Source organism: Thiohalocapsa sp. (assembly GCF_022340605.1).
Classification (GTDB): Bacteria; Pseudomonadota; Gammaproteobacteria; order Chromatiales; family Chromatiaceae; genus Thiohalocapsa.
Window position 1 is genome coordinate 1 of the sequence record NZ_JAJDNQ010000165.1, and the last position, 57,671, is coordinate 57,671.

Sequence of the window (57,671 nt, forward strand, 5' to 3'; positions counted from 1 at the left end):
TGTTCCTCGGCGCCCAGATGCTGCGAGTACATGAAGAGCAGGTGCGAGACCAAGGCCAGATCGAACTGTCCAGCGGCGAAGGGCAGTGCCGGTAGTGCCCCGGTGACATAGCGCGAAGACGCGCCGGGCGCCGCGTAGTCCACCAGAAACCGCTCCATCGCGGTCAAGCGCGCGGCCACCAGATCGTCGACGCCGGCGAAGCGGGTCCAGACATAGCGCTCGGGATGCGCCCGGACGCCCGCCTCGATCTGCGGTCATACGGCGTGGATGCGGCTGCTGATGTCCGCCGCGGTGAAGGCATAGATCGGGTCCGCGGACACCACACGTGCGCCGCGCGCGGTGGCCTCGGCGTTGAAGGACGCGGGGCCGTCGCCGCAGCCGAGGATTTTCCCGCCGAGGTCGGCGTCCGTCAGCGCGAACATGGCGCGGTACTCGTCGAAGGACCGGCCCCAGGGGACGATGTCATCGAGCTGCATGGATCTCGCTCACCCCGCGTGCGCGGGCTGCGGTGCCCCGGCGGAACGGCGGCGATCATAACTCCGAGCAGCGGGCGGTGCTGGCTCGCATGCTCCAGAGAGCAAAGATCCGCTTCAGGGCGTAGGTCGGGTTAGCGCAGCGTAAACCGACCTACGACGCCCTCGATTTCGGCGTTGCGAGCAATATTTGCCCGGTCTCGCCAGCGTGGGAGCAAGGGCGGACGCTCTGCATTCCGCCGTTTCCGGCACCAGGTGGTCGAGGCCATGAGCAAGGCGTGCGGAACGGACTCGTCCGCGGCTCGCCCGGTGCCCCGCATTGCGTCCAGCCGCGGAGCGGGGCTAGTGTGCCATCCCTCACCCCGCCATCGCTGTCCCGCCCCGATGCTGCTGTCTGTACCCACTTGGCTCATCCATTTACTCACCGTCAGCGAATGGCTGGCGGCGATCCTGTTGATCCACCGCTATGCGGTGCGCATCGGTCGCCCGCGGCTGCGGCTGTTCGCGTACGCCATGATTCCGCACCTGTGCGCCGGCCTGTTGGTGTTGTCGTTTCACGCCAGCGGCGACCGCACCACCTGGCTGCTCGACGCCTCCCGGCTCATGACCTTCCTCGGCAGCCTGTCGCTGCTGGCCGCAACCCTGCTGATGCTCCGCACGCGCCGGCTCAACGCCTCCTGGCTTGCGGGCGTGCTTGTGGCGGTGGGGTTGTCCTGGGGGCTGACCCGGTTGTTGATCGCCGGTGGCGTGAGCGCGCTCCTACCCGGCGCGAACCTCATGTATCTTGGCTTCTTGTCGCTGTTGCTCGTGGTGGCCCGCCAGGATCGCGCGCTGTTCTCGCCCATCAGCATCGCCGGCTTCTGGTTCCTGCTCGTCTTCGTCGCCGGCACCATCACCGCCACCCACATCGCCACCGCCCGGCTTGGCCTGCCGAGCCTGTCTCACGCGGACCTGCTGCACGGCGCCAGCGAGAGCCTGCTATCGGTGAGCAATTTTCTGATCGCGCTTGGGGCATACCGGCGGTTGCGTGCGGCGCGGGGCAACTGTACTGATTCGGTGCCATCGCGGCCTGTCAGCCTGCGATGAAGGACCTGATCATCCACCACAGTGCCCAGATGGCCGCCAGACCGAACACCACCAGCGCGGCGAAGTCCAGCAACCAGCCTTCCGTCAACGCGCTATTGGAAAACAGCAAGCCGATACCGGCCAGCCAGAGCAGGCTCCCGCCAATGGCAAGCCAATCGAAGAAGGTCTGAACCTTATCTTTCACGTCGCTTTTACCTCCGGGCAGAAGATCGCTTCACGCAAGGATAGCTTGCGGAGACAGACAGCGACGAGGCGTCCACGGAGGGCGCTCGGCACAGCAGGAGCCGAACCGCTAGGTGGCGACCGCCCAGTCGGTCCGCAAGCGACATGTCCGACCGCGGCAGCGTCTGAAGAGGAACTACGAAAGGGGTCCTCGAAAAATGCCTTCCAAGGCATTTTTCGAGACGCGAAGCGAAAACGCGGTTTCCGCTCTACTCCATTTCTGGAGGGCTTGGGCGCTTGAGAAATGGCGGGGCATTCTGCCCCGCACGGGCAGAGGTGCCCGAAAGACGCGAAAAGAGCGAAAAGGCCCCCACTCGCCACTCATCCGTGCCCTTCCGCGTGCTTCGCGTATTTCGTAGTGACAATATTCCGGTCCCTTTCGGTTAGCCCTGCTGTTCAGTGCTGATATGACTGGCGAGATGCCCGGTAGATTCCATATACCGCCGCCCACGCTACTGATTTGCCTATGCATGTCATGCCGGCAGACCAAACTCGATCCACGGCGCGAGGTCCAGCAAGCGCGAACACGCGCTTGCTGTTACACGACCCTTTACGCGTCTATCGACGGTCTCCGTGGACGTTGCCGTGATCGTCTCTGCGGTCGTGTCGGTGGTCGTCTCTGTGATTATCCTTATAGCAGCGTTGCCTGACCCTGAGGTCTCGGCAGTCGGGTGTCCGCCCGTGCCGCTTCAGCTTCAGCTCTCTCTTCTCGATTCTAACGCCAAGTCGCGCATACGCCGCGTTCTGGATTTTGCAGCGACTTCTGCCATCGGGCCTGATCTTGGGGCCAGAGTTTAAAATGCGCCTGGCGTCACGATCACCGACTCTTTCAGTATCGGAATATTTTCCACCCTTGATGTTGCGATACTCGTTTCGGCTGATGTCCCACAGGCACGTCACTGTCTCGCTGGCGTAAGCCGCGGTCGGCGCCACTATGGATAACGCTAATGCGACACTTGTGGAAGCCAAGAGCACTTTGTGTACTTTCGTCATCTTGATGTCCTCGATAAGCGCAGAGGATGCAGGTTGGTCTCCTCTACATGGCCCTGAGTTTTAAGCAGGCTGCCCACGGTCGACCAGCAGGTACGCTGTACGCATGGCGTGGGCGGTCCCGGGAGGCGCCGAGGCACTCGGCGTTTTCCGCCGGGCAGGATGCCCGAATAGTCTCAGTGCCCCGCTATTCGGAACGGGGGCGCTGAAAGCTGAGGAACTCGGGAACGGCCTAATTGCTGGGCAGATTCGAGCTCCGCGCCGATTTCGGCCCTGTTGGTCCCGTTCGGCCTGTTTGCCAACAGGAAATGGCCAAGAATCGACGTCTCCCTAGCGCAATAGTGCATGTTCTTCTGCAAATGCCTGAACTCGCTGTTCGGCCGCGGGAATTCGGGATAGGCGGGCGGGCAGACAGTCTTCACGGATACGGTCCGGCGAGGTTCTGACCCGACCCGGGGATTGATTGATGTGTATGGAGGAACTGCCGAACTGGCAGTGCCAACGGGTACATGGCGGTCGGGCCGTTGCAAGGCGCTCGTGAGGGCGTAAGGATCGGTCGCGCTGTCGGCTGCCGGGATCACGGGGATCCTCCCTGCTGGTGTTGTGCACGATATCCGCGCAACAAACCCATGAAAACCACTGTAAGACTAGGCAATTTCCGCAACGGCAGATGCAGTGAAACTGCGGTCTAGCTGATGTAGCTCAATTGGTCAAGAGGAAGGTGATGTGTCGATGCGTTCGGCGCTTCCGCCACGGGGCGGGATCTGTCGCCGAATCGTGGTGGCTCGGGTGGATGCAAGCGTTGTATGGGCAGGAAGCCTTGGTCTTGAACCCGCGCGATATTAACTATCAAGCATAGGTCGGACGCAGCGGGACTGTGATAGGTGAAATGCTGTATACGGAGATCGAGAAAAGTATTGCTATGTGAGGCGAGCGTGGCCGCCCGGAATCGTCACGAGGTGTGCCCTATTCTCGCTCCCAGGCTCCAGAGACCGTGAAAGTATTCCGTGTAGACGAGCAGGTGCGCGGCCGGCCTTGATCATAACGTCGGCCGGCAGTCGTCTGCCGTGGGAGCGGCGTCCTCGCCGCGAATCGCCCTGATCGCGCCGAGGACGCTGATCCCACAGCAGGAAGCCGCTGGCCAAAGTTACGATCGACCCCCACCCCGGATCGGCTCGTCATCCTTCATCGTCTTGGATAATGTGCCCTCGCAGGGATGACGTTGCGAATGCCGCCTTTTGGGTTCTCGATGTCGCCGCGATAACGCGGCAACACGATGGTGTGCAAATGGTCGATGCTCCGTCCCGCTTCTCTGCCATCGTTGTTGCCAACGGTGTACGCGTCAGGCACGTTCCCGAGAAAGTCCAGCGCCAGCATCGTCTCGATGTGGTCTTTGGGCCTGTCTCTCAAGTAATCCCTGTGCAGCATCTCCTGATAGAGCGCTCGCAGATCGGTTGATTCAATGGCACGCTTGACGCCCCGGAGCGCATCGAAAAAGTCTGCCTGCTCTGCTGCATTCAGATCGAAAATCGAGACGACATGCCTCCTGGGAACAATCAAGGCATGCCCCGGATTCACGGGATGGGTGTCGAACACGCCCACAAACGAGCGGTTCTCGAATACAAAGGGGTCGGTTTCGCCCCTGGTTACTCTGCAAAAGTAGCAGTCTGGTGATGATTGAAGATCGTTCATGCCAGGCTCAAAACTGCTTCACCCGAATCTTCATGGTCTGAATGCGATAGGCGATCTGCCGTGGCGTCATGCCGAGCAGGCGGGCGGCCTTGGCCTGCACCCAGCCGGCCTGTTCCAGGGCGGCGATGACGCGCTCGCGCTCGTCGACGTCGGGGGCGTCGAGGTCGATGTCGGCGGCGGGGGAGGGGCCGGCGGTGGGCGTGGCGGCGAGGAGGACCTCGGGCAGGCTGCCGACGTCGAGGCCGGTGAGATTGAGCACGTCGCGGTCGATGATGCCGCCTTCGCTCATGACGGCGGCGCGCTCCATGCAGTTTTCCAACTCGCGGACGTTGCCGGGCCAGTGGTGGCGCATGAGCACGGCGAGCGCGCTGTCGGTGATGCTGAGCTCGCGGCCCTGGCGCTTGGCGAGCTTGGCCACCAGGAAGCGGGCGAGCTCGGGGATGTCCTCGACGCGCTCGCGCAGCGCCGGCATGAGGATGGGCATGACGTTGAGGCGGTAGTAGAGGTCCTCGCGGAACATGCCGTCGCGGACCTCTTGCTCCAGGTTGCGGTTGGTGGCGGCGATGATGCGCACGTCTACCTTGAGCGTGCGGCCGCCGCCAACGCGCTCGAATTCGCCCTCCTGGAGCACGCGCAGCAGCTTGGCCTGGAAGGCGGGGCTGATCTCGCCGATCTCGTCGAGAAAGATGGTGCCGCCGTCGGCCTGCTCGAAACGGCCCTTGCGCTGGGCTTGGGCGCCGGTGAAGGCGCCTTTCTCGTGGCCGAAGAGCTCGGACTCCAGCAGGTTGTCGGGTAGTGCCGCGCAGTTGAGCTTGACGAAGGGGCCGCCGTTGCGCGGGGAGTTGTAGTGGATGGCGCTGGCGATGAGCTCCTTGCCGGTGCCGGACTCGCCGCGCAGCAGCACGGTGGTGTTCCACTTGGCCACCTGGCGCACCTGCTCGAACACTAGGCGCATGCGCTCCGTGTGGCCGATGATGTTGTCGAAGCCGTGGCTGCCCTTGACCTGCCGGCGCAGGGTGTCGCGCTCTTCACGGAGCGCCCGGCGCTCGTCCTCCACGGAGCGGGACAACCGCACGGCCTGGCCGATGAGGTTGGCGACCATCTCGGCGAAGCGGGCGCGCTGCGGCAGCAGGGCGTCTACCTCCGGCGGCTGTAGGGCGTAGACGCCGGCGATGTCGTCCTGGCCAATGCGCACCGGCACGCCGATGAAGGGCAGGTCTGCATCGAAGAGCCCAAGCCGGTCGAGGAAGCGCGGCTCATCGCCCAGGCGTTGCAGCACGCAGGGCTCGTTGTTCTCCAGCACCTGGCCGATGACGCCCTCGCCCGGGCGGTAGCGGATCTTCTCGAAGGGGCTGATGTCGTCGTGGTGCAGAGCGGCCACCAGCAGGTCGCCGGTGTCGGGGTCCAGCAGGCTCACCATGCCGCTGCAGACCCGGCCGCGGTCATGCAGGGTGCGCAGCACCTGGCGCAGGGTCTCGCGCAGCTCCAGCGAGCGGCTCAGCACGCTGCTGACGTCGAACAGGGCGGCGAGCTGCTGCTCCAGCAGGTGCAGGCGGGCGGCGTCGCCGCTGTCCGCGGGGTTGGGGTCTCTTGGTGGTGTTGGGGCTTCGGGCATCTCGAGCATAGGTTGGGTGCGCTGGCAGCCGATAGCTGGCCTGGTGGCCGGTCAGTCCTGCGGGCGGACGTTGCCGAGGGTCACGCGCACCCGGCAGCCGTCGCGGTACTGGGGGTCGATCTCGATGCTGCCGGCGTGCTGGTTGACGATCTCCTGCGCCAGCGCGAGCCCCATGCCGGCGCGCCCGCGGCGGTTGCGCCAGCCGATGTGGAAGGGCTCGAACACCTTGAGCCGGCGCTCCGGCGGGATGCCGGGGCCGTTGTCTTCGACGATGACCTCCACGGCGTCGTCCAGCGCGCGGGTGGCGAGCCTGAGCCCGCGATGGCTGCCGCCGCCCTCGTACATGGCTTGCAGGGCGTTGTCGATCAGGTGCTTGAACAGGGAGCGCAGCTCGTTCTTATGGCCGGACAGCTCCGGCAGCACCAGCGCTGGCTGCCAGTCCACGACGATGCCGGCGGCGAGCAGGTTGTCCGTCTCCAGTGCCAGCACGTGGCGCAGCAGCTCGTTGATGTTCACGTTGACGCCGGGCTCCGGCATTTCCGTGGGCAGCGCGGCGTTGAGGGTGGCCAGCGCGGCCTCGCCGGCCTCCGTGACCTGACCTAGCATGTCGGCAAACAGCGCCGGGTTGCCGCTGCCGTCTTTGAACATGGCGCTGGCGGCGCGGATCATGTTGAGCGGCACCTGGAGCTGGAAGCTGGCGGCGGTGAGCGCCTCGCGCATGCCCTGCGCCAATTGCTGCTCGGCGAGGCGCGCGCGCAGGTTCTCCAGATGCGCGCGCTCGATCTCGCGGCGCCGGCCGGTGATGTCGTTGGCGAGCAGCAGCAGGCGCTGATCGCCGGCGTCGCCGCGGATGAAGTAGCCGGACAGGCTGGAGTCGGACTCGTTCACGGCACTGCCGGAGCAAGCGAACCAGCGCGGCCCGCTGCTGCCTGGCACCTCGATGCTCACCTCGATGTCGCGGAAGCCCTCGCCGGCGGCGGCGCGCTCCAGCGGGTCGAAGCCCGCCTGCTCCTTCAGCGCCGCGCGCAGCAGGGTCAGCGGCTCGCGCCCGCGCAGGTCGCCCAAGAGCTTCTTGTACTCCTGGTTGTCCAGGATGATGCGCCCGTCGGTGTCGAGCAGCACCACCAGCACGGGGGCGGCGTCGAGCACCGTCTCGATGCGCGTTTTCTGCTGGCGCAGCGCCACCGAGAGCTCGTGCTCGCGGGTGACGTTGCGGTGCATGCCGAGGTAGTAGCGGATGCGCCCGGCGGCGTCCAGCACCGGCGAGATGGTGAGCTCCGCTAGGTAGTCCTCGCCGTCCTTGCGCCGATTGATGAGCGTGCCCTTCCACGGCCGCTTGCGCTGGATGGTGCGCCAGAGCTGCTTGTAGATGGAGTCCGGCGTGGCGTTGCTGGAGAGGATGGACTCGTTCTTGCCCATGACCTCGTCGCGGCTGTAGCCGGTGAGCGCCTCGAAGGCGGCGTTGGCGTAGAGGATGTTGGCCTTGTGGTCGGTGATGGAGATGGCCACCGGCGCCTGCTCGACGGTCTCGAAGTAGAGCCGCGGCGGCAGTGGGTGTTCGGGGTCGCCGGCCATCAGCGTCAGTGCCTCCACCACCTCGGCGGGTGTGCCTGGCGGCGGGTCGCTCAGGAACTCGCCCAGCGCACTGGCAATGGGCAACTCTGCGCCATGCGTGAAGCCGCCGGCGTTGGCATGCGCCGCGCCGTCCGCCTCGTCGTCTTCGGCGGCGAGCTGGTCGGCCGGTTGGGTCTTGATGCCTTTGCGCCTGGTCACTGGAGCCTCCGCTGGGTCGGTCTGCGTGCGGCCGACGGCCGCGGTCCATCCGCAGAACAAAGCAGTTTTCACGCCAAATCTGGGCTCAATGTGCGGGCCGGTCAAGCCGAGGTTCCACAACGGCTCGGCGCGGAGTCGGCGCCGGTGCGCCGCGATGGCCCTGTAGGAATTGTGACAATCCTGCTGCGTCGCAGCATCCGGTTGTGGCATGCGCGACAGTCGCGCCACTCACCGGGGCGGGCAACCAGTCCAGCGTCCGCTGCCCGCAAGGATGCCCCTGCGGCGGGCGCCCATGCATTGAGAACGGGCACTTGCGCACGGCTTTGCCCCGTGGCGATGCGGCTTGGCTGAACGCTGGTCCGATGCTGGCATCCGGATTGCTATTACCTCCTGCACTTGCGCCGGCAATGTGCCACCGGGCCATTATCGGGCGCCAACCACAAACACCCCGCCATGGGGGGCAGCAAGCCGCGATGACCGAATACTTGATGCTGATCCTCGCCACCGCCCTCGTGAACAACGTGGTGCTGGTGAAGTTCCTTGGTCTCTGCCCCTTCATGGGTGTGTCCAACAAGCTGGACTCGGCGCTGGGCATGGGGCTCGCGACCACGTTCGTACTGACCCTGGCGGCGGGTGCCAGTTGGTTGTTGCAGGAGCTGGTGCTGGAGCCGCTCAACATCGGCTTCCTGCGCATCCTGACCTTCATCCTGGTGATCGCGGCCGTGGTGCAGTTCACCGAGATGGTCGTGCGCAAGCTCTCGCCGACACTGTATCAGGTGCTGGGCATCTTCCTGCCACTCATTACCACCAACTGCGCCGTGCTGGGCGTGGCGCTGCTGAACGTGCAGGAGCATCACGGCTTCCTGGAGAGCCTCGTGTACGGCTTCGGCTCGGCGCTCGGCTTTACCTTGGTGATGGTGCTGTTCGCGGGCCTGAGAGAGCGGCTCGCGCTGGCGCAGGTGCCGGCGGCCTTCGCCGGGACGCCCATTGCGCTTGTCGTCGCCGGGTTGTTGTCCCTGGCGTTCATGGGCTTTGCGGGCCTGGCCTGAATCAGGGGCTAGGGCTCCGCGACCAGCCCCCTGGCCCGGTAGCCGCGTCCCTGTCTTCCTAGCCACGAGCCACGAGCCACTCATTAGCCACTAGCCACTGATTTGACATGATTGCAGCCATCTTCAGTCTCACCGCTTTGGGCCTGGGCTTGGGCGCGCTGCTCGGCATCGCGGCCCGCTATCTGGCCGTCCAGGAGAGCCCCATCGTGGGCCAGGTGGAAGAACTGCTGCCCGGCTCCCAGTGCGGGCAGTGCGGTTACCCCGGCTGTGGCCCCGCCGCGGCGGCGGTCGCCGCCGGCACCGCGCCGGTGACGCTGTGCCCGCCAGGGGGCAGGGCGGTGGCAGAGGAGTTGGCGTCACTCCTGGGCGTCAGTGTCGACCTGTCGGCCGTGACCGAGGAAGCACCGAAGGTGGCGCACATCCACGAGCGGCTCTGCATCGGCTGCACACGCTGTTTCAAGCGCTGTCCGACGGACGCGATCATCGGCGCCAACGATCAGATCCATGCCGTGTTCGAGGACGCCTGCACCGGCTGCGGCAAGTGCGTCGATGACTGCCCCACGGAGTGCATCGAGCTGCGCGCGCCGACACAAACACTCACCAACTGGGTCTGGCCCGTGCCGGAGGCAGCCTGATGAGCACCCGAGCGAGCACCCTGATGAGCGCCCTGATGAGCACCACGCCGAGCGCGAAGCTGAAGCTGTTTCGCATCCGCGGCGGCGTCCACCCGGACGACCGCAAGGCGCTGGCCGCCGAGGCGCCGATCGAAGACCTGCCCATGCCGGTGCTGCTGCACATCCCGTTGCAGCAGCACATCGGCGCGGCCGCGAATCCGGTCGTGCAACGCCGCCAGCACGTGCTCAAGGGCGAGCTCATCGCCCACGCCCAGGGGGCCGTGTCCGCACCCATCCATGCGCCCACGTCCGGGCGCATCGCGGGCCTCGGGCTCTACCCGGCCAACCACCCGTCCGGGCTCAACGTGCGCGCCATCACGCTGCAGCCGGACGGCGAGGATCGCTGGCACCCGGACGTCGAGGGCGTCGACGATCCCTTTGCGCTGGTGCCCGAGGAGATCGCGGCGCGCGTCGCCGCCGCCGGCGTCGTCGGCATGGGTGGCGCGACCTTCCCGTCCGCCGTGAAGCTCAACCTGCGTAACCGCTACAGCCTGCACACGCTGGTGATCAACGGCTCCGAGTGCGAGCCCTATCTCACCTGCGACGACCGCCTGATGCGCGAACAGCCCGAAGGCGTGGTGGACGGCGCGCGCATCATGGCGCATGCGCTGGGCGTCGGGCGCATCGTCATCGGCATCGAGGGCAACAAGCCCCAGGCCATCGCGATCTTGCAGGAGGCCGCCGCGCCCTTCGCGCACATCCACGTGGTGCGGCTGCCCATGCGCTACCCGATGGGCTCCGAGAAGCACCTGGTGCAGACGCTCACCGGCAAGGAGACGCCGGCGCGCGGCCTCACCGCCGACATCGGCGTGGTGGTGCACAACCCGGCGACGGCGTTCGCCGTGCACGAGGCACTGCGCCTGGGCCGGCCGCTGATCTCGCGGGTGGTCACCATCACCGGCCAGGCCATCACCCGGCCGCGCAACCTGCGCGTGCCTATCGGCACCCGGGTGGAGTCGCTCATCGACCACTGCGGCGGCTTCAGCGAGGCGCCCGCCAAGCTCATCAGCGGCGGGCCGATGATGGGCCAGCCACTCGCCGAGCTGCGCGTGCCCATCATGAAGGGCAGCAACGGCGTACTGGCGCTTACCGCCGCCGAGACCAACCAACGCCAGCCCGCGCCCTGCATCCGCTGCGCGAGCTGCGTCGGCGCCTGCCCCTGCGGTCTGGTGCCGCTCAACATGGCCGCCCACATCCGCGGCGGCGACCTCGACAGCGCCGTCGGCCAGGGACTCATGGACTGCATCGGCTGCGGCTCCTGCGCCTACGTCTGCCCGGCGCACATCCCGCTGGTGCAGTACTTCAACCACGCCAAGGGCGAGCTCGCCGCCCGCGGCCGCGCCAAGCAAAAGCAGACCGAGACCAAGCGCCTCGCCGAGGCCCGCACTGCGCGCATCGAGGCGCAGAAGCGCGCCAAGCGCGAGGCCATGGCAAGGCGGAAGCGGGAAGCGGAGGCGAAGAAGCGCGCCGAGGCAGTGCCCAAGGCAGCGCCCGAGGTGGCGGAGGCGGATTAATGCCGGAGGGCAAAGGGCAAAGGGCCTAGCAGCCGAGCGCCAGGGTGCCAAACGCCAAGCGCGGTTGACGCGGCCTGGGGAATGGCCAGCGTACTTTCCCTCGGCCCTCGGCCCTCGGCCCTCGGCCCTCGGCCCTCGGCCCTCGGCCCTCGGCCCTTGGCCCTTGGCCCTTGGCGCGAATGCCGCATTGCGGCCCACGATCATCAGTGACTGCCGATTGAGACCAGCAAGCCATGAATCCACCCCTTTCAGCCAGCCCCCACGCTCATGCGCCGATCAGCATCGGTCGCATCATGGCGCTGGTGATCCTGGCGCTGCTGCCCGCCACGCTGTTCGGGCTGTACCAGTTCGGCTGGCCGGCGATCTTTCTGTTCACGGTCACTGTCGCTGCGACCGTCGGCTTCGAGGCCCTGGCGCTGATGGCGGCGGGCAAGCCGGTGCGAGTCACGCTCATGGACGGCTCGGCGCTGCTCACCGGCTGGCTGCTGGCCATGACGCTGCCGCCGTGGGCGCCCTGGTGGATCGGCGTCGTCGGCGGTGCGCTGGCGGTGCTGCTCGGCAAGCAGGTGTTCGGCGGCATTGGCCAGAATCTGTTCAACCCGGCGATGGTGGCGCGGGTGACGCTGTTGATCTCCTTTCCGCTGGAGATGACCCGCTGGGTGATGCCGCAGCCCATGTTCTCCAGCGGTGCGCCGGGCTTCCTGGAAGGGCTTGCCATCACCTTCGGGAACCGGAGCTACGACGCCTTCACCGGCGCGTCTCTGCTGGGCCACGTGCGCACCGAACTCGGCCGCGGCGAGCACCTGGACGCCGCGCTGAGCGCCTTCGACCCGCTCTCCGCACTGTTTGGCACCGTGCCCGGCAGCCTTGGCGAGACTTCGGCGGTGCTGCTGGTGGCGGGCGGGCTCTGGCTCATCGCCAAGCGCATCATCGGCTGGGAGATCCCGGTGTCCCTCGTCGGCACCATTGCCGTGCTGGCGACGACGATGCACTTCGTCGATCCGGCGCGCTACGCCCCGGCCCACTACCACCTGCTCGCCGGGGCCACGATGCTCGCGGCCTTCTTCATCGCCACCGACCCGGTGACCTCGCCGGTGTCGCGGCAGGGGCAGATCCTGTTCGGGGCGGGCGTGGGCCTGTTGATTTACGTGATCCGCACCTGGGGCGGCTACCCGGAGGGCGTCGCCTTCGCCATCCTGCTCATGAACGCCGCCACGCCCATGATCGACCACTACCTCAAGCCGCGCATCTACGGCCGCGACCGCCGCGGCAAGCCGCTGGAATACCCGGAGCTGTCCGCTAAAGGAGGGGAGCGATGACCACCGTCGCCAATCCGACGTATCGCCAGCGCATCGGCTACCAGGCCGGGCTGCTGGGCGGCTTCGCGATGGTCGCCGCCGCCATGCTGGTGATGGGCGACATCGCCACCCGTGAGGCCATCGACGAGCGCCAGGCGGAGGACTTGCTGGCGTCGCTCGGCCAGGTGATCCCGGCGGGCGTGCACGATAACAACCTGCTGGCCGACACCCTGACCCTGGACACCCCGGACGGCACGGTGACCGTCTACCGCGCGCTGGAAGGGCTCGACGTCACCGCGGTGGCCTTCGAGACCGTCGGCCAGGGCTACGGCGGTGCCATCCGGGTGCTGCTCGGCGTGGACAAGGACGGTCGCATCCTCGGCGCCCGTGTGCTCTCGCACACCGAGACCCCGGGGCTCGGCGACCATATCGAAGCGGCCCGCGATGACTGGATTTTGAGCTTCGACGGAAAGTCGCTGGGCGATCCTCCGCCCGCGCGCTGGGCGGTAAAGAAGGACGGCGGCGTCTTCGACCAGTTCAGCGGCGCCACCATCACGCCGCGCGCGGTGGTGAAGTCCGTCAAAGAGGGCCTGGAGCTGTTCGCGGCCCACCGCGACGCCCTTACCGCCTCCGCCGTGCAGCAGACGGCAACCGCACAGTGACGGCGAGCGCCCATCGGCAATGCCTCAGACGCACCTCGCACTGCGCACTTCGTACTCGGCCTTAGGCTCCCCAACACGCAGCGATTAGCTCGCACTGACCAACATGACCGACGAGACGAAATCGACCGATTGGTCCCGCATCGCCCGCGACGGCCTCTGGGACAACAACGTGGTCATGGCGCAGACGCTGGCGCTGTGCCCGCTGCTGGCCGTCACCGGCACCGCCACCAATGGGCTCGGGCTCGGGCTGGCCACCGCCTTCGTGCTGGTGCTGTCGGGCCTGTCCGTGTCCGTGCTGCGCGGCATCATCACACCGCAGGTGCGCATCCCGGTGTTCGTGCTCATCATCGCCGTACTGGTGACCCTGGTGGACTTGGGGATGAACGCCTGGATGCACGATCTGCACAAGGTGCTGGGGCTGTTCATTCCGCTGATCGTCACCAACTGCGCCATCCTCGGGCGCGCCGAGTCTTTCGCCTCCCGCAATGCGCCGCTGCCGGCCATGTTCGACGGGCTCATGATGGGCATCGGTTTCACGCTGGTGCTGGTCACCCTGGGCGCCATCCGGGAGATCATCGGCTCCGGCACCCTCTTCGCCAATGCGTCCATGCTGCTGGGCGACTCGCTGCGCTGGCTGGAGGTCACGCTGATCCCGAATTACCGTGGTTTTCTGCTGATGATCCTTCCGCCCGGCGGCTTTATCGCCCTGGGCTGTCTGCTCGCCGGCAAGCGCCTGCTGGAGCGCCGCCTCGCGGCCCGGCGCGAGGCCAAGGCGGCTGCGGCGGTGCCGGCGCGGGCGTGAAGACGGGGAGTGCGAAGCGCGGAGTGCGCGGTGCGGAATGCGTCGCGCCACGTCGGAGGGAGGCGGTTGGCCCCGCACTCCGCACTTCGCACTTGCGACGCCACGACCTTGACGTCAAGGATCGCGATCCCCGCCGGACCCAGATCGAACCGACTTGAGGTAATTCCATGCATATAGGCGTCGCCTACGCGGACAAATTCAAACGCACCTGGCTCACGCTGGACGTGCCGGATGGCTGCACCGTGCGCGAGGCCATCGAGCGCGCGGGACTGTTGCAGCAGTACCCGGACATCGACCTCGACAACCAGCGCGTCGGCATTTTCGGCAAATTCACCAAGCTCGATGCCAAGATCAAGGACGGCGACCGCGTGGAGATTTACCGCCACATCACCGCGGACCCCGAAACCGTGCCGCGGCGCGATCAGGACGACGACTAGCGACGCATCCACCTCCCGGGCGACCGACCGGGCGAGGGCATAAGCAATCCAGATTGGGGTTTTTACTTATGCATGACCCAGCTCACTGCTGAGCGTGTATGCCCCATGCGACAATCGGGCGTTATGCCCGCGCTCACCGATAACAATCCCAAGTTCGCCCGCAATCCGGCCGCTTCGCCGACGGAGAGGTCGGGCCAGCTCTCCATCGGCTTTTACGTCCTCGGTGCCTGTCTGTTGATCGTCGTCCTGGGGGCGACGATGTCGGCGCTGAACCTCTGGACCCTGCGCGGGGTCAACGCCGGGCTGACGGACGTCGTGGAGGTGAAGGCCGAGGCGCTGAAGCTCGCCGCGCGCCTCAATCGGCGCATAGCGGAGTTGCGTGTCATCACTAACAGTCTCCTACTGGATGAGCGCCAGAACGTCGTCGATTGGCACGGTGGCGCCATGCACACGGTGGAGGAGGCCGTCGGCACCGACCTCAAGGCGTTGGAGCGGCTGCCGCTGTCACCCGCGGCGCGCCGGCTGACGGCAGCGTTCGCATCGGCGTACGCGGATTATCTGCCGCACTTGGAGCGTGTCATTGGCCTGGTACGAGACGGCGACCGGGTGGCCGCCGCCGATCTGAGTCGGAGCACCTTGCAGGAGCGGGGGGTGCGCGTCCAGGGCGTCCTCGAGCAACTGGTGCATCTGAAGGAGAGTGAGCTTAGCGCGGCCAAGGCAGACGCCGACCGGGCCTATACGCGCGCGTTGTACATGACCCTAGGTGCCATCGGCTTCACGCTGGCGATGGGCGCCCTGGCCGCATTCCTGCTCTGGCGCCTGATCACCCGCAATCTGGCGCGTCTGGTGCGGGTCACCGAGGCGATCGCCAAAGGCGATCTGGAGCGGGAGCCGGAGCGCCTGGAGACCGCGGAGCTGCAACGTCTGGCGGCCTCGGTGCGCGTGATGCAGCATGCGTTGCGCGAGAGCCACAACCAGACCCGCGCCAGTGACTGGCTGAAAACGGCGCTGGGGCGTCTCAGCGAGCGCATGAGCGGCGACCCGGACCTGGCGACGCTGGCCGCCGGGGTGATCTCGGAGATCGCGACGACCGTCGATGCGGCGGTGGGCGCCTGCTACATCGAGGATGACAGACAATCCCGAGCCCTGCGACTGGTGGGCAGCTATGCGTATAGGGAGCGTAAGCACTTGGCAAACCGCTTCGCGCCCGGCGAGGGTCTGGTGGGCCAGTGCGCGCTGGAGCACACACCCATCCTGCTCACCGAGGTTCCCGACGATTACATCAAGATCAGCTCCGGGCTGGGCGAGGCGACACCACGAACCATTCGCGTGACCCCCCTGTTGCGTGACGAACGCCTGGTGGGGGTCATCGAGCTCGGCTTCGTGCAGCGCCCCGCGGCGCTGGTGCTGAGCTATCTCGACCAAGCCATGCCGGCGGTGGCCGTGGCCGTGGAGAGTGCTCGTGCCCGCGCTGACCTGGCCGATGCCCTGACCGAGTCGCAGCAGCTCACCGAAGAGCTCACGGCGCAGCAGGAGGAACTGCGCGCCGCCAACGAGGAGCTGGAGGAACAGACCGAACGGCTCAAGGCGTCCGAGGCGCGCCTTCAGACCCAGCAGGAGGAGCTGCAGGCCAGCAACGAGGAGCTGGAAGAGAAGAACGAGGCTCTGCAACGCCAGCAGCGCGAGATCGCCGAGGCCAACGCCGGACTCGCCAGGCAGCGCGAGGCCCTGGCGGAGAAGGCGCGCGAGCTGGAGACGGCGAGCAAGTACAAGTCCGAGTTCCTCTCCAACATGTCTCACGAGCTGCGCACGCCGCTCAACAGCCTGCTGCTGCTGGCCGCGTCCCTCGCCGAGAATGCCACCGCCAACCTGACCGATGAGCAGGTGGAGTCCGCCCGCATCATCGAGCGCAGTGGCCAGGACCTGCTCGGGCTCATCAATGAGATCCTGGATCTGGCGCGTATCGAGGCCGGCCGCACCGAGCTCAAACCGGAGACCGTCGTGCTGGCCGAGGTCGCGCAAGTGCTGGACGACACCTTCCGGCCGCTGGCCACCGACCGGGGCCTCGAGCTGCAGGTGGGCATCGAGCCCACGGCGCCTGAGCAGATCTTCGCTGACCGCAGGCGGCTGGAGCAGGTGCTGCGCAATTTCCTCTCCAATGCCATCAAGTTCACAGACAAAGGCAGTGTCACGCTGTGTTTCGGCCGTCCCGATCCGGCTTTGGACCTGCGCCGCAGCGGGCTGGATCCGGCAGCGACCCTGGCCGTCTCGGTGACCGACACCGGCATCGGCATTCCCGCCGAGGAACAATCGGTGATCTTCGAGGCATTCCAGCAGATCGACGCGGGCACGGCCCGGCGCTACGGCGGCACGGGGCTCGGGCTGTCCATCTCGCGCAACCTGGCCGAGCTGATGGGGGGCGAGATACAGCTCAGCAGTGAGCCGGCGCAGGGGAGCTGCTTCACGCTGTTCGTACCGCTGACCTCGCCCGAGCCGGCCACAACCCCCGACGCCGACGGCGCCTCGCGGCAGCCCTCTGCGGCGCAGGCCGCCGGGCTCGAGCAGACAATGGCGCCGCCGGCGGCGGCGCCCGCGCCGCCCCCGGAAGCGGCGCACGCGGGCGTCGCCGACGACCGGGCCGCCATCGCCGACGGCGACACCACGGTGCTGCTGGTGGAAGACGACGCGCGTTTCGCCAAGCTATTGATCGACCAATGCCACCGGCGTGGCTTTAAGGCGCTCATGGCCGGCAGCGGCGAGGAAGGACTGCGCCTGGCGGCGGCGCACGCGCCACAAGCGGTCATCCTCGACATCCGCCTGCCGGGCATGGACGGCTGGGCGGTGCTGGAGCGGCTCAAGGACAACCCGGAGACCCGCCACATTCCGGTGCACGTGATGTCCGTGGACGAGGGACCGTCCGACGTGCTGCACCGCGGCGCCGTCGGCTTCCTGCAGAAGCCCGTCGCCAGGGAGGCCCTGGAGGCCGCGTTCCAACGCCTGGAGCACGTCTTCAGCCGCGCGGTAAAGGACCTGCTGGTGGTGGAGGACGAAACGGTACTGCGCCACGAGATGGTCCACTTGATGGCCAGCGACGACGTGCGCGTCGCCGAGGCCGGCACCGGCGCCGAGGCCATCGCGCGGCTCGAGCAGCAACGCTTCGACTGCATGGTGCTCGACCTGGGCCTGCCGGACATGACCGGCCTGGAGTTGCTGCGGCGGCTGTCGCGGAAGACGGGCATCGCGGTGCCGCCCGTGGTGGTCTATACCGGCCGCGAGCTGACCCGCGAGGAAGACCTGGAGCTGCGCAACTATTCCGACTCCATCATCGTCAAGGGCGCCCGCTCGCGGGAGCGCCTGCTCGACGAGACCTCGCTGTTCCTGCACCGCATGGTGGGCGGCATGCCCGAGCGGGCGCGGCGCATGATCACGGACCTGCACGACCCGGACCGGTTCTTCAAGGACCGCCGCGTGCTGCTGGTGGACGACGACATGCGCAACGTCTTTGCGCTGTCCAAGATCCTGGAGGCCAAGGGGCTCACCGTGGTCAAGGCCGAGGACGGCCAGCACGCGCTGGATGTGCTGGCCGGCGAGCACGGCATCGAACTGGTGCTGATGGACATCATGATGCCGGGCATGGACGGCTACGAGACCATGCGCCGCATCCGCGCGCGGCCGGAGCTGGCGCATCTGCCCATCATCGCGCTCACCGCAAAGGCGATGAAGGAGGACAACGAGCGCTGCATCGCCGCCGGTGCCGACGATTATCTGAGCAAGCCGGTGAATCTCGAGCGGCTGTTGTCGATGCTGCGCGTCTGGCTTTATCGGTGACGGCTGATGGACCCCCAACAGCTCGAAAGCATCGAGGTCGACCTCTTGCTGGAGGCCATCTACCGGCGTTACGGTCACGACTTCCGCAATTACGCGCGCGCCAGCATCGAGCGGCGCGTCCGCCAGTTCCACGCCCAATCAGGCTGCGCGACGCTGTCGGACATGCTGCCGCGGCTGCTGCACGACGAGGCCTTCTTCGCCGACTTCGTCACCCGCTTCTCCATCCCCGTAACCGAACTATTTCGCGACCCGCAGGTCTACCTGGCGTTGCGCAACGAGGTCATGCCGGTGCTGCGGACCTTTCCGTTCCTGCGCATTTGGCACGCGGGCTGCGCCAGCGGCGAAGAGGTCTATTCATTGGCGATCCTGCTGGACGAGGCGGGGTTGCTCGCGCGCAGCACCCTCTTCGCCACGGACTTCAACGACACCGCGCTGGAGCGCGCCCGCGCCGGCATCTACTCGGCCGCGGACATGGGCGAGGCCAGCCGCGCCTACCAGCGCGCCGGTGGTGCCCGCTCGCTCGCCGACTACTACCACGCCGATGCCCAGCACATCGTGATGAAGCGACGCCTGCGCGAGCGCGTCACCTTCGCCAATCACAACCTGGTCACCGACGGCGTATTCACCGAGGCGCACCTGGTGCTCTGCCGGAATGTGCTGATCTACTTCAATCAGGCATTGCAGGACCGGGTGCTGGGGCTGTTTCGCGACACCCTGGTGCGTGGCGGCTACCTTTGCCTGGGCACGCGCGAGAACCTGCGCTTCTCCGCGGTCGACTCCAGCTTCGAGGTCGTGGACGCTGCCTGCAGGCTGTACAAGCGCCTCGCGTGAGCGACCGCGCGCCTGTCATGTTCCTTGCGCCACCCGCCAGTGCAGATAGAGCCCCGCCGGAAGCCGTGGTGGTCGGCGTGTCAGCCGGCGGCATGCTCGCGCTCGAACGGCTGCTGGCCTGTTTGCCTGTCGGCTTCGCCTCGGCCGTGATTATCGTGCAGCACCTGCATCCCACCGAGGATGGCTACCTCGCGCTGCACCTGGACCAACACTGTGCGCTGCCGGTGGGCGTGGCCGAGGACAAGGCGCCCGTGTGCCCGGCCACGGTCACGCTGGCGCCGGCGGGCTATCACCTGCTGGTGGAGCGCTGCCGAACCTTTGCGCTGTCCATCGATGCCAGGGTCTGCTTCGCCCGGCCCGCCATCGACGTGCTGTTCGAGTCCGCGGCGCGGGTCTGGGGCGCGCGGCTCTGGGGTGTGCTGCTCACCGGCGCCAACCACGACGGCACCCGGGGGCTCGCCGAGATTAGAGCCCTGGGCGGGCGTACCATCGCGCAGGACCCGGCCGACGCGGAACATCCGCTGATGCCGCAGACCGCCATCGACGCCGGCGTCGTGCAGCAGGTGCTGACGCTGGACGGCATCGGTGCGCTATTGGCGGCGCTGCCGGCAGCGGCCTCGGCCATGGAGCAGGAGAGAATCATATGAACACCCCGGGACAGACCATCCTGATTGTTGACGATCGGCCCGATAACCTGTTCGTGCTGGAGCACGTGCTTGCCCCCTTGGATGCCCGGGTCGTCGCGGTGGGCAGCGGCAACGATGCGCTGAAGGCGACGCTACACCACGACTTCGCGCTGGCCATTCTGGACGTGCAGATGCCCGAGATGGACGGTTACGAGCTCGCGGAGCTGCTGCGCGGAGCGGAGGGCACCCGCACGCTGCCGCTCATCTTCCTGAGCGCGGTGCACTTCGACGAACAGCATGTCTTCCGTGGCTACGAGGCTGGCGCGGTGGACTTCATGACCAAGCCTTACCGTTCCGAGATCCTCCTCGCCAAGGTGCGGGTGTTCCTGGAGCTGGATCGTCAACGCCGCGAGCTGAGGGCGGCGGTGGCGGTGGAGCGCTCGAAGCGGCAGCTGGAGCGCATCCTGCTCGCGTTGAGCGACGCCGTGCTGGTGATCGACGCCGGCGCGCGCGTCATCCGCGCCAACGAGGCCCTGTTGGCGCTGCTCGGCCGCGCCGAGGCCGAGGTCATCGGCGCCCATTTGGGGGAACTGCTGGGCGCTGCGGCCGACGGACCGCCGGCGCGCATCGCCGCGGCCTTTGCGTCCGGCCGCTTCGAGGGACTCAGCGTGCGCAACCAGGAGATGCTCGTGCAGCGCAGTAATGGCGCGCAGGTGCCGGTGCTGCTCTCCTCGGCGCCGCTGCCTCCCGAGGCAGACGAGGCCGATGAGCCGCCCGGGGCGGTGCTGCTGCTCAAGGACATCGGCGCCATCGCCGCGGCGCGGCAGGCGTTGCGACGCAGCGAGGAGCGTTACCGCCGCCTGTTCGATGCGAGCCGCGACGGCATCGCGTTCATCGAGGCGGACGGTCGTGTCGGCGAGGCGAACGCCGCGCTGACCGGCATGCTCGGCAGCGACCCCGCGGGCGCCTGTCCGGCGGAGCTGGCGCGGGCAGCCGCTGCAGCTGACGGCGAGGTGCTGTTGCAGCGCGCCGACGGCCGTCGCTTCCCGGCGGCGGTGAGTGCCTGGCCGGTGGATGCGGCGGGCGGCGTCGGCACCTGGATGCTGGTGCGCGACCTCAGCGAGGAGCGGCGCCTCGCGCAGGACCGCATCGTCACCGAAAAGATGTCCGCGCTCGGCCAGATGGTCGGCGGCATCGCCCATGAGCTCAACAACCCGCTGATGGGCATCACCGGCTACGTGGAATACTGCCGCGAGCGCCAGCCGGCGGACAGCCGCTGCCGCGACATCCTCGACGACGCCCTGCGCGAGACCCGCCGCTGCAAGGAGCTGGTGGACAACCTGCTGCTGTTCGCCCGGGTCGAGCGCAGTGGCGAGGACGCCTTCACCCCCGTCGACTGCGCCGAGCTCGTGGCGCGGGTCCTGCGGCTCATGGACTACCGCATCCGGCACGAAAAGGTGGCGGTGGTGCGCAACTTCGGTGCCGCCGGCGAGCCCCTGCACACCCGCCCGCAGGCGTTGCAGCAGGTGCTGCTGAACCTCGTCGTCAACGCCCTGGATGCCATGCAGGGCCGCCAGCGGCGGGAACTGCGCATCGCGCTGGACTGCGGCGCCGATCCCGTGCGCATCACCATCGAGGACACCGGCAACGGTATCCCCGCCGAGCAGATGACGCTGATTTTTGACCCCTTTTACACGACAAAGCCGGTGGGCAAGGGAACGGGGCTCGGCCTTTCGGTCTCCAAGGGCATCATCGAGGGGCTCGGTGGCGAGATCCGCTGCGAGAGTACCCCCGGGGTGGGCACCCGTTTTACGCTGTCATTGCAACGTGCCGCGCGCGCGCGGCACGACGACACCGCGTAGAATTCCGGTCAAGTCGTTCACGCGCGGGAGGTGAGCCATGGTCAAGCGCATTCTGGTCATCGACGACGACGAGGCGATCCGCAAGGTCATGCTGCTGGCGCTGGAGTCGACGCCTTACCAGGTGGATACCGTCGGCTCGGGTGCCGAGGCGGTCGATCTGGCACGCTCTGAGTCCTACGATCTCGTCTATCTCGACCTCAAGATGCCGGACTTGAACGGTATCGAGAGCCTGCGGGCGCTGAGACGAGTGGCACCCGATGTTCGCGTCTACTTCATGACCGCCTACTACGGCGATTACCTCGATGAGCTCCGCGCCCTGCGCACCGAGGGCGAGCACTTCGAGTTGATCAAGAAGCCCCTCAACATGCGCCAGATCGTCGACTACACGCGTGCGATCATCGACGGTGGCGGACTCATCGGCGCGGCGAAGGCGAGCCCCGACGACACGCCTCCATTGCTCGGGCCGGCTTGAAGCGCTCGCCGAGCGCGCCATGACGACGGCGGCACCGGCCTGCCTGTTGCGGCAACAATGGCTGGAGCGTGCATAGCGGGCCGGCCACCGAATACCTCCGCACCCGGATCGGCCGGCATCGGCGCTATATCGCATGGGCCGCCGTTCGCCCCGGCGGCCTGGTGGACGCGGGCAGCGTCATCCCACGACCTCCATCCTTCACGTAGCAGGCGCTTGGCGCGAACGGACGGGGGGCTACTCCGAGTAGCCCCCGTAGCCACCGCCACCCATGCGCGCGAACACGTTCGTCTGGCCGCTGGGAATCACCGTGACGCCACCTTCTGAGACGGTGTAGCCACGGGCGATGTCCGCCTCGCGATCGTGGCCGATGATCGCGCCCGGCTCGATGATGTTGTGTCGGTCGATGATGACCCGCTTGAGGCGCGCGCCTTTGCCGATGCGCACGTAGTCCATGACGATGCATTCGTCGAGCGTGACGTCATCTTCGATGACGGCCTCGCGGCGGATTATGCTGTCGCGGATCTCGGTGTTGTCGTGAATGACGGTGGCGGCGCCGAGCAGGGCATTGTTGAGGCAGCCGCCGAGCACGCGCGCCACCGGCCCCTGGTAGTTGCTGGAGTAGATGGGCCAGTTGGGGTTGAAGGCGTCAAACACCGGCTCGGCGCCGAGCACGTCCTTGTGGGCGTTGAAATAGGCGTCGATGGTGCCGACGTCGCGCCAGTAGACGCGGGTCTCGTAGGGCTTGATGCCGGGCACGACGTTGGAGGCGAAGTCGTAGGCGAAGAGCCGCTTGCCGCTGGCCAGGAGCCGCGGCAGGACGTGCCCGCCGAAGTCCGTCTCGCCGGCCTGCTGCGCCTCGTAGAGGGCGTCGATGAGCACCTTGGTGCTGAAGACGTAGTTGCCCATGGAGGCGTAGGCGCTGTTCGGGTCGTCGGCCAGCGGGGTGGGCTTGGCCGGCTTTTCCTGGAACGCCTCGATGCGCCCGTGGGCGTCGGCGGCGATGACGCCGAAGCTCTTGGCATCTTGGATGGGCACCGGCAGCGCGGCGATGCTGACGTCGGCCTCGCGCTCCTTATGGGCGTCGATCATCTGCTGGATGTCCATCCTGTAGATGTGGTCGGCGCCGAAGACCACGACGAAGTCCGGCGCGTGCTCCTCCACCAGGTTGATGTTCTGGTGCACGGCGTCGGCGGTGCCCTGGAACCAGGACTCGCCGATGCGCATCTGCGGCGGCACCACGGTCACGAACTGATCCGAGAGCAGCGGCGAGATGGTCCAGGCCTTGCGCACGTGCTCGATGAGCGATTGCGACTTGTACTGTACGAGCAGATAGATGGTCCGGATCTGCGAGTTGATCAGGTTGCTCAGCACGAAGTCGACGAGGCGGTAGCGCGAGCCGAAGGGCACCGACGGCTTGGAACGGGCCGCGGTCAGCGGTTGCAGGCGCGAGCCTTGGCCGCCGGCCATGACGAAAGCGATGATTCGATCTGCCATCTGTCCTCCGGGCGCTCGTGTGCAGCGCCGATTGTGCTCTGACTAGCGTGTCTGGGGATCTGGTGGGCGCGCCGGGCGCGCCCTGTTCGCCGGCCCTCGGTGCGCCGGATTGTTTTCCGCGGCCCCGCTGCCGTGCGCGGGCGCGGGCGCGGGAATGCTGCCCGTTGACGGGATAGGTCGCAAGCGTTCTGCGCTCGCAGCGGCCGTGCGCGGGGCGCGACAGGCACCGCTCCGGCGCGGCGGGTTCGCAACGGGCACACATGATAAACCGCCGGCCCCTTGCCGTCGTGCCGGCCTTGGCGGAAATGCCCACGGGCACGGTCGAGAGCCATGGCGGCGGCGCCGTCAGCGCCCGATCCCGCCAGCGCCCGCGGGCGCCCGCCAGCGGCGGACCCGCGGCACGGGCATCTTCGGTTACACTGCGCCGCTGTTCGCCAACGAGTTCCGGACCCGAGCCATGCCAGATTGCAAGAGCGCCGCCCGGCGCGCCTGTCGCCTCGCTGCCGCGGCGCTGGTCTTGATGCCGCTGTCGCTGTCGGCGGCCGGGCCGGTGCGTGGACAGGCGGATGGAGGGCCCACGGTGGCGCAGCTCCTCGCCGTATGCGCGCGCGGCCATGCGGCCGGCGACGCGGGCGTCGACGCGGCCATGTGCGAGTGGTACGCGGTCCCCTGCGACTGTGCCGTCAATCGCCCCGCCGGCGGGCCGCGCTGGTGCATGCCGGACGACGAGACCATCGAGGCGGCGCTGCCAAAGGTGCTGACCGCCCTGCGGGCCGAGCCGCGGCAGTCCGCACCCGCACAGGCGCTGGTGCCGGAGGTCATGGCGCGGCTCTACCCTTGCTCCGCGGCATCCAACCCCTGACGAAGGTGCGCCGACCTTGGCGCCTCACCACGCCGAGCCCCGATGCAGCAATATCTCGCCCTGCTCCGCGACGTCATCGATAACGGCATCGACAAGGCCGACCGCACCGGCGTCGGCACCCGCTCGGTGTTCGGTCGCCAGGTGCGCTTCGACTTGGGCCAAGGGTTTCCGCTGCTGACCACCAAGCGGGTGCACGTCAAGAGCGTCATCTACGAGCTGCTGTGGTTCCTGTCCGGCTCGACCGACAACAACTGGCTCAACGAGCGCGGCGTGACCATCTGGGACGAATGGGCCGCGGCGGACGGTGAGCTCGGCCCCATCTACGGCCGCCAGTGGCGGAGCTGGCCGGCACCCGATGGGCGCAGCATCGATCAGCTCGCGGAGCTCGTGGACAACATTCGGCGGGACCCGGACTCGCGCCGCCTGGTGGTGTCGGCCTGGAATCCGGCGGACCTGCCGGACCCCGAGCTGGCTCCGTCCGAGAACGCCGCCCGTGGGCGCATGGCGCTCGCGCCCTGCCACTGCCTGTTCCAGTTCTACGTGCAGCAAGGACGACTGTCCTGCCAGCTCTACCAGCGCAGCGCCGATCTGTTCCTGGGGGTGCCGTTCAACATTGCGAGCTATGCGCTGCTGACGCACCTGGTGGCGCAGCAGTGCGCGCTGGCGCCCGGGGAATTCGTGCATACCTTTGGTGACTTGCACCTGTACCGCAACCATCTCACCGACGACATCGTCTACGCCCAATTGGCGCGGGAGCCCCGGCCCTTGCCCAGGTTGGAGCTGCGCCGCCGTCCACCGTCCCTGTTCGACTACGATTTCGACGACTTCGGCATTGACGGCTACGAGCCCCATCCGGCCATCCGCGCCCCCATCGCCGTCTGACGCCCAGGAACCCGAGCCTTGACCGAAGCCCTCATCGAATACGGCCTGTTCACCGCCAAGATATTGACGCTGTTCGCGCTGTTCGGCCTCTTCGTCGTACTGTTGCTGCGCGCGCGCCACGGCGGCGCGCTGGCGCACGATGGCGGGCGGCTCGAAGTCGTCAACCTCAATGATCGCTATACGGACGTGGCCGAGGCCCTGAAGCACGCGACCCAGCCGCCGAAGGCCTACAAGCGCTGGCTCAAGGCGGAGCGCAAGGCGGAGAAGCTCCGCGCCAAGGCCGACGAGGCCGAGCGACCGCGACTCTTCGTGCTGGACTTCCACGGCGACCTGATGGCCAGCGAGGTGAGCGGGCTGCGCGAGACCGTCTCGGCGCTGCTGCAGGAGGCGAGCGGGGACGATGAGGTGCTGGTGCGCCTCGACAACGCCGGCGGTGCGGTGCACGAGCACGGGCTTGCCGCCTCGCAGTTGCTGCGCATCCGTGCGCGCGGCATTCCGCTGACCGTCGCCGTCGACCGGGTGGCCGCCAGCGGCGGCTATCTCATGGCCTGTGTCGCCAACCGCATCCTCGCCGCCCCCTTCGCCATCGTCGGCTCCATCGGCGTCGTGGCGCAGTTGCCCAACTTCCACCGCTGGCTGGAGCACCGTGGCATCGACTTCGAGCAGCTCACCGCCGGCGAGTACAAGCGTACGCTGACGCTTTTCGGCGAGAACACCGACGAGGGTCGCGCCAAACTGCGTGAGCAGATCGAGGGAATTCACCAACTGTTCAAGGATTTCATTCGGGAGTACCGTAAGGGCTTGGATCTCGACAAGGTCGCCACCGGTGAGTACTGGCACGGCGAACAAGCGCTCGCGCTCGGGTTGGTGGACGAGCTCACCACCAGCGATGACTATCTGCTGGAGGCCCGCGGCCGGCGGGACCTCTACCGGCTGCGCTGGCGATCCACGAAGCGCCCATGGACGCGGCTGTTGGGTGCCGCGCGGGCGTTGGTCGGAAGACTGCCCAACGCCGTTGCCCGGCTCCAAGGTTGATGCCCGCCATCATTTAGGCCTTACCGCCGCTGGCGGCGCCATCGCCGGCGGTTCGCGCGCCAGCAGGGCCAGCGCGCATGCGCCGTCCCGGCGGCGGGGCGAGCCGTGGCGCCGGGTCCGCCGGCTGCCGCTGACGCGAATGCGGCGGGCGGCCACCACCGTCTTCCGGGCCGATTCTCCGCCAGGATACCCGTGGCCTCGGTGCCGCCCGGTACAGAGCGCACAGTGATGGACATGAACGCAGCGCGACCGACCGCGGCCTATCCTCCGAACGCGAAACCATCTGCGACCGCAAGGTTCACGCGCTGGCGGCTTGCGGCAGCGGGGCTGGTCGTGCTCGGTGCCATGTCGGCCATTGCGCTCTATGCGGCCAAGCCCGAGCAGGCAGATGTCGCGGCGACGCCGCCGCCGATGGCCGACGCAAGTCGCCAACAGTTGCTGGCGGAGCGCGAGCGTCTGACCCGCGAGAACGCGGCCCTCTCCGCGCGACTGCGCGGACTTGAAGCTCAGGCGGGACTCGCCGAGAAGCTGGATGCCCAGGCGACACGGCTGGCCAAGCTCGCCGAGCGGTTGGAAGTGCGCCTCGCCGATACCGAAGCCGGGGCCGCGATCAGTCCGGCGGATCATGCCGAAGCCCGGCTTGCCGATGTGCAGCGACAACTGGCGGAGGCGCGCGCCAATGTCGAGCTACTGGAAGCCCAAGTGGCGCAGTTGGAGGCGCGGCTCAAGCAGCAGCAGCTCACCGTCGAGGAGGCCGTGTTGCGGGCGGACAAGGCCGAGAAGCTTCATGCGGCGCTGGAAGAGGCTCACGCGCGGGTGCGCACCGAGAACCAGCGCCTGTCGCTGGAGTTGGCGAACGCCAAGGAGCGCCAGGCGCAGGCCCTGCAGCGGGTGCTGGAGCTCGACACCCGGCTGGAGGCAACGGTCGCGCGTGCCGGCACGGCGACGCCTGTCGGTGACTGGTCGCTCCAGAGCGCCAAGGCGAACGCCCGGGGTGGTGGTGGCGTGAAGAAGGTCGGTAATGCCCCCGCTGCCGGTGGCAACACGGTGGTCTACGAGGTGCGTGCCGAGGACACGCTGTCACGTATTGCCGCCAAGGTCTACGGAGACGCGAGCGCGTGGCAGCGCATCTTCGATGCGAATCGGGACGTGCTCGACGGCCCCGACGACCTCACGCTCGGCATGCGGCTGATCATTCCGTAAGGATAAAAGCCCGCGGCGATCAAATTGGCACGATCAGGTCGACCTCGGCGTCCTTCGCGCGCAGCCGCTCGATGAGCAACTCCAGCAAGTTGCGATAGACCTGCTTGGCGGTTTCGGGGTCCTGCTCGAGGGCCGCCGTGAAGTCCTCACCCCGCATCGAGAGCAACTCGGTGCGCTCCACGGCAGTGACGCGTGCCGAGGCGTTGCGCTTGTCGAAGGCGGAATACTCGCCGGCGATGGCACCGGGCTCCAGGTCCGCGATGTGGACGGGGCGAAAGCGCATGTCGTTGACCGGCAGCATGACCCGCAGGCGCCCAGAGACCAGCAGGTGCAGGTACTCGTTGGGCACGCCCTCGTCGATCAGGATCTCGCCGGCACCGATGGTTCGCCGTTCCGCCCCGGCGAGGATGGAGCGGGCCCGTTTCAGCCCGACGCCGTCGAACACGGGGCATTGCGCGATCACGGCGTCGACACTCATGGCTTGCTCCTTAGATCAGGTATAAATTGTAGGGGAATCTCATACATTACCCCGGTCCTCCCGTTGCGGTCATGCACGATCGCCACCCTCAATCCACCCCTCAATCCTCATAGTCGCACGCACGCCGCGCGTCGCCGCGCACCTTGTCCGCGGGATAGCGCCGCTCGTTGATTGCGATCTTCTCGTCCGTGGCGGCAATGAGATCGATGTCGAGCCGTTCCGCGAGCCGCAACAGATAACTCAGGATGTCGGCCAACTCATGGGCGACATCGCGGCGCTTCTCGGGACTGAGGCTGGCGCTTTGCTCCTCGGTGAGCCACTGGAAGTGCTCCAGTAGCTCGCCGGCCTCGCCGGCCAGGGCCATGGACAGGTTCTTCGGCGACTGGAACTGCTCCCAATCGCGCGCCCGCGCAAAGGCGAGGAGGCGGTCGCTCAGCTCGTCGAGGCTGTCGGGCATGACGCGGGCTCCTGCGTCAGGATGCGAGCATCGAGGGACATGGCGGGAACGACTGTGACACGGCGCACAGTTACAGTCCCCGCAGCGGTTGCGGTCCGCTTGCTCATGCCGAATTGGGTGGTTGTGCCGCCGCCTGTCTGGCCGCGCGCTTGCGGGCGATGGCCGCGCGCACCTGCTCGGGTGCCGTGCCCCCGAGATGGTTGCGGGCATTGACGGCGCCCTCCAGCGTCAGCACGGCATAGACATCGTCGCCGATGGCGGGGGAGAAGCGGCGCAGTTCCTCGAGGCTCAGCTCGGCGAGGTCTCGGCCCTGCTGCACGCCGTAGGCGACCGCCTTGCCCACCACCTCGTGCGCGTCGCGGAACGGGATGCCCTGGCGGACCAGGTAGTCGGCGAGGTCGGTGGCGGTGGCGAAGCCCTGGCTCGCGGCGGCGCGCATGCGCTCGCGGTTGCAGGTGACGTGCCCCATCATGCCCGCGAACACCCTGAGCGCCCCGCGCAGGTTGTCGGCGGTATCGAACAGGGGCTCCTTGTCCTCCTGGTTATCCTTGTTGTACGCGAGCGGCTGGCCCTTCATCAGTGTCAGCAGGGCCATCAGGTGGCCGAAGATGCGCCCGGTCTTGCCCCGCACCAGCTCAGGGACGTCCGGGTTCTTCTTCTGCGGCATGATCGAGGAGCCCGTGCAATAGGCATCGGACAGCTCGACGAAGCCGAATTGCGACGAGGACCAGAGGATCAGCTCTTCGGAGAAGCGCGACAGGTGCATCATCGTGATGGCCGCGGCGGCGGTGAATTCGATGGCGAAGTCGCGGTCGGAGACGGCATCCAGGGAGTTTTCCGCCGGCCGGTCGAAGCCGAGCTCCGCCGCCGTCTGCCCGCGGTCGATGGGATAGCTGGTGCCCGCCAGCGCGGCGGCGCCCAGCGGCATCACGTTGGCGCGCCGGCGGCAGTCGGCGAAGCGACCGGCATCACGTTCCAGCATCTCTACCCAGGCCATCATGTGGTGGCCGAAGGTAATGGGTTGCGCCACCTGCAGATGCGTGAAGCCCGGCATGACACTGTCCGCCTCGCGCTCGGCGAGGTCGAGCAGTGCCGACACCAGCGCATCGATGCCGGCGAGCATGGCGTCGATCTCCTCGCGCAGCCAGAGCCGGATATCCGTGGCCACCTGGTCGTTGCGCGAGCGGCCGGTGTGCAGGCGCTTGCCGGCGTCGCCGATGTCCGCGGTGAGCGCCGTCTCGATGTTCATGTGCACATCTTCGAGCGCTTCGGACCAGTGGAAGGTGCCCGCCTCGATGTTCACGCGGATGCGCTCGAGCCCGGCGACTATGGCGTCGCGCTCCTTCCCGCCCAGGATGCCCTGCCTGGCCAGCATGCGGGCGTGCGCGATGGAGCCGGCGATGTCCTGCCGATAGAGCCGACGGTCGAAGCCCACCGAGGCGGTGAATGCCTCGACGAAGGCGTCGGTGGGCTCGCCGAAGCGCCCGGCCCAAGGTTTGACGGCGGAGTGGTTCATAGGGGCATTCGGTATGGGAACTTGGCGGGATGCGGGGAGGACATGGGGGGCATTGGCGGGATCTGAGCGCGGGGCGCGGGAGGGGCGTCGAAGCTGGTAGATTGGCGGGCTGTCATCCGGCATCATGCCGCCGGCGTGCCCCAGGCGATCAGCCAAACCCCGATTTTACACGGATCCCACCTACATGAGCATGCCGCCGCGCCGTCCGAACCGGACGGCAGCAGACGCCGCCCCACCGCGCCCGCCCTCCCTATTGCCGGATTTCTGCAGCGTCCCCGTGGCGCTCGGGGTGGTGCTTTATGGCGAGTTGCTCGCGGTGCTGCTGGCGTTGGCCGACTCGAGCCCGCTCGTAGGCTTCTGGGCGCGGCTTGGGCCGTTGTCGCTGCTGGTGCTCGGTATCGTGCTGCTCGCCGCGAGCCTGCTCTGCCTGCTGGGCAGTCCGCTGCGCCGGCTTTCCGGTGTCGCCGCCGTGGCCGTGGCCCTCGGCCTCATCGTCGCCAGCGCCATGGCCGTTGCATATCTCTGCACCGTGCTCGTGCCCTGGGGCGAGGGCGCCGGACTTTTCCCCGACGACGGCGCACGCGGCCTGCTGATTCGTGCCGGGCTGATTTCGGCCATCGTCGGCGCCCTGATGTTACGGTACCTTTACCTGCATCAGCAGTGGCGCGGGCAGGTGGAGGCGGTGGCGAACGCCAGGTTCAAGACGCTCCAGGCGCGCATCAGGCCGCACTTTCTCTTCAACAGCATGAATACCATTGCCAGTCTCACCCAGACGGACCCGCGCCTCGCCGAGGAGGTGGTGGAAGATCTGGCCGACCTGTTCCGGGCATCGCTCGCCACCGAGACGGACCGCACGACCCTGGCGGAGGAGCTGGAGCTGGCGCATCGCTACCTGAACATCGAGGCCCAGCGCCTGGGCGACCGTATGCGAGTGGTGTGGGACCTGGATGATCTGCCCGGCGATGCGCCGGTGCCGCCCCTGATCCTGCAACCCTTGGTGGAGAATGCGGTTTACCATGGTATTCAGCCATCGACGGAGCCCGGTGAGATCCGCATCGTCGGCCGCTATCGCCGCGGTGCGGTGAACCTGAGCATCCGTAACACCCTGCCGCGCTCCTCGGACAGCGTGCGCCGGCACAAGGGCAGCGGGATGGCGCTGCAGAATGTATCGCAGCGGATGGAGGCCATGTTCCCCGGGGAGGCGCGGGTCACGCGCTCACTCGTGGATGGCGATTATCTGGTGCGGCTGGTCTTCCCCTACCCATGGAGGCAGTCATGAAGATCCTGCTCGTGGACGACGAGGCACCTGCGCGGGAGCGCCTGCGGCGTCTGATCGAGGAGCTTGGCGACAGTTTCACCGTGGTCGGCGAGGCGGCCAACGGCGAAGATGCGGTGATGGCGGCGCGCGAGACCGACGCGGACGTGGTGCTGCTGGACCAGAAGATGCCGGGCATGTGCGGCCTTGATGCGGCCGCCGCACTGGCGGAGCTGGACCCGCCGCCGGCCGTGGTGCTGGTGACCGCGTACCCGGATTACGCCCTGGACGCCTTCGAGCACAACGTCGCGGACTACCTCGTCAAGCCGGTGCGCCGCGAGCGCCTGCAGGCGACCCTGGAGCGCTTGCCACGCACGACGCGGCCGCAACGCGTCCTCACCGGACACAGCGAGGAGGACGCACGGCGCCGGCACCTGAGCGCGCATTACCGCGGCGGCGTGCAGACTGTGCTCATCGAGGACGTGCTCTACCTGCTGGCGGAGCAGAAATACGTCACCGTGCGGCACGCGGGCGGGCGGATGCTCATCGATGAATCCTTGAAGTCCCTGGAGCAGGAGTTCCCGGACCGCTTCGTGCGCATCCACCGCAACGCCCTGGTGGCCGTGGAGCAACTCGTCGGCCTGGAGAAGGCCGCCGACGGTGCCAGTCTCGCCGTGCTCGCCGGCTGTGAGGAGCGCTTGCCGGTGAGCCGCCGCCATCTGCCCGAGATTCGGCGCTTTCTGCGGCACGGTTGACCCGCCGCGCGTCGTCCGCCGCCGTCGCAGCCCCGATCCGACCCCCAACCTTCAACCAGACAAACGTATCTCCCCGGACTCAGCTCATGCCCGAAACCCTGAAGATCGCCACCCGCAAGTCTCCCCTCGCGATGTGGCAGGCCGAGCACGCCGCGGCCATCCTGTCCCGGCTGCATCCCGACCTCGAGGTCGAGATCGTCGGAATGACCACGCGCGGCGACAAGATTCTCGACGCACCCCTGGCAAAGGTCGGCGGCAAGGGCCTGTTCGTCAAGGAGTTGGAGCAGGGCATGTTGGAGGGCACCGCGGACATCGCCGTGCACTCCATGAAGGACGTGCCGGTGGACTTCCCGGAGGGCCTGCACCTAGCCGTCATCATGGACCGCGAGGACCCGCTCGACGCTTTCGTGTCGAACCGCTACGAGCGCCTCGACGACCTCCCGCAGGGTGCCTGCGTGGGCACCTCCAGCCTGCGCCGGCAGTGCCAGCTCTCCGCCCGCCGCCCGGACCTGCGCATCGAGCCGCTGCGCGGCAACGTCAACACCCGGCTGCGCAAGCTCGACGACGGCGAGTATGACGCTATCATTCTCGCCGCCGCCGGCCTCAAGCGGCTCGGCTTCGCCGAGCGCATCCGCGCCGAAATCGCCGTCGCGGACAGCCTGCCCGCCATCGGCCAGGGCGCCATCGGCATCGAGTGCCGCAGCGACGACGACCGCGTGCACGCCCTAATCGAGCCGCTGCATCACGTGGAGACGGCGCAGCGCGTGCTCGCCGAACGTGCCATGAACGCCAAGCTCCAGGGTGGCTGCCAGGTGCCCATCGCCGGCCATGCCGTGCTCGAGGGCGAGACGCTGTACCTGCGTGGCCTGGTGGGCACGCCGGACGGCAAGCGGCTGCTGCGTGCCGAGGGCCGCGCACCGGCCGCCGATGCGCAGGCCCTGGGCGAGCGCATCGCCGACGATCTGCTCGCGCAGGGGGCGGATGCCATACTCGCCGCGCTGCGCGAAGACTGAATCGGATCGGCTGCGGAGACGTCTGACAGATGAGCGAGGCTTCCGCCGCAAGTGCTCCCGCGAATGCCGCGGACTGCCACCTGGCCGGCCGCGGCGTGCTGGTGACCCGCCCCGCAGCGCAGGCAGATGGCCTGTGCCGGCTGGTGGAGGCCGCCGGCGGCCGGCCGGTGCGCTTTCCCACCGTGGACATCCGCCCGCCGACCGACCCCGCCGCGGCCGCGGCGCGGCTGGTGGAGCCGTGGGACTGCATCGTCTTCATCAGCCGCAATGCGGTCGAGGGCGCCTTGGCGCTCGCCGGTGATGCGCTGCACGCGAGCCCGGCCCGGCTCGCCGCCGTCGGGCGCGCGACGGCAGCGGCCATGAAGCGCGCGGGCATGGCGCCCTCGCTGGTGCCCGATGCCGGGTTCGACAGCGAGGCGCTGCTTGCCATGCCGGCACTCACTGCCATCGCCGGGCAGCGCGTGCTGATCGTGCGTGGCGAGGGCGGGCGCGCGCTGCTCGGCAACACGCTGGCCGGGCGCGGCGCCGACGTGGCCTACGCCGAGGTCTACCGGCGCGCCGCACCCAGCGTCGATCCGGCCGAGCAACTGCCGTCCTGGCAGCAGACCCTCGGCTTCGTCACCGCCACCAGTGACGAGGTGCTGCACAATCTGCTCGCGCTGGTGCCGGCAGCGGAACAGCCATGGCTCAAGGACCTGCCGCTGGCGGTGCTCAGCGCGCGCAACGCCGAAACGGCGCGCGGGCTGGGCTTCACCCGCGTCGCCGTTGCACCGCAGCCCGGAGATGACGGCATGCTCGCCGCGCTCTGCGCCCTGGCCCGGGAGACCGGCGCCGGGACGCAGGTGTCGTGACGGTGGCCGGCGAGCCGCGTCCTCGCTCGCGCTGGCCGCTGGCCCTGCTCTCCGTCCTACTGGTGCTGCTGGCGGTGGTCGTCGTCGCCACGGCCCAGCTGTATTGGACCAATCTGCGCAGCGGGGTTGCGCAGATGCGCGCCTCCATCGCTGCCGCGCAGGAGCAGCAACGGCAACTAATAGAGCGTGTGCGCGCCGCCGAGGCTGCGCTGGCGAAGCGGACCGCGGCGCAGCATGCGCCCGGCGCGGCCACCAGTGTCCCACCCACCAGTGTTCCACCCAAAAGTGTCCCCGATTGCGGCGGTGCCGCGGCGCCGCGGGCGACTTCTGCGCCGCCGCTGCGCGAGGCGCTGCCGCCGGACGAGCGCGGCCGGCTCGCGGCCTGGCTGCAAGTACTCGCGCTCGACGCGACCCGGCTGCGGTCGGCGCGGGCGCCGGGCCCGAGGCTGTCACCGCCTGGGCCGGCGCGGCAGTTGCTGCGCGAGCAATTGGCCATCGCTGCGGCCGCCGCCGCCACGGGCGACGTCCAGCTGCTCGACGCGACACTGCTTGCGGCGGAACGGCTCACCGGTCCACCGCACCGGGGCGCCGACGCGGCCGGGGCCGCGCTCGCGCAACGGTTGGCGGAGGTCAGGGAGCGTTTGCGGGTTGCCGCGGGTGCGGGCACACCGGCGGCTGCCGCGCCGGCGCGGGCTCGGGACTGATCCGGCGGTCGGTCGCGGCACCGAGCGTGCCGCTCCCACACTCAGCCTTTGTAGCTCGGGCTGTCCGCGGCGTACTCGAAGGCGTCGGAAAACATGTGGTCCAGCGCCAGGCCGCGTGCCTCGAAGGCGGCGCGGCCGGCCTCCACCATGACCGGCGGGCCGCTCATGTAGACGTCGTAGCCGGCGATATCCGGGTGGTCCTCCAGCACCGCCTCGTGCACGTATCCGCGGCGCCCGGTCCACCCGTGATCGGGCTCGGAGAGGACTGGCACATAGCTGAAGTTGGCATGTTCGGCCGCCCACTGCCGCGGCAGCTCGGGCAGGTAGAGATCGCGCTCGGCGCGCACGCCCCAGTACAGGGTCATGGGGCGCTCGACGCCGAGATGGAAGGCGTGCTCTACCAGCCCCTTCAGCGGTGCGAAGCCGGTGCCGCCGCCGACGAAGAGCAGCGGACGCGTGGATTCGTCCCGCAGGACGAAGCTGCCGAGCGGGCCCTGGATGCGCAGCACCGTCTTCTCGACCAGCTCGTCGAAGACATAGTCCGTGAACTCGCCGCCCGGCACGCGGCGCACGTGCAGCTCCATCAGGGCGTCATCGTGCGGCGCGTTGGCAATGGAGAAGGCACGCTTGCGGCCGTCGGCGAGCATGAACTCCAGGTATTGCCCGGCCAGGAACTGCAGCCGCTGCGCCTCCGGCAGCTTGAGGCGCAGGCGGATGACGTCGTGGTTGAGCCGGGTCTTCTCGACGATGCGGCAGGGCAGGATGCGTACCTCGATGTCCGCGACCGTCTGAAGCTCCGCGACCCGCAGCGTGACGTCGCTCTGCGGCACCGCCTGGCAGGTGAGGCAGGCGTCTGCCGGCTGGCCCTCCAGGGCCGCGGTCTTGCCGCTCGGGTAGTGCACCGAGCCTGCCACGAGTTGCGCGGTGCAACTGCCGCATTTGCCGTCGCGGCAGCCGTAGGGCAGGCCGATGCGCTGGGCAATGGCACCCTCGAGCAGCGTCTGTTCCGGCTCGACGCTGAATTCGTGACCCGCGGGCTCGGTGCGGACGATGAAGCTCATGACGTGTGACTCCCGGCGGCGCCGGCTCGGGCGTGCCGTCTGTGGTGTTGCGACAGCGGGCGATGACATTAACATGTCGTGATGGCCGAGCCGTCGCGCAACGCGCGATCACCGCCGCAAGCGCGTGCGCCGGCAATATCCAACGGCCGCGGCAGGGCACAGACCGGGCACAGACCGGGCACAGACCGGGCACAGAGAGGAGCGACACCGTGATCATCATCATCGGCTGCGGCTACATCGGCCGCCTGCTGGGGGCGCGTCTCGCCACGCGCGGCGCAGCCGTCACCGGCGTGGTGCGCAGCGCCGAGAGCGCCGCGCTGCTGCCGGCGGCCGGGGTGCAAGCGCTGCAACTGGATCTGCTCGCTGATCCGCCGGACGCCCTGGAGACGGCGGGCGCGGACGTGTTTCACCTGGCACCGCCGCCGGGCGAGGGTCGCGAGGATCCGTTGACGGCCAGGCTCGTCGATGCCTTCGCCGCACGCGGGCAGCCAAGGCGACTGGTGTACATCGGCACCACCGGCGTCTACGGCGACTGCGACGGCGCATGGGTGGATGAGACGCGCACACCGCGCCCGGCGGCGGACCGGGCCCTGCGCCGCTGGGATGCCGAGGAGCGGCTGCGCGCCTGGAGCCGGGAGACGGGCGCCGAGCTGGTGATCCTGCGCGTGGCGGGCATCTACGCCTGTGACCGGCTGCCGCTGGCGCGCATCCGGAGCGGCCAGCCCGTGGTGATTGAGGCCGAAGCGCCCTGGTCCAACCGAATCCACGCAGAGGACCTGGCGGAGGTTTGCGTCGCGGCGATGGAGAAGGCCCCCACCGGGGCGGTCTACAACGTCTGCGACGGCCACCCGAGCACCATGACCGACTATTTCCTGCGGGTGGCGGCGGCAGCAGGCCTGCCGCCACCGCCGCAGATCCCGCTGGCGGTCGCGCCCGGCAAGGTCTCCGCGGGCATGCTCTCGTACCTGCGCGAGTCCCGCCGGCTCAGCAACCGCAAGCTGTTGGACGAACTCGGCGTGACGCTGCGTTATCCGACCCTCGCCGAGGGCCTCGCGGACTGTTTCCCGCGGGTTTGATCGGTCCACAGATGCCGTTGACGACATCCGCCGTACCTGGAATCGGCGGTGGACACGGCAGGCGTTGTCGCGTTGCTACAATCGCCCCGCCGCGACGGCCGGATTGCACGATGGTGCCGGCGCCGCAGTAGTGACGACAACCGTTCCGACGCGGGAATTGGGCCCGCGATAACCTGAGGAGTCATCGACGATGCTGGGCCGTTATTTGCTTGCGCTTGCCGGCGTGCTCGTCTGCGCCGCCGGGCCTGCTGCTGCCGTGGAAGACGCGGATCTCAACTACGACACGACGGAGGATCTGTACCAGGTCTGCTCGACCCCGGCAGATCAGCCGGAGCATGCGGCGGCGGACTTCGCCTGCCGTGCGTTTATCGAGGCCACAGCGCAATATCACGACGAGGTCACCGGCCGCAAGAACATGAAGCGGCTCATCTGCTACCCGGCGACCGCGACGGTCGCGGATGGCCAGGCGGCATTCGTGAGTTGGGCGAATGCCAACAAGGACAACGCCAAGCTCATGGGTGAGCAGCCGGTGATAGGCGTGGTCCGGGCGCTTGCAGCCAAGTTTCCCTGCCGCTGACCGCCGGCGCCGGCCGCAAGACTGTGCCGGTGTGCCGCCTGCCCGCGTTCGCCCGGTCACGCGGCAATTGTTCAGACGCGCCGTGCGTAGGTCTGCCTTTTGACAGCGGCGCAGGCGCTGAACCCCGATCGGAGTGACTCCAATGACAACTCGATTTACCATCCCCGCCTGCGCACTCGCCCTGCTGGCCTTGAGTGCCTGCGGCACGACCACCGGCGAGCGGGCCGGCAGCGGTGCCCTGTTGGGTGCCGCCGGGGGTGCGCTGATCGGCTCGCTGAGCGCCAATGCCGGCGCCGGTGCACTGATCGGAGCCGGTGCGGGTGCCCTCGGCGGCTATCTCTTCGACCAACACGCCAAGGGCAATATCGATTGAGGCTTCGGCCGGCGGTTCGAGCCCGTTCGAGCCGCCCTTTCCCCCTTCCGACCCCGGAGGTCCAGCACGCATGAGAACAAACATCGCCCTGGCTGCCCTGCTCACCGCCGCCGTCTGTGCAGGTTGCGGCGGGACGACCGCTTCGCGCACTGCAACGGGCGCCGCAGCCGGCGCCGCCGCGGGCGCGGCCATCGGTTCCACCAGCGCCAATGCCGGCAAGGGCGCGCTCATCGGCAGCGCGGTCGGCGCGCTCGGCGGTTACGCTTACGACCAGCACGAGAAGGAAAAAGAGAAAGAAAAAGAGAAGGAGCAGGCGAAGAACCGGTACTACAACAGCTATTGATCGGCTGAGCGGCGGCCACCGGGGCCTGCGACGCGCGGCGCGGTGGTCGCGCGGCGGCCGTCGCGGTAAAAGGCCTGAGGCGGGCTCGACTCGGCGCTACGGGTGCGTGGCCCGTGTGCTGGCGGCCGCGCTCATCACCCGCCTTGATGCCGGCCGACTGCTTCGTGGATTGCCCCCGGGTCGCAGGGGCTTGGCGGTGGCCGACCTGGTGCGCGCCGTCCAGGCGGCAGGATTCCCCACGAGCGGTATGGAAAAGCGACCGAGCCGCGTTGACGCTCCTCAACCTATGCACTAGATTCCGAGGCAGGTCGCAGCGCGCAAAGGGGTCGGGCTTCAGTTCCAATTCCGGAAACCCCCCAAAGGCCGCCTCTGCGCCGCCCGCGCGGCGGAGCCGGCCGTCGGCTCGGGCGTCAGTCGGCTTTCCCCCGCTGCGCACCCACAACCGCTGGCCCGCCTCTCCGCTTTGCTCTGCCGCTTGCGCCGCGGTCGCCGCAGGCACCTCGCAGGCGTTTTCCCTGGCTTTTGCCCATCGGAGCATCCCGTTCCCACCCTTTGGCGTCGTGCCCGCGTATTTCGTGGCATGGCCCCCTGTGTCGTGGGCATCGGGTAGTGAACGCGCGGCGATGATGTGAATACGGCTCGCCGGGGAAAGGACTGAATCTTTGGTCTTCCGGCAAAGACAGATCGGAACGGCAAACGTGGTTTCGCTGTTCGCGCGTGCGCTGAGCATGTGGGGCCTTCCGCCCCGCCCGGAGCGCGCCGAGGTTCGTCGGTGCCGGTACGGCGCCGTATGCCGGCCGTCGATTTGTGCGTTGGTCGATGGTCGCCCTCGCCTTGGCAATGCACGGTTGCTGTCGAGATAGAGCGATGCGGATCTACGTAGGCAATCTGAAATACGCGATCACCGATGACCAACTGCGGGAGATGTTCAGCGAGTTCGGCGAAGTGGCCAGCGCGGACGTGATCAAGGACAAGTTCTCCGGTCAGTCCAAGGGCTTCGGCTTCGTGGACATGCCCGACGATGCCGAGGCGGGGGATGCCATCCAGGCGCTCAACGACTCCGTGCACGACGGGCGCAAGCTGACCGTCAACGAGGCCAAGCCGCGCACCGAGCGCTCACCGCGGCGCTTCTAGTGCACTCATGTGGAAGTATCGAGGCCACTGTCAAGGCCACCCGTGGCGCTGATCCTTGTCGACCTGGAGGCCGACACTCCGGCCCCGGGTCGGGCTGGCCGGAGTGTCGCCCTCCGGGGCGACACTCGCTCGCGCCGGACAGCGAACGGTATCGACAATTCCAAGACCGTGCAGTAGCTGCAAGCGAGACATCGGCCATGCCCTTTCAGGGTCGGGGTTGAATCGCGGCTCGGAACCGGCAAGGCGTCGCTTGCCGGTTCCCTTGCCTTCAGTGCCCCGCCGGAGACGATGACGACGGTACGGTCTCAGTTGAGCCCCAGTTCCGGCCAGAGTGCGTCCACCCGCGCCTTGACGGCGTCGTCCATGCGAATGGGCCGCCCCCATTCGCGAGAGGTCTCGCCTTGCCATTTGTTCGTCGCGTCGAAGCCGATCTTCGAGCCCAGTCCCGATACGGGCGAGGCAAAATCCAGGTAGTCGATGGGCGTGTTCTCGATCATCACCGTGTCGCGGGCCGGGTCCATGCGTGTGGTCATGGCCCAGATGACATCGCGCCAGTCGCGGGTGTTCACGTCGTCGTCCACGACGATGACGAACTTGGTGTACATGAACTGCCTAAGGAAGGACCAGACGCCCATCATCACGCGCTTGGCGTGCCCCGGGTACTGCTTGTGCATGCTCACCACCGCCAGGCGATAGGAGCAGCCTTCCGGGGGCAGGTAGAAGTCCACGATCTCCGGGAACTGCTTTTGCAGGATGGGTACGAAGACCTCGTTCAGCGCAACGCCTAGGACGGCGGGCTCGTCCGGCGGGCGGCCGGTGTAGGTGCTGTGGTAGATGGGGTCGGGGCGCTGGGTCAGGCGCTCGATGGTGAATACCGGGAATTGGTCGACCTCGTTGTAGTAGCCGGTGTGGTCGCCGAACGGCCCCTCGGGTGCCGTGTCGCCCGGGTGCAGGTGCCCTTCCAGCACGATCTCGGCGCTTGCCGGCACCTGCAGGTCGCTGCCGAGGCAGTTCGCGAGCTCGGTGCGGCTGCCACGCAGCAGCCCGGCGAAGGCGTACTCCGAGAGCGTATCCGGCACCGGAGTCACCGCGCCCAGGATCGTGGCCGGGTCGGCACCGAGCGCGACGGCAACCGGGAATGGCTTGTCCGGGTGGTGCCGCTGCCAGTCGCGGTAGTCCTGCGCGCCGCCGCGATGCGCTAGCCAGCGCATGATGACGCGATTGCGGCCGAGCACCTGCATGCGATAGATGCCGAGGTTCTGACGCGGCTTTTCGGGACCGCGGGTGACCACCAGCCCCCAGGTGATCAGCGGTGCCGCGTCACCGGGCCAGCAGTGCTGAATGGGCAGCCGGCCGAGGTCGATCGCGTCGCCCTCGAACACCTGCTCCTGACAGGGCGGGCTGCGGCGCACCTTCGGTGCCATGTCGAGTACCTTGCGGAAGATGGGCAGCGCCTCGAAGGCCGCCTTCATGCCCTTGGGCGGTTCCGGCTGCTTCAGGAAGGCCAGCAGTCGGCCCACCTCGCGCAGCGCCTCCACCGACTCCTCGCCCATGCCGAGGGCCACCCGCCGCGGCGTGCCGAACAGGTTGCCCAGCAGTGGTATCGATGACCCCTTCGGCCGCTCGAATAGGAGCGCCGGTCCGCCGGCGCGCAGGGTGCGGTCACAGATCTCGGTGACCTCCAGGTTGGGGTCCACCGGTACCCGGATGCGCTTGAGCTCACCGCGCCGCTCCAGTTGCTCGATGAAGTCCCGCAAGTCTCGGTATTTCATGTTCTGTGCTCCTGTGTCGCGTGCCGCGTAGCGGTGTTCCGCCGTCCGCCCGTGCGCTCGGGCGGCCGGCGAATGATGCCGGAGGCGGCCCGAGCCGGGGCCTGGGCACGCCCTTATTAGTAAGCCGCTGCCGGAAAACGTTAACGCGCATGCAGTTTTGGCCTATCGCAGCGGCTAGAGTTCGGGTTGGACAGGCGGGGCGCCCGCCGGGCAGGAGCCCTGCTGCCCGCCGCGTTGGAGCTCATGTCCCGCTGTGGAATTGCTTGCCGTATCCATCATGCCCGAGTTGTAACGTCCCTATGGTCTCCGATCTCATCGTCGTCGCCGAGCGCCGGGCCTACGCCCCGAGTTGTACCTTCCAGCTCATGAGCCGGCTGCTGTTGGATCGTCAGGTGTTGTGGGTGGACGCGGACGCCTTTCGGCGGGAGCGCCACGCGCAGGCCGCTCCCGCTGCCGCATCCCCGCCGACCGCCAACACGGCGCCGGACGTCAAGGCGCCGTTCCCGGTGCTCACGGCCGAGGATCTTGGTGCCGGTGCCCACCCGCTGGCGCCGCTCGTGAGCTCACGCCTGCTGGCACGGCGGGTGATGCGTACCGCGCAGAGCCACCGCTTGCGCAATCCCATTCTCTGGCTGGCATCGCCTTGGGCGGCCCCGCTGCTGGAGGCGGGGTACGATGGACCGGTGGTTTATCAGGTGGGCCCTGAGCAGCTACCCGCGGACGCCGACGCCGCGCGCGCGTGCGCCGTGCAGGAGGCCGCCATCCTCGCGCGTGCCGATCTGGTGCTGCTGCCGGCGCGCGACGCCTTGCCGCAGGTGCCGCGCGCACGCACGCGGCTGCTCCCGGCCGCCGTGGACCTGGACCTGTTCTCGACGCCGGCACAACGCGCCCGCGATCTGCCTCAGCATAGGCCCATTGCGGGCTGCCACGGCCATTTCGACAGGGGGTTCGATGCGCGGCTGTTCGCGGACATCGCGCGGCGGCTGCCGCACTGGCGGTTCATGCTGCTGGGACCGGTGGCGTGCGACCTGTCCGCGGTACGCGGCCTCGCCAACGTGCGCGTCGCCGGTGCGCGGTCGCAGGATCAGCTGCCGCGCTACCTGCAATTCTGGAACGCATCCCTGCTGCTGCGCCACCCGGGTGCACCGGTGCGGCGCGCGCCCCCGGTCACCTTGCTGGAGGCCCTGGCCACGGGGTTGCCGGTGCTGGTCGCCGGTCGGTCCAACCTTGGCGGCTATGCAGACCTCGTGACGCGGGCCGAGGATGCCGATGCTGCCGCCGCTGCCGTATCGGCGGCGGCGGCCGAGCCGGCCGAGTGGCGGGCGCTGCGCCGCCGCCGCGTCGCCGGTGACGGTTGGGACGCGCGGGCCGCGATGGTCAACCGGTTACTGGCGGACTTAGACGCGCACGCGGCCATCGGTGCCATCGCCGGACGCTGAAGATAGCCGCTGGCGGACGCTCCCCGCGGTCCGCCGGCGGACCTCCACCGCCCGCCCTGCCGTTCGCCGGCCGGTCTCGGCAGGGCGTCCCGTTGCGTCCTGCCAGGCCGGGCCGCGCCCGGTCTGCGCCTACCGTTGCCCCGGTGCGTCATCCCGCGGCCCGCTCGGAGCGGTCGGGTTCAGGGCTCACCGGCCTGTGCTAAGCTGCGGCGTCACCGGTATCCGCCGGTGACGCCGCGACCGTGTGCAATGCGTGCCAGCCAAAAATTGCTCGCCGGCCTCCCGACCATCGCGCTGGTACTGCTGGTCGGCCTGTTCATCACCGGCTCGCGGGTGCTGCATGGGGCCGCGCAGGACGCCGAGCGCTCGGGCCAGGTCTGGGCCGACGCGCTGGCCACCGCGCTGGTGCACGATGCGGCGGCACCGGGTCTGCTCGATGCGCTGGTGGATCGTGCGGCTGGCGATGCACGGGTCGTTTTCGTCCGGGTGCTCCAGGGCGACGGGCGTCAGCGCGCGCTCGGCGGCAGCGTGCCGCGGGCAGACGCTGCACGCGCCGCCGACGCCGGGCTGCGGTTGGTGTCGGTGGAGGCCATCGGTGCCGATGGCGCCCGCGTTGGACGCATCGAGCTGGGCGTACAGCCGCCAATACCGGGGCGCACGGCCGCCGTGCTGCACACGCTGTGGCCCGCGCTCGCGCTGTTGTTCCTGCTCTTTGTCGCCAGCGCCGCCTGGCGCTATCGCGCCGCTGTCCGGCGTCTGCTGTCGAGGCTCGAGCACGGCGCCGCGCAGGTCGCCCGTGACGGCCCGGGGCTGGAGCTCGCGGCCATCGGCGACCGCCAGCACGACCGGCTGATCGATGCCTTCAACGCCATGTCGCGCCGGCTCGCGGGTAGTGACACGGCCGCGCGCGCGGCGCTCGCCGACGCCGAGCGCCGCGCCGCGGAGGTGCGCGAGCGCGAGGCACGCCTGCGTCAACTGCTGGACACCGCCCACGACGGCATCGTCACCCTGGACGACGCGGGCCGGGTGGTGGAGCTCAACGCCGCCGCCGAGCAGTTGCTCGGCATCGCGGCGACAGTCCTGCGCGGCCGCGGACTCGATGCCTGCATCGACTTCGAGCATGTGGAGCCGGCGGCGCGGACGCTGCTGCTCGGCAGCCCGGCAGCGCCGGACGCACCCCGTCGCGGCGAGTTGGAACTGGTGGGCGTCGGTGGACAGCGCTTGCCGGTGGAGGTGACGGTCTCCGCGTGGCGCACCCCGGCCGGCCGCTTCAAGACGCTGTTCATGCGCGACATCTCGGAACGGCGTCGGGTGCAGGCGCAGCTCGAGGAGCGCGCGCAGCGCGCCGACGTGGCCAACGAGGCCAAGACTCGCTTCCTCGCCGCGATGAGCCACGAGATCCGCACGCCGCTCAACGCGATTCTCAACATGAACGAGTTGCTGCTGGAGTCGGAGCTCGACGATGAGCAGCGCAACTACGCCGCCACCGCCGGCGAGTCGGCGCGGGCGCTGTTGTCCATCGTCAACAGCGTGCTGGACTTCTCCAAGATCGAGAGCGGCCGCGTCGAGCCCGCGCCGCGGGCCAGCGATCCGGAAGAGATCGTCAAGAGCGTCGTGGATCTGCTGGCCGCGCGAGCCCATGCCCATGGCTTGGAGCTCACCGTGTTCTGCGAGCCGACGGTGCCCGAGCGTATCGACACCGATCCGGGCCTGGTGCGGCAAATCCTGCTGAACCTACTGGGCAATGCCATCCGCTTCACCGACGAGGGCGCGGTGCAATTGCGCCTCGAGCGTGACCCGGGCGCCGAGATTCTACACATCGATGTGCTGGACACCGGCGTCGGCATCGCGGCGGAAGATCAGGCGGAGCTGTTCTCCGAGTTCAAGCAGGCACACGGACCTAACGGGCGGCCCCAGGGCGGCAGCGGCTTGGGGCTCGCCATCAGCCGGCGGCTCGCGCGGCTGCTGGGTGGCGACATCACCCTGATGAGCACCCCTGGGGAGGGGAGTAGGTTCACCCTTGCCCTGCCGCTTCCGCACGCGGTGCCGGCGGGTGCGCGTGGGACGGCCGCGGCGCCGCTCGGCGACCGGCAGATCAGCCTGTGGGCGGACAACGCACTGCTGGCGGATGCGCTCGCGGAGCAATTGGGTGCCTATGGCGTCGCGGTATCGGTGTTGCGGCAACCGTCCGCCGGTGTGCCGGCGGGGTGCTGCGGGGCGGTCCGGTTGGCGCGGCCAGGCGCAGCTGGGCCGCCCCGGGAAATTGCGCTCTACCGCGTCGGCAGCCGTTGTGCGGTGGAGCCGGGTGGGACATGGGTGGCGCGCCTGCGCATCCCGGTGACGCCGTCCACGCTGTTGGCGGCGCTGGTCGATGCCTTGACCAAGGAGACTCCGGCGACGCAGGCGGCGCCGGCGGACGGCTTGGCCGAGGGTATCGCCCACCTTGCGGCCGACGCGCTACCGGTGCTGTTGGCGGAGGACAGCCGGGCCAATCAGCTCGTGGCGACGAGTATTCTCGGCAAGGCGGGGTTCCGCGTGGATATCGCCGAGAACGGGCTGCAGGCGGTGGCGGCGGTGAACCGGCAGAACTACTCGCTGGTACTGATGGATCTGGCGATGCCGGAGATGGATGGCATCGAGGCCACCGGCTGCATCCGCGCGCTGCCCGGCAAGCGCGGGCGCGTGCCCATCGTCGCCATGACCGCGAACGCCTTCGACGAGGATCGCCGGCGCTGTCTGGAGGCGGGCATGGACGGCTATCTGAGCAAGCCCATCGAGCGGCGGGCGTTGTTCGAGGCCGTGCTCAGATGGGCTCAGCCCGGCGCCGTCGGCAAGATACCCATGGCCGCGATGGCCCCAGCCTCGCCACCAGCCGATGCCGGGCGGCCCGCCGCAACGCCGAGACAACCGGCTGACGCGGTGCTGGCTGCTGCCGAGGCCCAGGCGCTGCCGGCGGAAATTGCCGCGCTGGCGGTGCTGGACGAGCGTGTCATCGCCGCGCTGGCTTCCGACCTCTCCGATGCGTTGATGCCGGAGGTGGTGGCCACCTTCGTCGAGGAGGCGCGCGAGCGCATCGACGCCATTGAGCAGGCGGTCGAGAACGGTGATTGCGCGGGCGCCGCGCGTCAGGGGCACGCGCTCAAGGGCAGTGCCGCCACCTTCGGTGCCGTTGCCTTGCGGGAGATGGCCCTCGCCATCGAAAGGTCCGGTCGCGACGGTGCGCTGGACCCGCTGCGAAGCCAGGTGGCGAGCCTGCGAACCTGCGGTGAGACCGTTCTGCGCGAGCTGCTTGCGCGCTACGGCGGCGAGGCGGCGGCGTCCTGAATCCCAGCCCACTGGGACCGCCATCAGCGCCGGTCGGCGTTATCATATCGGTAAATCCCCTTTGCACCCCATCCGACCGGGCGTCTGTGCCCGAACCGGTGACCCCGGTGCTGCCCAGAGGTTTTCACGGAGCCCGTGGACAATGGCAAGCGACCCCGCCGCCGTGCTGATCGTCGAGGATAGCCTGAGCCTCGGCAGCATCTACCGCGGCTACCTACGCGACGAGACGTATCTGGTGACGCATGTGCCGGACGGTGCCAGTGCCATGGCACGCATCGAGCACCACCCGCCCGTCGTGCTGCTGCTGGACCTGCAATTGCCGGACATGGACGGCATGGACATTCTGCGCCATGTCCACGAGCGGCGGATGCCCATCGCCGTAGTGGTCATCACCGGCCACGGCTCCGTGGACAAGGCGGTGGACGCCATGCGTTACGGCGCCTTCGACTTCGTCGAAAAGCCGGTTTCGCAGAAGCGCCTCATCGTCACCGTCCGCAACGCCGCCGAGAAGGTGCGCATGCGCAGCTTCGTCGACCGGCTCACCGACGATTTCCGCCGCGAGGGCTACCACGGCTTCCTTGGCAGCTCTCTGCCCATGCAGGCGGTGTACCGCATCATCGACAGCGCCGCACCGAGCCGGGCCACGGTGTTCATCACCGGCGAGAGCGGCAGCGGCAAGGAGGTCTGTGCCGAGGCCATCCACCGCGCCAGCGACCGTCGTGACAAGCCCTTCGTCGCCATCAATTGCGCCGCCATTCCGCGCGATCTGATGGAGAGCGAGATCTTCGGCCATGTGAAGGGCGCCTTCACCGGCGCCGTGCGCGATCGCGTCGGCGCGGCCAAGCAGGCCGGCGGCGGCACCCTGTTTCTGGACGAGATCGCGGAGATGGACCTCGACCTGCAGACCAAGCTGCTGCGCTTCGTGCAGACCGGCACCTTCCAGCCGGTAGGGGCGTCCGGCATCGAGAGCGTAGACGTGCGCTTCGTCTGCGCCACGAACCGCGATCCGCTGGCGGAGGTGGCGGCCGGGCGCTTTCGCGAGGACCTCTTCTACCGCCTGCACGTGATCCCGATTCAACTGCCGCCGCTGCGCGATCGCGAGGGGGACATCCTGGAACTGGCCAACAGCTTCCTGGCCCGCCATGCGCAAGAGGAAGGCAAACGGTTCACTGGCTTCGACGCGGACGTGGAGGCGGTTTTCCTGGCCTATGCCTGGCCCGGCAACGTGCGCCAGCTCCAGAACGTGATCCAGAACGTGGTGGTGCTCTACGACGGCGAGCGCGTGACCCGGCACATGCTGCCGCCACCCTTGGACAGCATCGACCCCAGCGCGCCCGTCGGCAGCGCGCCGCCGCGGCCGGCTGCCGCGCTGCGCAGGCCACCGGCGAATGGCTCGCCGATCCGCCCGCTCAAGGACATCGAGCGCGAGGCCATCGAGCAGGCCATCGCCTACTACAACGACAATATCCCCCAGGCCGCCGCCGCGCTCGGTGTCAGCCCATCCACCATCTACCGCAAGAAGCAAACTTGGGACGACCGGCGCTGACGCCCGGTCGGTGGGAGCGGCGTCCGCGCCGCGATCCGGCACGGCACCGCGCCGCCGTGCTATGACTAAGCCTAAAAGAACCCGCCACGCCTCCCGCGTGGACGCAGCGTCCGCGCCGCGATCGGGACCCACCGGGGCGCCACCACCACATGCACCAACCTGTCAGCAACCGCCGAGCCGACCCCGGCCCTGATCCCCTCCGGGTCATCCTCTGGCTCGCCGTCGCCCTGCTCGCCGCCGCTGTCATCGGCACCGCGGTCTACAAGGCCTGGCCCATCCTCTTCCCGCCCATCGCCGAGCGCGCGCCGCTGAACCCCGCCTGCGACGTCACCCGCGCCGACTGCAGCGTGCACTTCGGCGACGGCGGCCGGGTGCAACTCGCCGTCCGCCCCCGCGGCATCCCCGCGGCACAGCCGCTCACCATCGACGCCTGGCTCACCGGCCTGCCGCGGCCCGAGCGCGTCGAGCTCGACTTCGCCGGCGTCGACATGGACATGGGCTACAACCGCGTCACCCTGACGCCATCCCCGGACCAACCCGGCCACTACACCGGCCGCGGCATGCTCCCCATCTGCGTGCGCCACCGCATGACCTGGGAGGCCCGCGTGCTGCTGCGCCTGCCGCACGGTACGCTCGCGGCGCCGTTTCGCTTCGATACTAGCCGGCAGGGGACGGCGCCATCGCGGGGCCGAAACACCTAACAGAGACCGGCTCAAGCAAGCGGGCTGTCGTACCCAAAGTCTGCGGGGCAGCCAAACTGCGCGACCCCTGCAGTAGGTGTCCGCGTCTCGCACCCCGCACCCCACACTTCGCACTTCGTACTTTCCGCAGCAGCTCTCCGTATAAAGTTGAGTAAGCATATGCGAATATTACGAAATTGACATACGTCAACCCAGGGCGGCGATTGCCTGCCTAAGCTCAATTCGGGCCGAGTCCACTGGGCCGGTCCCGTCGATTCGCGATGTCAACGACGGAGGTAACCCAATGCTCGCTAAGAAGCGTCTGTTGCTTGCCGCAGGTCTGGCCGCCGCGACCCTGTTCGCCGCCGGCTCGGCAAATGCCTTCTGGGGTCCGTTCAACCCGTTCAACTGGTTCGGGGGACCCGGCTGGGGCGGCTGGGGCGGCCCGTGGGGCGGCTGGGGTGGTCCCTGGGGTGGCTGGGGCGGCTATCCTGGCTACGGTTGGGGTGGGTATCCTGGCTATGGCTGGGGCGGCTATCCGGGCTATGGCTGGGGTGGCTATCCGTACGCCTGGGGCGGCTCTCCTTATGGCTATGGCTATCCCACCTACGCCTGGCCGGCACCGGCCGCGCCCGCTGCGCCTGCCGCGGAGTCCAAGTCCAAGTAGGACATCTGTCTGCGGCGCCGTTCGGCGCCGCTGTCGCCGCGCGGAGTCCCCGCGCGGTGGCCCGATCCACCAGTGTGAAGCGGCTCCTCCGGCGGCTTGCTATGATCTTGACCCAAGTCAAGACAGCAGCCGGAGAAACGACATGCGCGTGTTGGTAGGCGACATCGGCGGCACCAAGACGGGCCTCGCAGTGGCGGAGGTGGACGGCGATCAGGTCGCCGTGTCCGAAGCGGTCCGCTATCCGAGCGGCGACTATGGTGCGCTGGCGGACATCGTGCGGCGCTATCTGGACGAAGCCGGCGCGGTCTGCGATGCGGGCAGCTTCGCCATCGCCGGGCCGGTGGTGGACCGGCACAGCAAGACCACCAATCTCCCCTGGGAGGTGGATGCGGCCGAGCTGGAGCAGGCGTTGGACCTCGGCCGCGTGCATCTCCTCAACGATCTGGAGGCGGTGGCCTGGGGCGTTGCGGCGCTCGGCGCCGACGATCTTGCCGAAGTCCAGGCGGGTGAGCCCGACGCGTCGGGCGAGGCGCGTGGCAACGCCTGTGTGGTAGCCCCCGGCACCGGCCTCGGTGAGGCCGGGCTGTACTGGGACGGCGAGCGCCACCACGCCTTCGCCACCGAGGGCGGGCACACGGATTTCGCACCGACCGACCAGCGCGAGTTTGCCTTGCTCCAGCACCTTCAGGGGCGCTTCGGGCGTGTCAGCTGGGAGCGGGTGGTGTCCGGCATGGGCATCGGCAACATCTACAGCTTCCTGGCTGATTTCCACCGCGCCGAGCATCCGCCGGCGGTGGCATCGGCGCTGGCCGGCGACGGCGACCTGGCCGCGGCGGTCGCCGAGAGCGCCGACTCGGGCTGTCCGGTCTGTGCCGAGACCATGGACCTGTTTGCGGTCCTCTTTGGCCGCGAGGCGGGCAACATGGCGCTCAAGCACATGGCACTCGGCGGCGTTTATCTCGGCGGTGGTATCGCGCCGAAGAACCTGGATCTGCTGCGCGCTGGCGGCTTCCAGCAGGGTTTCTTGGAGAAAGGCCGCATGCGCTCGCTGATGGAGCGGATGCCCGTGCGGGTGATCCTGAATCAGCAGGCGCCGTTGTTGGGGGCGGGGCGGTTTGCCGCGCAGGACTAGTACCCCGTTTCAGGCAATTTTGCAGGACGCCAACCCGGGTGGGGCCGGAGCCGAGAAACCACGGCGACAGCGGGCTTACCCGCTCCCTGTGTGGGGGTAGCTAATCCCCACGGCGCCAAGATACAAGGGCGACACTCCGGCCGTTGCCCTGGGGGTGTCGCCCTGGAGGGCGACACGGGCAAGGAGCGGCCTCTATCCTCCCGTCTGCTCTTCGGGCCGTATCAGGCGGGATCCGCCGCGGCCCTCAGCCCTCAGTGCTCGGCCCTATCCCTTAGGGCTGTAATGGCGCTTGAGCCAGGCGGTGAGTCCCTCCAGGCCGGGGAAGAGCACCCGCTCGGTGACGTTGGACTGGTCGAGCTTGTCGCGGATCTCCCACTTGAGGCTCGCGGGTACCACGATCTTACGCGCGAGCCCCGGGTGCTCGACGAGCCACTGATCCATGGTCAGCCGTGGGTCGGACATGACCGAGAAGAACGCGAACTGGTTGACGATGCGGTCGTCGATGGAGGGCGGCTCGAAGAAGAGCGCGAAGGGTCGCGGACAGGATGCGTCCAGCTCCTCCAGGGACTTGAACGTCTCCGACAGCATCTCGACCGTGAACACGTTGGCGCCCTCGCGCGCCAGGCATTCCGCCAGCATGTCCGGCACCAGCTCGTGGGTGCGCAGATAGTTGGCGCCCCAGATGGCGCCGTCGCGGTCGAAGAGATCGATGTTGGCGGTGGCGAAGTGCAGCGCCGCGAAGGGTGAGTAGGTCCAGTCCATGAGCCGCGTCGGCAGGCCATAGTGCTGGGCGACGGAGAGCCAGTGCCAGACCGAGTCCCGTTCCACCACGCGGCGATGGGCATACTTGCGAAAATTCCGCAGCAGGTGCCGCTCCAGCACCGCATAATCGCCGCCCAGCCGGCACAGCGTCGTCTCCAGCCGATAGCGAGCGTCGGACAGGCCGCGGAAGGCGTAGCGGGAGCGATAGCGCCCGAGCTCGGGGATCCAGGCATCGGCGAACAGGGCCTCCTGGAGATCGCTCCAGCTCTCGACGCGGATCTCGTCCATTATCGTGCTCGTGCAGCGGATGGGTAGCCCAGAAAGCTTAGCGCGGGCGTGTGATGGAGCGGCGAAAAAGTACGGAGTGCGAAGTCCGAAGTCCGAAGTCCGAAGTCCGAAGCACGTGGCGCGTACGCCGGGTTTCCGCTCTCGATGCGCCGCGCGTCCCGCGCCGCACTTCGCACTCCGCACTGCGTCAACGCCTCGTCCGGCCCCGCACCTCGGTCTTGATCACAACTCCGTCCAGTGCCGTGGCCCGGTGGGAGCGGCGTCCTCGACGCGATCGGGTGCCCGTCGCGCCGAGGACGGCGCTCCCACGGCGGCGGGCCAAGTTATGATCGGCGCCCGCGCCTCATTTTCGAATCAACCCGACAAGCCAGGAGTTTTTCGCATGTCGTCCCGCGAACGTATCGGCGCCTGGATCGAATCTGCCCCGGTGCAGCGCTTCATCATCGCCGTGATTGTCGTCAACGCCGTCACGCTGGGGCTGGAGACCTCGGCATCGATCAGGTCGGACTGGGGCGGGTTGTTGCACCTGCTCGATCGCGTGGCGCTGGCGATCTACATCGTCGAGATCGGCCTCAAGATCTATGCGTTTCGGCTCGGTTTCTTCCGCGGCGCATGGAACGTCTTCGACTTCGTGGTGGTGGGCATCGCGCTGGTGCCGGCGAGCGGGCCGCTGGCGGTGCTGCGGGCGCTGCGCGTGCTGCGGGTACTGCGGCTGGTGTCCACGGTGCCGCGGCTGCGCTTCGTGGTGGAGGCGCTCTTGGCGGCGATCCCGGGCATTACGTCGATTGCGGGCCTGATGCTGCTCTTGTTTTACGTATTCGCGGTGATGGCGACGGGTCTGTTCGGACAGGACTTTCCGGAATGGTTCGGGAGTATCGGCGCGTCCATGTACACGCTGTTCCAGATCATGACCTTGGAGAGCTGGTCGATGGGCATCGTGCGCCCGGTGATGGCGGCATATCCTGCCGCCTGGGCCTTTTTCGTGCCCTTTATCCTCATCGCCACCTTCACGATGCTGAATCTCTTCATCGGCATCATCGTGGATACCATGCAGACCATGCACGAGGCCGGACATGCCGCGGACCGCCGGGAGGTGGAAGGGGCGATGCACGACGACACCGGCCGGGTGCTGGCGGAGGTGAGCCGGCTGCGGGCGGATCTCGCCGAGCTGCGCGCCGAGCTCCGGGGCGGCGCGCCCAGTCTTGAGCCCAGTCTTGAGCCCAGTCTTGAGCCCAGCCCGGGGTCCAGTCTGGGGCCGGGCCCGGGCGATGGCCGCGGACACGGAATGGATACGTCATAAACGCGTTGAAAAGAGTTGCATATTGACTTGTCTTCACTAGTATCTTCGCTATGCCCTCTGCCATTAGCCAGCGCTGGTGTCAGCTTGTCCGCCGGCGTTCCCGGGCCCGGCGCGTGCTGCTGTGTATCGCGCTGTGCCTGCCGTTGCCGGCGGCGGCCGTGTCGTTGCAGGTGAACGTCGAAGGCGTCGAGGGCCAGGAGCGCAAGAACGTCCTGGCGCTGCTCGCCATCTACCAGGAGCAAGGCAAGAAGAACCTCACGGTGCCGCTGCTGCTGGCCCTGCACCGCCGGGCACCGGAGCAGATCCGCAACGCGCTGGCGCCCTTCGGCCTCTACCGGGTGCAGGTGCAGGACAGCCTGAAGCAGCCGGAACAGGGCAACGACCGCTGGGTGGCCACCTATCGCATCGACCCGGGCCAGCCCGTCAAGATTGCCTCTGTCGACTACCAGATCACCGGAGCCGGCGCGGACAATCCCGCATTTCCGAAAAAGTTCCCGATGCAGCCGGGCGATGTCCTGCTGCACGCCGACTACGACAAGGCCAAGAACGAGATCACGGCCATCGCCTCCGAGCAGGGCTATCTGGACGCCGACCTCGTCCGGCATGTCGTGCTGATCGATCCGGTCGCCTACGACGCCCACATCGAGTTCCATCTCGAAACCGGCCCGCGCTTCTACTTCGGGCACGTGACGTTCAAGCAGGACCTGCTGTCGGACGCCTACCTGAAGAAGTTCGTGGACTTCAAGCCGGGCGACGTCTACGACCCGGACCTGCTGCTGCAACTGCAGGGCAATCTCGTCGCCATGGAGTACTACAAAAACGTCGAGATCGTGCCGCTCATGGACCAGGCCGGGCCTGATCACCAGGTCCCGATCCGCGTCGTGGCCGAGCGCAACAAGCCCAACAAGTACCTAGTCGGCGTCGGCTACGCGACGGACATCGGGCCGCGCTTCAGCCTCGATTATCGGCGCCGCTACATCGGCCCGCGCGGGCACAAGCTGAAGGCCGAGATCCAGGTGGCGCCAGTGACCCAGTCGCTGGTCGCCGACTACCGGATTCCGTTCCGCAATCCGCTGTCCGACTATTACGTCATCCGTCCGGAGCTTTACTCCTACGACACCGCCAGCCGACAGGGGACGCAGTTCAAGGTCGGCGCCGCGCAGTCCATTCTCACCCGCAGTGGCTGGCGGCGGGACATCGGCGTCGACTATCGCTACGAGGACTACAAGATCACGGACGAGCCGAACAATACCTTCAATGGGCTGGTCCCGTATGTGGCGTGGTCAAGGGTGGATGCAGACGACCCCATCAACACCAAGAACGGCTACCGGGTGCGATTCCTGGTCCAGGGTACGGCACGCAACGTGCTGTCCGAGACCAGCTTTCTGTCCGGGACGGCCAGCGTTAAGTGGATCAAGACCTTAGGCGCCCGCAACCGCTTCATCACCCGCGCCGACCTGGGCGCCACCTGGGCCCCCAGCCTGCAGGACGTGCCGGCGAGTCAACGCTTCTTCGCCGGTGGCGACAGCAGCATTCGCGGCTGGGGTCTGGACGCGCTGGGACCGATCGACCCGGCCACGGGCCAGGTGGTGGGCGGGCGCTTCCTGGCCGTCGGCAGCCTGGAGTACGACCGCACCATCAAAGGCCCCTGGGGTGTGGCGGTGTTCACCGACTTCGGCAACGCCTTCGACCCGACCTACAACTCCGCGTGGGAGCAAAGCGTCGGCGGCGGTCTGCGCTTCGCGACGCCGATCGGTCCGATCCGGGTGGACCTCGCCTATGCGATCACCAAGGACCCGGCGGGGTTCAGGCTGCACCTGGGGCTTGGGCCGGATCTTTGAGCCGCGAATGACGATTCCGCCTCGCCGTGCCTTGCCGGACACCCTGCGGGATGCACCCTTGGGAGCGTCGGCCTTGATCACAACTCCGTCCAACGTGATGACCCCGTGGGAGCGGCGTCCCCGCCGCGATTGGGCGCGCGTCGCCCCGAGGACGGCGCTCCCACGGCGGCGGAGGCGCTCATGGTCGACGCCGGACCGTTCAACCACCGTTGCCGCGTTAAGTGGCTCACAGGATCGCCGCAGGCGATGGCGGCGTGGGATGCCGCGCGGTTACCCTTGACGGATAGCGCTCAGGACCCCAAGCCCCATGCCCAGACGTAACGCCGGCAAATCGTCCATCGGCTGGAAGCTGCTCCGCCTGCTGCTGCGGGTGGTGGGCGTCGTGCTGCTGCTGGTAGTGCTGCTCTTAGGCTTCGTGCTGGGCACGCAGACCGGCCTGCGCGCCGCCGTGGGCCTGGCCGAGGAGCTCGCGCCGCAGATGATCACCGTCGGCCAGGTGGACGGCCGCGTGCTCGGCGAGCTGACGCTGGGGGACGTGATGCTGGAGCTCCCCGGGCTGTCGGTGCGAGTCGGTCACCTGCACCTCGACTGGCAGCCCGGCGCGTTGCTCATCGGCCGGCTGCACATCGATGACCTGACGGTCGCGGACGTCGACGTTGTGTCCACGCCCAAAGCGAAGAAGGAGCCCTTCGAGCTGCCGAAGCAGATCCGCCTCCCCATCGAGGTGGACATCCAGCGCCTGCTGGTGGAGCGGCTGAGCATCCGCGAGAAGGGCGCACCGGAGAATACGGCGATTCTGCTCACCCGTGCCGAGCTCTCCGCCACCGCGGAGTCCGATCGGGTGGATCTGCGCCGCCTCAGCGCCCAGCTCGCCCAGCCCGAGGCGAGCGCCACGGCCGCGGGCAAGGCCCAGCTCACCGGCGACTATCCGGTGGATCTCAAGCTCGACTGGCGCTTCCGGCGGCCGCCGGCACTGGAGCTCAGCGGCGCCGGCAGTATCGGCGGCACCCTGGCGGCGCTCGATATCCACAACCGCGTGGAGGGAGCGGTGGTGCTGACCCTCGACGCCACCGTGCACGACGTGCTGAGCGCACCGTCCTGGCGGGCTGACATGCACCTGGAGCGCCTGGACCTGCCGGCCATCGTGCCGGACGCCCCCGCCGTGAACGTCACCGCGCGGCTCGATAGCAGTGGCGACCTGAACAAAGGCAGCGTCACCGGCAGCCTGTCCGGGGATGCGCCGGACCTTCCCGACGTCGGCAAGCTCTCCGCCAAGCTGGACCTCGCCTGGGCCGAGCAGCGACTCACGCTGAACACCGTGCGCGTGGACGAGACCGGCTCCGGCGCCATGCTCGACCTCACCGGCCACGCGGACCTGTCCGGACCGACGCCCGCATTCGACATCCACGGCGCCTGGGAGCGGCTGCGCTGGCCGCTCGCGGGCAAGGCGCTGGTGGAGGCGCCGCTCGGCAAGCTGGACGTCGTCGGCGACCTGGACGCCTTCGGCTACACCCTGAACGCCGAGCTGTACGGCGCCAACATCCCCGAGGCGCGCATCGACCTGAGCGGCAACGGCAGCACCAAGGCGACCCGCGTGGACCGCCTGCTGGTGGAGACGCTCGGTGGCCGCATCGAGGCCAAGGGCAGCGCCGCCTGGTCGCCAGCGGTGACCTGGGACATCGCCGTTACCGCCGCGGACATCGACCCCGGCCTGCAGGTGCCGGGGCTCGACGGCAAGGTGGCGCTGAAGGCCGACTCCCGCGGTGGGCTGGAGCAGGGCTATGGCTTCGACGCCAACATCGTCACCCAGCTCAAGGCCTACCCGGACGCCGTGATGAACCTCGCCGGCAAGGGCGATCTCAAGCAAGTGCAGGTCGACACCCTGACCGTCGAAACCCTGGGTGGTGTCATCGACGGCGGCGGCAAGCTGGCGTGGTCGCCCACGCCGGTATGGGACCTCGCGCTCACCGCCAACGACCTGGACCCCGGTCGCCAGTATCCCGGGCTGGACGGGCAGGTCGGCTTTAAGCTCACCAGTACCGGCGGGCTGAAACAGGGCTTCGATTTCAAGGTCCAGGGCAGCGCCGCCGTCGGCGACTATCCGCCCGCGGTGGTGGACATCGGCGGCAAGGGCGACGCCAAGGCGGTCCAGCTCGAGAAGCTTCAGATCAAGGCGCTGAAGGGCCGTATCGACGGCACCGGACGGGTCGCCTGGGCGCCGGCGCTGAGCTGGGACGCGGCGCTGACGCTGAAGGATCTCGATCCGGGCAGCCTGCTCGCCGAGTGGCCTGGAAGCATCGGCGGGCAGGTGCAGAGCCAGGGCCGGATGACCGATCAGGGGCCGGACCTCTCGGCGCGCATCAGCGACGTCAGCGGCAAGCTGCGCGGCTATCCTGTGCGCCTCGATGCGGCGCTCAGCATGCAGGGCAAGAATATCCGCGTGGAGAACCTCACCGCCGGCTCCGGCAGCACGCGGCTGACCGCCGACGGCAGTCTCGCCGATCAGCAGCTCGACTTCCGGTTCGATTTCACCTCGCCGGACCTCGCCGCCCTGGTGCCGGGCGGCGCCGGCAGCCTGGACGCGAACGGCAAGGTCGGCGGCACCCTCGCTGCGCCGCGCGTGCGGCTCAGTTTCAAGGGGCGGGATGCCGAGGTCTCGGGGCAGGGCATCGCCGCGATCGACGGCAGCGTGGATGTCGGGCTGGGCGCGGGCGGCGACTTCAACATCGACATCACCGGCAGCAACCTCGTCGCCGGCGGACAGCGCTTCGAGACCCTGTCCGTGCAGGGCCGCGGCCGCATGGACAGCCATAGCCTGAAGGCGACCCTCGGCGGTGAGGCGCTTGGCGTGAAGCTGGCCGTCAACGGCGGCTTGAGCCCGAGCTTCGACTACAAGGGCAGCCTCGGCGAGCTGACGCTGACGACGCAGACGCTCGGCACCTGGAGCCTACAGCGCCTGGCGCCCCTCGACTACGCCGGCGGTGCCGCCAAGGTCGGCCCCCTCTGTCTCGGCAATGGCGCCGGCTCCGGCGCTTGCGTCGGCTTCGAGCAGCCGCAGGCGGGGCGCTTCGAGGTCTCGCTCAACGCCGATCGCATCGACTTCAACATCCTGAACCCGCTGCTGCCGGAGCTCCTGGTGATGAAGGGCTACGTGCGCGCCGACGGCCGTTTCCGCGGCGAGGGCAACCAGCTCACCGGCAGTGCCCGCGTGGAGGTGCCCACCGGCGAGGTCGTGCTGTCGCTGAACGACGAGAACAAGGACAAGCTGACCTTCTCCGGTACGCGGCTCGACGTGCGGGCCGGCGCCAATGCCCTGGATGCGAGTTTCAATCTGCCGCTCGCCCGTGTCGGGGGCGCGCAAGCCGAGGTGACACTGCCGGGATTCCGGCTGAACAGCGGTTCATCCCAGGCGCTGCGCGGCAACCTGCGGCTGAACCTCTCCGAGCTGTCCGTGATCTCCAACCTGTTTCCGGATATCGACAACGTCACCGGCAATATCGAGGGCGACGTGCGCTTGGCCGGTACCCTGGGTGCGCCGAACCTGGGCGGGCAACTGCAGGCGCGCAACCTTGGGCTGCGGCTGCCGCTCTACGGCACGACGGTGTCCAATGGAAGCCTCACCGCAACGAGCCGGGGTGCCAGCGGGTTCGATCTCACCGGCGGCGCCAATGTGGGCGGCGGGCGCCTGGACCTGAACGGCACGGTGGACCTCGCCGGCGCGAAGCCGGCGGCGCAGGTGAGCGTGCGCGGCAAGAAGCTCAAGGTTGCCGACAGCAGCGAATACTTCGCGCTGCTGTCGCTCGACATGAACGTCGGCGTCGGCCCCGGGGGCACCGCTGTGCGGGGTCAGATCGACGTGCCGGAGGCGCGCATCAAGCCGCGCACGGTGCCGGCGGGCGCGGTGGAGCCGTCACCGGACGTGGTCGTGGAGACGCAGAGCCAGCA

The 57,671-nt window shown here is 68.3% G+C and carries 48 protein-coding genes (1 of these 48 running past the window's edge); 36 read left to right on the top strand and 12 right to left on the bottom strand.

The annotated features are described in order from the left end of the window. Positions 1-254: 254 nt before the first annotated feature. On the bottom strand, positions 255-476 hold the full coding sequence (locus LJE69_RS20295) for a hypothetical protein (RefSeq protein ID WP_296927887.1): 222 nt from the start codon (positions 474-476) through the stop codon (positions 255-257). Between the two features lie 381 nt (positions 477-857). On the opposite strand from LJE69_RS20295, the gene LJE69_RS20300 reads away from it, so the two are divergent. Next, positions 858-1,559 (top strand): DUF2499 domain-containing protein, encoded by a 702-nt coding sequence (locus LJE69_RS20300; protein ID WP_296927888.1) that lies wholly within the window; start codon positions 858-860, stop codon positions 1,557-1,559. Here LJE69_RS20300 and LJE69_RS20305 read toward each other — a convergent pair. The 4 genes from LJE69_RS20305 to nifL form a co-directional block, all read right to left on the bottom strand. Further along, a complete protein-coding gene (locus LJE69_RS20305; RefSeq protein WP_296927889.1) occupies positions 1,546-1,743 on the bottom strand; it encodes a hypothetical protein in 198 nt (65 codons plus the stop codon). The two genes, LJE69_RS20300 and LJE69_RS20305, sit on opposite strands and share 14 nt — an antisense overlap. A 2,213-nt stretch (positions 1,744-3,956) precedes the next feature. Then, positions 3,957-4,463 (bottom strand): HIT family protein, encoded by a 507-nt coding sequence (locus LJE69_RS20310; protein WP_296927890.1) that lies wholly within the window; start codon positions 4,461-4,463, stop codon positions 3,957-3,959. 7 nt (positions 4,464-4,470) lie between these two features. Continuing rightward, on the bottom strand, positions 4,471-6,078 hold the full coding sequence (gene nifA, locus LJE69_RS20315; protein ID WP_296927891.1) for a nif-specific transcriptional activator NifA: 1,608 nt from the start codon (positions 6,076-6,078) through the stop codon (positions 4,471-4,473). A 51-nt stretch (positions 6,079-6,129) separates the two neighbouring features. Further along, the gene (nifL, locus tag LJE69_RS20320) at positions 6,130-7,851 is read right to left on the bottom strand and encodes a nitrogen fixation negative regulator NifL (protein ID WP_296927892.1); all 1,722 of its coding nucleotides are present in this window, start codon (positions 7,849-7,851) and stop codon (positions 6,130-6,132) included. 473 nt (positions 7,852-8,324) lie between these two features. On the opposite strand from nifL, the gene rsxA reads away from it, so the two are divergent. The 12 genes from rsxA to LJE69_RS20380 all read left to right on the top strand — a co-directional run bounded on the left by rsxA (position 8,325) and on the right by LJE69_RS20380 (position 21,906). Further along, entirely contained in the window at positions 8,325-8,900 is a 576-nt protein-coding gene (gene rsxA / locus LJE69_RS20325; RefSeq protein ID WP_296927893.1) for an electron transport complex subunit RsxA, read from the top strand. Positions 8,901-9,007: 107 nt separating this feature from the next. Next, positions 9,008-9,535: an RnfABCDGE type electron transport complex subunit B gene (locus LJE69_RS20330; protein WP_296927894.1), complete on the top strand. Its 528-nt coding sequence runs from the start codon at positions 9,008-9,010 to the stop codon at positions 9,533-9,535. Between the two features lie 59 nt (positions 9,536-9,594). Continuing rightward, positions 9,595-11,088 carry an electron transport complex subunit RsxC gene (rsxC, locus tag LJE69_RS20335; protein WP_296927935.1) on the top strand — a complete coding sequence of 498 codons (1,494 nt, stop codon included), beginning with the start codon at positions 9,595-9,597 and terminating at the stop codon, positions 11,086-11,088. A gap of 233 nt (positions 11,089-11,321) precedes the next feature. Next, positions 11,322-12,407 carry an RnfABCDGE type electron transport complex subunit D gene (locus LJE69_RS20340; RefSeq protein ID WP_296927895.1) on the top strand — a complete coding sequence of 362 codons (1,086 nt, stop codon included), beginning with the start codon at positions 11,322-11,324 and terminating at the stop codon, positions 12,405-12,407. Next, positions 12,404-13,048, top strand: coding sequence for an electron transport complex subunit RsxG (gene rsxG, locus LJE69_RS20345; RefSeq protein ID WP_296927896.1), 645 nt, complete (start codon positions 12,404-12,406; stop codon positions 13,046-13,048). Before LJE69_RS20340 ends, rsxG begins: the two co-directional genes overlap by 4 nt. A 103-nt stretch (positions 13,049-13,151) precedes the next feature. Next, positions 13,152-13,850 carry an electron transport complex subunit E gene (locus tag LJE69_RS20350; protein ID WP_296927897.1) on the top strand — a complete coding sequence of 233 codons (699 nt, stop codon included), beginning with the start codon at positions 13,152-13,154 and terminating at the stop codon, positions 13,848-13,850. A 167-nt stretch (positions 13,851-14,017) separates the two neighbouring features. Next, the gene (locus LJE69_RS20355) at positions 14,018-14,287 is read left to right on the top strand and encodes an RnfH family protein (RefSeq protein WP_296927898.1); all 270 of its coding nucleotides are present in this window, start codon (positions 14,018-14,020) and stop codon (positions 14,285-14,287) included. Positions 14,288-14,410: 123 nt separating this feature from the next. Continuing rightward, complete coding sequence (locus LJE69_RS20360; protein WP_296927899.1) at positions 14,411-18,115, top strand: response regulator; 3,705 nt, start codon at positions 14,411-14,413, stop codon at positions 18,113-18,115. A gap of 6 nt (positions 18,116-18,121) precedes the next feature. Then, complete coding sequence (locus tag LJE69_RS20365; protein ID WP_296927900.1) at positions 18,122-18,946, top strand: protein-glutamate O-methyltransferase CheR; 825 nt, start codon at positions 18,122-18,124, stop codon at positions 18,944-18,946. A gap of 68 nt (positions 18,947-19,014) precedes the next feature. Further along, positions 19,015-19,593, top strand: a complete 579-nt coding sequence (locus tag LJE69_RS20370; protein ID WP_296927901.1) for a chemotaxis protein CheB — start codon at positions 19,015-19,017, stop codon at positions 19,591-19,593. Beyond that, positions 19,590-21,434 carry an ATP-binding protein gene (locus LJE69_RS20375; RefSeq protein ID WP_296927902.1) on the top strand — a complete coding sequence of 615 codons (1,845 nt, stop codon included), beginning with the start codon at positions 19,590-19,592 and terminating at the stop codon, positions 21,432-21,434. Before LJE69_RS20370 ends, LJE69_RS20375 begins: the two co-directional genes overlap by 4 nt. Before the next feature lie 37 nt (positions 21,435-21,471). Next, the gene (locus tag LJE69_RS20380) at positions 21,472-21,906 is read left to right on the top strand and encodes a response regulator (RefSeq protein WP_296927903.1); all 435 of its coding nucleotides are present in this window, start codon (positions 21,472-21,474) and stop codon (positions 21,904-21,906) included. Between the two features lie 234 nt (positions 21,907-22,140). Here the strand turns inward: LJE69_RS20380 and LJE69_RS20385 are convergent, their stop codons facing one another. Beyond that, entirely contained in the window at positions 22,141-23,400 is a 1,260-nt protein-coding gene (locus tag LJE69_RS20385) for a glucose-1-phosphate adenylyltransferase (RefSeq protein ID WP_296927904.1), read from the bottom strand. A gap of 457 nt (positions 23,401-23,857) precedes the next feature. Between LJE69_RS20385 and LJE69_RS20390 the strand changes: the two genes are divergently transcribed. The 4 genes from LJE69_RS20390 to LJE69_RS20405 all read left to right on the top strand — a co-directional run bounded on the left by LJE69_RS20390 (position 23,858) and on the right by LJE69_RS20405 (position 27,382). Then, a complete protein-coding gene (locus tag LJE69_RS20390; RefSeq protein ID WP_296927905.1) occupies positions 23,858-24,262 on the top strand; it encodes a Rap1a/Tai family immunity protein in 405 nt (134 codons plus the stop codon). A gap of 42 nt (positions 24,263-24,304) precedes the next feature. Beyond that, positions 24,305-25,144, top strand: a complete 840-nt coding sequence (locus tag LJE69_RS20395) for a thymidylate synthase (RefSeq protein ID WP_296927906.1) — start codon at positions 24,305-24,307, stop codon at positions 25,142-25,144. An 18-nt stretch (positions 25,145-25,162) separates the two neighbouring features. Further along, a complete protein-coding gene (gene sohB, locus LJE69_RS20400; RefSeq protein WP_296927907.1) occupies positions 25,163-26,179 on the top strand; it encodes a protease SohB in 1,017 nt (338 codons plus the stop codon). Between the two features lie 345 nt (positions 26,180-26,524). Beyond that, positions 26,525-27,382, top strand: coding sequence for a LysM peptidoglycan-binding domain-containing protein (locus LJE69_RS20405; RefSeq protein ID WP_296927908.1), 858 nt, complete (start codon positions 26,525-26,527; stop codon positions 27,380-27,382). Positions 27,383-27,401: 19 nt separating this feature from the next. On the opposite strand, the gene LJE69_RS20410 is transcribed toward LJE69_RS20405, so the two are convergent. The 3 genes from LJE69_RS20410 to argH all read right to left on the bottom strand — a co-directional run bounded on the left by LJE69_RS20410 (position 27,402) and on the right by argH (position 29,833). Beyond that, complete coding sequence (locus tag LJE69_RS20410) at positions 27,402-27,860, bottom strand: Crp/Fnr family transcriptional regulator (protein WP_296927909.1); 459 nt, start codon at positions 27,858-27,860, stop codon at positions 27,402-27,404. A gap of 100 nt (positions 27,861-27,960) precedes the next feature. Further along, positions 27,961-28,317 carry a nucleotide pyrophosphohydrolase gene (locus tag LJE69_RS20415; RefSeq protein WP_296927910.1) on the bottom strand — a complete coding sequence of 119 codons (357 nt, stop codon included), beginning with the start codon at positions 28,315-28,317 and terminating at the stop codon, positions 27,961-27,963. 103 nt (positions 28,318-28,420) lie between these two features. Further along, positions 28,421-29,833 carry an argininosuccinate lyase gene (gene argH / locus LJE69_RS20420; RefSeq protein ID WP_296927911.1) on the bottom strand — a complete coding sequence of 471 codons (1,413 nt, stop codon included), beginning with the start codon at positions 29,831-29,833 and terminating at the stop codon, positions 28,421-28,423. Between the two features lie 184 nt (positions 29,834-30,017). On the opposite strand from argH, the gene LJE69_RS20425 reads away from it, so the two are divergent. The 5 genes from LJE69_RS20425 to LJE69_RS20445 all read left to right on the top strand — a co-directional run bounded on the left by LJE69_RS20425 (position 30,018) and on the right by LJE69_RS20445 (position 34,411). Next, positions 30,018-31,112: a sensor histidine kinase gene (locus LJE69_RS20425; RefSeq protein ID WP_296927912.1), complete on the top strand. Its 1,095-nt coding sequence runs from the start codon at positions 30,018-30,020 to the stop codon at positions 31,110-31,112. Then, a complete protein-coding gene (locus LJE69_RS20430; protein ID WP_296927913.1) occupies positions 31,109-31,843 on the top strand; it encodes a LytTR family DNA-binding domain-containing protein in 735 nt (244 codons plus the stop codon). Before LJE69_RS20425 ends, LJE69_RS20430 begins: the two co-directional genes overlap by 4 nt. Positions 31,844-31,929: 86 nt before the next feature. Next, positions 31,930-32,856: a hydroxymethylbilane synthase gene (hemC, locus tag LJE69_RS20435; protein ID WP_296927914.1), complete on the top strand. Its 927-nt coding sequence runs from the start codon at positions 31,930-31,932 to the stop codon at positions 32,854-32,856. A 29-nt stretch (positions 32,857-32,885) separates the two neighbouring features. Beyond that, positions 32,886-33,707: a uroporphyrinogen-III synthase gene (locus LJE69_RS20440; RefSeq protein WP_296927915.1), complete on the top strand. Its 822-nt coding sequence runs from the start codon at positions 32,886-32,888 to the stop codon at positions 33,705-33,707. A gap of 62 nt (positions 33,708-33,769) precedes the next feature. Next, a complete protein-coding gene (locus LJE69_RS20445) occupies positions 33,770-34,411 on the top strand; it encodes a hypothetical protein (protein WP_296927916.1) in 642 nt (213 codons plus the stop codon). 41 nt (positions 34,412-34,452) lie between these two features. Here the strand turns inward: LJE69_RS20445 and LJE69_RS20450 are convergent, their stop codons facing one another. Further along, positions 34,453-35,472 carry a CDP-6-deoxy-delta-3,4-glucoseen reductase gene (locus LJE69_RS20450; RefSeq protein WP_296927917.1) on the bottom strand — a complete coding sequence of 340 codons (1,020 nt, stop codon included), beginning with the start codon at positions 35,470-35,472 and terminating at the stop codon, positions 34,453-34,455. A 209-nt stretch (positions 35,473-35,681) separates the two neighbouring features. Between LJE69_RS20450 and LJE69_RS20455 the strand changes: the two genes are divergently transcribed. The 5 genes from LJE69_RS20455 (at position 35,682) to LJE69_RS20475 (ending at position 38,975) form a co-directional block, all read left to right on the top strand. Beyond that, on the top strand, positions 35,682-36,548 hold the full coding sequence (locus LJE69_RS20455; RefSeq protein ID WP_296927918.1) for an NAD-dependent epimerase/dehydratase family protein: 867 nt from the start codon (positions 35,682-35,684) through the stop codon (positions 36,546-36,548). A 190-nt stretch (positions 36,549-36,738) separates the two neighbouring features. After that, positions 36,739-37,125 (top strand): Rap1a/Tai family immunity protein, encoded by a 387-nt coding sequence (locus LJE69_RS20460; protein ID WP_296927919.1) that lies wholly within the window; start codon positions 36,739-36,741, stop codon positions 37,123-37,125. 142 nt (positions 37,126-37,267) lie between these two features. Then, positions 37,268-37,498: a YMGG-like glycine zipper-containing protein gene (locus LJE69_RS20465; protein ID WP_296927920.1), complete on the top strand. Its 231-nt coding sequence runs from the start codon at positions 37,268-37,270 to the stop codon at positions 37,496-37,498. Positions 37,499-37,568: 70 nt separating this feature from the next. Further along, complete coding sequence (locus LJE69_RS20470) at positions 37,569-37,841, top strand: glycine zipper domain-containing protein (RefSeq protein ID WP_296927921.1); 273 nt, start codon at positions 37,569-37,571, stop codon at positions 37,839-37,841. Positions 37,842-38,708: 867 nt separating this feature from the next. Then, the gene (locus tag LJE69_RS20475) at positions 38,709-38,975 is read left to right on the top strand and encodes an RNA-binding protein (protein WP_296927922.1); all 267 of its coding nucleotides are present in this window, start codon (positions 38,709-38,711) and stop codon (positions 38,973-38,975) included. A 305-nt stretch (positions 38,976-39,280) separates the two neighbouring features. On the opposite strand, the gene ubiD is transcribed toward LJE69_RS20475, so the two are convergent. Next, a complete protein-coding gene (gene ubiD / locus LJE69_RS20480; protein ID WP_296927923.1) occupies positions 39,281-40,747 on the bottom strand; it encodes a 4-hydroxy-3-polyprenylbenzoate decarboxylase in 1,467 nt (488 codons plus the stop codon). 299 nt (positions 40,748-41,046) lie between these two features. On the opposite strand from ubiD, the gene LJE69_RS20485 reads away from it, so the two are divergent. From LJE69_RS20485 to glk, 6 genes are all read left to right on the top strand, one after another. Then, a complete protein-coding gene (locus tag LJE69_RS20485) occupies positions 41,047-42,186 on the top strand; it encodes a glycosyltransferase (RefSeq protein ID WP_296927924.1) in 1,140 nt (379 codons plus the stop codon). A gap of 249 nt (positions 42,187-42,435) precedes the next feature. Then, positions 42,436-45,510, top strand: coding sequence for an ATP-binding protein (locus LJE69_RS20490; RefSeq protein ID WP_296927925.1), 3,075 nt, complete (start codon positions 42,436-42,438; stop codon positions 45,508-45,510). A 142-nt stretch (positions 45,511-45,652) separates the two neighbouring features. Next, entirely contained in the window at positions 45,653-47,056 is a 1,404-nt protein-coding gene (locus LJE69_RS20495) for a sigma-54 dependent transcriptional regulator (RefSeq protein ID WP_296927926.1), read from the top strand. 149 nt (positions 47,057-47,205) lie between these two features. Continuing rightward, positions 47,206-47,757 carry a hypothetical protein gene (locus tag LJE69_RS20500; protein WP_296927927.1) on the top strand — a complete coding sequence of 184 codons (552 nt, stop codon included), beginning with the start codon at positions 47,206-47,208 and terminating at the stop codon, positions 47,755-47,757. A 283-nt stretch (positions 47,758-48,040) separates the two neighbouring features. Next, positions 48,041-48,403, top strand: a complete 363-nt coding sequence (locus LJE69_RS20505) for a sulfur globule protein CV3 (RefSeq protein WP_296927928.1) — start codon at positions 48,041-48,043, stop codon at positions 48,401-48,403. Positions 48,404-48,545: 142 nt separating this feature from the next. Next, positions 48,546-49,535 (top strand): glucokinase, encoded by a 990-nt coding sequence (gene glk, locus LJE69_RS20510; RefSeq protein WP_296927929.1) that lies wholly within the window; start codon positions 48,546-48,548, stop codon positions 49,533-49,535. A 264-nt stretch (positions 49,536-49,799) separates the two neighbouring features. On the opposite strand, the gene LJE69_RS20515 is transcribed toward glk, so the two are convergent. Continuing rightward, complete coding sequence (locus LJE69_RS20515; protein WP_296927930.1) at positions 49,800-50,585, bottom strand: FRG domain-containing protein; 786 nt, start codon at positions 50,583-50,585, stop codon at positions 49,800-49,802. A gap of 382 nt (positions 50,586-50,967) precedes the next feature. Here LJE69_RS20515 and LJE69_RS20520 point away from each other — a divergent pair, with 382 nt between their 5' ends. The 3 genes from LJE69_RS20520 to LJE69_RS20530 form a co-directional block, all read left to right on the top strand. Further along, positions 50,968-51,885: an ion transporter gene (locus LJE69_RS20520; RefSeq protein WP_296927931.1), complete on the top strand. Its 918-nt coding sequence runs from the start codon at positions 50,968-50,970 to the stop codon at positions 51,883-51,885. A gap of 50 nt (positions 51,886-51,935) precedes the next feature. Next, on the top strand, positions 51,936-53,726 hold the full coding sequence (locus LJE69_RS20525) for an autotransporter assembly complex family protein (protein ID WP_296927932.1): 1,791 nt from the start codon (positions 51,936-51,938) through the stop codon (positions 53,724-53,726). A 307-nt stretch (positions 53,727-54,033) separates the two neighbouring features. Beyond that, positions 54,034-57,671: the 5' portion of a translocation/assembly module TamB domain-containing protein gene (locus LJE69_RS20530; protein ID WP_296927933.1), read on the top strand. It continues 634 nt past the right edge of the window; the window shows 3,638 of its 4,272 coding nt (coding positions 1-3,638); the start codon lies at positions 54,034-54,036; its stop codon lies off the right edge, out of view.

Coding starts and splice junctions, on each gene's coding strand:
- LJE69_RS20295 (WP_296927887.1), bottom strand. CDS start 476: ATGCAGCTCGATGACATCGTCCCCTGGGGCCGGTCCTTCGACGAGTAC.
- LJE69_RS20300 (WP_296927888.1), top strand. CDS start 858: ATGCTGCTGTCTGTACCCACTTGGCTCATCCATTTACTCACCGTCAGC.
- LJE69_RS20310 (WP_296927890.1), bottom strand. CDS start 4,463: ATGAACGATCTTCAATCATCACCAGACTGCTACTTTTGCAGAGTAACC.
- nifA (WP_296927891.1), bottom strand. CDS start 6,078: ATGCCCGAAGCCCCAACACCACCAAGAGACCCCAACCCCGCGGACAGC.
- rsxA (WP_296927893.1), top strand. CDS start 8,325: ATGACCGAATACTTGATGCTGATCCTCGCCACCGCCCTCGTGAACAAC.
- LJE69_RS20330 (WP_296927894.1), top strand. CDS start 9,008: ATGATTGCAGCCATCTTCAGTCTCACCGCTTTGGGCCTGGGCTTGGGC.
- LJE69_RS20340 (WP_296927895.1), top strand. CDS start 11,322: ATGAATCCACCCCTTTCAGCCAGCCCCCACGCTCATGCGCCGATCAGC.
- rsxG (WP_296927896.1), top strand. CDS start 12,404: ATGACCACCGTCGCCAATCCGACGTATCGCCAGCGCATCGGCTACCAG.
- LJE69_RS20350 (WP_296927897.1), top strand. CDS start 13,152: ATGACCGACGAGACGAAATCGACCGATTGGTCCCGCATCGCCCGCGAC.
- LJE69_RS20355 (WP_296927898.1), top strand. CDS start 14,018: ATGCATATAGGCGTCGCCTACGCGGACAAATTCAAACGCACCTGGCTC.
- LJE69_RS20360 (WP_296927899.1), top strand. CDS start 14,411: ATGCCCGCGCTCACCGATAACAATCCCAAGTTCGCCCGCAATCCGGCC.
- LJE69_RS20365 (WP_296927900.1), top strand. CDS start 18,122: ATGGACCCCCAACAGCTCGAAAGCATCGAGGTCGACCTCTTGCTGGAG.
- LJE69_RS20375 (WP_296927902.1), top strand. CDS start 19,590: ATGAACACCCCGGGACAGACCATCCTGATTGTTGACGATCGGCCCGAT.
- LJE69_RS20380 (WP_296927903.1), top strand. CDS start 21,472: ATGGTCAAGCGCATTCTGGTCATCGACGACGACGAGGCGATCCGCAAG.
- LJE69_RS20385 (WP_296927904.1), bottom strand. CDS start 23,400: ATGGCAGATCGAATCATCGCTTTCGTCATGGCCGGCGGCCAAGGCTCG.
- LJE69_RS20390 (WP_296927905.1), top strand. CDS start 23,858: ATGCCAGATTGCAAGAGCGCCGCCCGGCGCGCCTGTCGCCTCGCTGCC.
- LJE69_RS20395 (WP_296927906.1), top strand. CDS start 24,305: ATGCAGCAATATCTCGCCCTGCTCCGCGACGTCATCGATAACGGCATC.
- LJE69_RS20405 (WP_296927908.1), top strand. CDS start 26,525: ATGTCGGCCATTGCGCTCTATGCGGCCAAGCCCGAGCAGGCAGATGTC.
- LJE69_RS20410 (WP_296927909.1), bottom strand. CDS start 27,860: ATGAGTGTCGACGCCGTGATCGCGCAATGCCCCGTGTTCGACGGCGTC.
- LJE69_RS20415 (WP_296927910.1), bottom strand. CDS start 28,317: ATGCCCGACAGCCTCGACGAGCTGAGCGACCGCCTCCTCGCCTTTGCG.
- argH (WP_296927911.1), bottom strand. CDS start 29,833: ATGAACCACTCCGCCGTCAAACCTTGGGCCGGGCGCTTCGGCGAGCCC.
- LJE69_RS20425 (WP_296927912.1), top strand. CDS start 30,018: ATGAGCATGCCGCCGCGCCGTCCGAACCGGACGGCAGCAGACGCCGCC.
- LJE69_RS20430 (WP_296927913.1), top strand. CDS start 31,109: ATGAAGATCCTGCTCGTGGACGACGAGGCACCTGCGCGGGAGCGCCTG.
- hemC (WP_296927914.1), top strand. CDS start 31,930: ATGCCCGAAACCCTGAAGATCGCCACCCGCAAGTCTCCCCTCGCGATG.
- LJE69_RS20440 (WP_296927915.1), top strand. CDS start 32,886: ATGAGCGAGGCTTCCGCCGCAAGTGCTCCCGCGAATGCCGCGGACTGC.
- LJE69_RS20450 (WP_296927917.1), bottom strand. CDS start 35,472: ATGAGCTTCATCGTCCGCACCGAGCCCGCGGGTCACGAATTCAGCGTC.
- LJE69_RS20460 (WP_296927919.1), top strand. CDS start 36,739: ATGCTGGGCCGTTATTTGCTTGCGCTTGCCGGCGTGCTCGTCTGCGCC.
- LJE69_RS20465 (WP_296927920.1), top strand. CDS start 37,268: ATGACAACTCGATTTACCATCCCCGCCTGCGCACTCGCCCTGCTGGCC.
- LJE69_RS20470 (WP_296927921.1), top strand. CDS start 37,569: ATGAGAACAAACATCGCCCTGGCTGCCCTGCTCACCGCCGCCGTCTGT.
- LJE69_RS20475 (WP_296927922.1), top strand. CDS start 38,709: ATGCGGATCTACGTAGGCAATCTGAAATACGCGATCACCGATGACCAA.
- ubiD (WP_296927923.1), bottom strand. CDS start 40,747: ATGAAATACCGAGACTTGCGGGACTTCATCGAGCAACTGGAGCGGCGC.
- LJE69_RS20485 (WP_296927924.1), top strand. CDS start 41,047: ATGGTCTCCGATCTCATCGTCGTCGCCGAGCGCCGGGCCTACGCCCCG.
- LJE69_RS20490 (WP_296927925.1), top strand. CDS start 42,436: ATGCGTGCCAGCCAAAAATTGCTCGCCGGCCTCCCGACCATCGCGCTG.
- LJE69_RS20495 (WP_296927926.1), top strand. CDS start 45,653: ATGGCAAGCGACCCCGCCGCCGTGCTGATCGTCGAGGATAGCCTGAGC.
- LJE69_RS20500 (WP_296927927.1), top strand. CDS start 47,206: ATGCACCAACCTGTCAGCAACCGCCGAGCCGACCCCGGCCCTGATCCC.
- LJE69_RS20505 (WP_296927928.1), top strand. CDS start 48,041: ATGCTCGCTAAGAAGCGTCTGTTGCTTGCCGCAGGTCTGGCCGCCGCG.
- glk (WP_296927929.1), top strand. CDS start 48,546: ATGCGCGTGTTGGTAGGCGACATCGGCGGCACCAAGACGGGCCTCGCA.
- LJE69_RS20515 (WP_296927930.1), bottom strand. CDS start 50,585: ATGGACGAGATCCGCGTCGAGAGCTGGAGCGATCTCCAGGAGGCCCTG.
- LJE69_RS20520 (WP_296927931.1), top strand. CDS start 50,968: ATGTCGTCCCGCGAACGTATCGGCGCCTGGATCGAATCTGCCCCGGTG.
- LJE69_RS20525 (WP_296927932.1), top strand. CDS start 51,936: ATGCCCTCTGCCATTAGCCAGCGCTGGTGTCAGCTTGTCCGCCGGCGT.